Below are 54,208 nucleotides of genomic sequence, written 5' to 3'. Positions count from 1 at the left end.
GTTGAAGAGCCCCGCCATTCGTCCTCCTTGACGCTCAGAGCTCAAGATGTGGACGGATTGTAGGGAGCGGAACCTGATCAAAACAGGGCGCGACAAATGGAATTGACCTTCGGCTGCTCCTCAGCAAAAGATCGCGTTCCAGGATTGCCACCGAAAGCGGTAACGGGGCAAAAGCATTGACGCCCTAACCATGATCCGTGGAAATGAAAAAGGCCCTGCTCAGCAGGGCCCCTCGGAGAGGCGGACGAGCGCCGCCACCTCGGTGTCGCACAGCCGTCCGGTCAAACGGTCGACGGCCCGGCGTCAACCGGTCATTCCACGACCGTGGCCGGATTGGTGGGCCAACTCATCCGGATGACGCCACCACCGTCGCCTGACGTCACCTCGACATCGTCGACGAGGCCACTGATCACAGCGAGCCCCATCTGGTCCTCACCGTCGCCGTCCGTGTCGTCGGGCCCCTCCGCGGAACCGGAACCTGCAGCGCCACCGGAGGCATTCGCGCCCGCTCCGACACCGGGAACCTCATCGACGACCTCGATCGAGAAGCTCTTCTCCTCCTCGATCAGGACCACCCGTACGGGGTCGGTGATGCCATAGCTGCGGTGCAGACCGACCGCGCGGCTGCAGGCCTCGCCCACGGCGAGCCTGACCTCGTCCAGCACGGCCTCGTCGACCCCGGCCCGGCGCGCCACGGCAGCAGCCACGAGACGGGCCGTCCTGACGTGTTCGGGCTGGGCACTGAAGCGCAGTTCAACGGTGGCCATGCGGTCCCCCTCGGACGTACGAGCGTGCGAGTGTGCATCTCAAGGGCCCGGGCTTGCGCCCGGGAACCCTGACCTTCCTCCGGCGCTCTCCGGTCTTCCCGGCGCACCCCGGAAGCTCCGGACCTCTACCGAACGGTCCGGAGCCCACCAGCGGACTCAGTCGGTCGCCGCGACGGCCTCCTCGACCGTGGTGTGGATGGGGAACACCTTGGTCAGACCAGTGATCCGGAAGATCTTGAGAATTCGCTCCTGGTTGCAGACCAGGCGCAACGAGCCTTCGTGCGCACGCACACGCTTGAGACCGCCCACCAGCACGCCGAGGCCGGTCGAGTCGAGGAAGTCCACACCCTCCATGTCGACAACCAGGTGGTAGCTGCCGTCGTTCACCAACTCGACCAACTGCTCGCGCAGCTTGGGCGCGGTATACACATCAATCTCGCCACCGACCTCGACGACCGTACGGTCGCCACCAGGGCCGGACACATTGCGAGTCGACAGGGACAGGTCCACGGATCCTCCAGCACCTTGCTATCGAGCGGTCGCCCCTCGGGTCTCCCCGACGGAGCCAGGGGGCGCATCGCCAGCCGCGATGGCATTCAATCACTTACCAGCAGCCATGCACGACGCCTTGGGACCATTGTCCGTCACGCCGGTGACACACTCGGTGCCGATGGCCAAGAATCACCGTTCCAGACGACCCCCGGAGAACGGGGAAACCCGCCCCTCCCCCGGTACGGTCCTCGACCGGCTCACCGCGGGGGCGGGCCGGGCTGCGCGCATCACTCATACGGAGCACTTGCCCCCCAGGCCGGGTCGCCATGCAGTCTGGCCCCATCGCATCCGAGCGGAAGTGATCGACGCCGTCCAGCAGGCGGGCATCGAGCACCCCTGGGCCCACCAGGCAGCGGCCGCCGAGCACGCGCTGGACGGCGAGTCGGTCGTCATTGCCACCGGCACCGCCTCAGGCAAGTCCCTGGCCTATCTGGCGCCGGTGCTCAGCACACTGCTCGACGGCGCCGAGGCGGCCGGGGGACGGGGCACCACGGCCCTCTATCTCGCCCCCACCAAGGCCCTCGCCGCCGACCAGCGGCGCGCCGTGAAGGAACTCGCCGCCCCACTCGGAAACCGTGTGCGTCCGGCCGTGTACGACGGGGACACGCCCGTCGAGGAGCGCGAATGGGTCCGCCAGTACGCGAACTACGTGCTCACCAACCCCGACATGCTCCATCGCGGAATACTCCCTTCGCACCCCCGCTGGTCCTCCTTCCTGCGCTCCCTGCGCTATGTCGTCATCGACGAGTGCCACACCTACCGGGGTGTCTTCGGCTCCCATGTCGCCCAGGTCCTGCGCCGGCTGCGCCGTGTATGCGCCCGCTACGGCGCCGACCCCGTCTTCCTCCTCGCCTCCGCCACCGCCGCGGAGCCGGCCCATGCGGCCCGCCGCCTCACCGGTCTGCCCGTCACGGAGGTCTCCGACGACGCCTCACCCCGTGGCGAACTCGTCTTCGCCCTCTGGGAGCCCCCGCTCACCGAGCTGCACGGCGAGAAGGGCGCCCCGGTGCGCAGGACCGCCACCGCCGAGACCGCCGACCTCCTGACCGATCTGACCGTCCAGGGCGTCCGCACGGTCGCGTTCGTACGCTCCCGGCGCGGCGCGGAGCTGATCTCCGTCATCGCCCAGGAACGCCTCGCCGAGGTCGACCGCTCCCTCGCCCGCAGGGTCGCCGCCTACCGGGGCGGCTATCTGCCCGAGGAGCGCCGTGCGCTGGAGCGTGCCCTGCACTCCGGTGAGCTGCTCGGGCTTGCCGCCACGACCGCCCTGGAGCTCGGGGTGGACGTGTCCGGACTGGACGCGGTCGTCATCGCGGGCTACCCGGGCACCCGCGCCTCGCTCTGGCAGCAGGCGGGGCGGGCCGGACGCTCGGGACAGGGCGCCCTGGCCGTCCTGGTCGCCCGCGACGACCCGCTGGACACTTTTCTCGTCCACCACCCCGAGGCGCTCTTCCAGCAGCCTGTCGAGTCCACCGTCCTCGATCCGGACAACCCCTATGTGCTCGCCCCGCACCTCTGCGCAGCCGCCGCCGAGCTGCCGCTCACGGAGGACGACCTGGCCCTCTTCGGGCCCGCCGTGCCCGAGCTGCTGCCACAGCTGGAGAGCGCAGGGCTGCTGCGCAGGCGCGCCGCCGGCTGGTACTGGACCCGTCGTGAGCGGGCCGCCGATCTGACCGACATCCGGGGCGAGGGGGGACGCCCGGTACAGATCGTCGAGGCAGCGACCGGCCGTCTGCTCGGGACGGTCGACGAGCCCGCTTCGCACGCCGCCGTCCACGACGGGGCCATCCATCTCCACCAGGGCCGTACGTACCTGGTGAAAAAGCTGGACCTGGAGGATTCGGTCGCCCTCGTCGAGGAGGCCAACCCGTCGTATTCCACCACCGCCCGCGACACCACCTCCATCTCCGTCCTGGACACGGACACCGAGATCCCCTGGGGCGCCGGTCGCCTCTGCTACGGCTCCGTCGAGGTCACCAACCAGGTCGTCTCCTTCCTCCGCCGCAGATTGATCACCGGCGAGGTGCTCGGCGAGACCAGGCTCGACCTGCCGCCGCGCACCCTGCGCACCAGGGCCGTCTGGTGGACGGTCACCGAGGACCAGCTGGAGGCCGCACGGGTGAACCCGGAGCAGCTGGGCGGTGCCCTGCACGCGGCCGAGCACGCATCCATCGGGATGCTCCCGCTCTTCGCCACCTGCGACCGCTGGGACATCGGCGGGGTCTCCGTCCCACTGCATCCGGACACCCTGCTGCCGACCGTCTTCGTCTACGACGGTCACCCGGGCGGTGCGGGCTTCGCCGAGCGGGCCTTCCACACCGCACGTGAGTGGCTGACCGCGACCCGTGAAGCCATCGCCTCGTGCGAGTGCGAGGCGGGCTGCCCGTCGTGCATCCAGTCACCCAAGTGCGGCAACGGCAATGAACCACTGCACAAGCGCGCCGCCGTCCGCCTGCTGACGGTGCTCCTCAGGGAGGCCCCGGTCCCGGAGGACCCGGACGAGGTCCCCCAGGGGCCGGAACCGGCCGCATCGGATCCAGCCGTGCCCGAGTCCCCCATCAGACGCACCGGGCCCGGCGCCGAACGAGGCGCCTGAGGCCCGGGGAATCGGCCGGCGAATTCAGTTGCCGGCCACTGGGCCGTCCGGGGGACTCGTACGGGCATCCGGGGGCCCGGCACGGGATCTGACTTCCGGTGCATACGGTCCGAATGCCGCGCCGGCCGTCACATCGGCGACTTCGCCATCCACCGCGCATCCGACCATCAGCGCCCCCTGGGCGCGGGCGACCCTGGCTGCCGCGTCGCAGGCGGGCCCCGCCCCCTCCAGCGCACGGTCCGCCGCGGCAAGCGCCGCCAGATCGGCCGCGGCACCGGCGCGGTGGCGGGCGACAACCGCCTGCCCCAGGGCCAGGACCACCGCGAAGACCACGCATATCGCGCACGTCGCCATGGCCACCCAAACGGTCGCCGATCCCCGGTCGCGCCCCGACCTCACGGCGTGTCTCTCCCCACGGTGTCCTCCGCGAGCGCGGCGGCCTCCGCGGTCAGGGTCAGTGCCAGCGCCCCCGGTCCCGGTGCGGGTGCCTCCACCCGTACCCGCCAGAGGTCGCCGTCCCGCCCGAGCGAGACACGGGCATCGCGCGGGGCAGCCGACCGGGCTGCGGCAAGCGCGGCCGGTTCCGGCTCCGACCTTGCGGCCGCCCGCGCCCCGGCCCTGGCGGCGTCCACACACTGAATCTGCATGGACGCCGCCATCAGTGCCCAGACCAGCGCCATGGTGAACACCACCAGTGCCGGAACGGCCACCGCCGCCTCCGCCGTCACGGAGCCCCGGTCGTTCGGCGGCGCCGGCCCGCCCACAGGATCAACCACAGGGCCGAAACGGTGCGTCGGCTCAACCGCGGGGTCAGAACTGCGCATCGAGAGCCCTGCCGATCACCGACTCGAGCGCCTTCGAGACCGTCCCGCTGGTCACCACCTTGTAGAGCACCGCGGCGAAGGCACACGCCGCGATCGTTCCCATCGCATACTCCGACGTGGTCATCCCCGCATCGGTACGCATCCGCACCCGAGCCGGCCATGGCCGAGCCAGCCGCACCCGAGCCGCCCACTCCGCCATACGCGCCATGAACCTCATGCCAACTCCCTCGATTTTCGCTGCAGTTGCCGCTTCGGTCGTCATCCCGGCTGCCCGCCCAGCAGTCCGCTCGCGAGGCCGACCACCACCGGGGCCACCCCGATGGCGAGGAACGCAGGCAGAAAACAGAGCCCCACCGGAGCCGTGATCAGCACCTGGGCGCGCTGGGCCCGTGCCGCGGCACCCCTGGCCCGCTCTGCCCTCAGCCCCGCGGCCAGCCGCGCAACCGGCTCCGCCGCCGGCGCACCCGATGAACCGGCCCGCTCCAGACAGCGGGCCAGCGCTGCCGCCCCCGGTATCTCCCCGAACCTCCCCCAAGCCAGGGCGGGTTCGCTGCCGAGCCGCAGTTCCGCAGCCGTTCGCGCGAGACGGTCACCGACCGGGCCTCCCAACGACTCGCCCACGGCTTCGGCGGCCTCGCGCGGCCCGGCGCCGGCAGAGGCACAGGCCGCCAGCAGGTCGGCCGCCAGTGGCAGTTGCGCCGAGGACGAGTCCTCGCCCTCCGCCGCGTCACGCATCCGTCCCCGCTGCCACCGCCAGAGGCCGTACGCCCCGGCGGTACCGAGCAGACATCCCGTCACGCCGCCCACCAGGACCAAGCCGACGAGCAGCACACCCGCCGGGGGCGCCCATTGCCGGCCCCACGCCCCGTACGGGTACGCCCGCCTGGGCCGTCTCCGGTACTCCACCGCCAGTAGAGCCGTGATCCGTCTGCGCACCTGCCGCGCGCGCCGCCACTCCGTCGTCACATAGACGAGCCAGGCCATTGCGGCCGCCACGAGGACCGCCCCGGGGAGCCGGCTGAACTCACCGATCACGGCCGCTCCCCCGCTCGCACGATCCGCGCCGCCCAGCACACCCCGGCGGCCTCGAGCAGCCCACCCGTCAACAGGCAACCGACCCCTACAGGGGTGTGCAGCAGCACCCGCAGCGGATCGGCTCCCAGCGCCCAGCCGAGGGCCAGTCCCACCACCGGCAGCAGCGCCAGCACCAGGACCGTCGACCAGGCCCCGGCCAATTGAGCTCGCAGACCTTCCCTTTGATCGCGCTCGGCGCGAAGTGCGGCCTCCAGACGGTCGAGACCGGACGCCAGCCCCGCCCCTCCGTCCACGGACACCAGCCAGCAGGCGGCGAGTCCGGCCAGTCCGGCAGCACCGGGATCACGGGCGGCTCGTCGCAACTCCGCGGGCACATCGCCGCCGAACCGCGCGGCCGCAAGCACCGCGGCTTCGGCCGCGCCCAGCGCCCCTGTGGCCCGTGCGACGCTCAACAGCGCCTGCCCGGGCTGACGCCCGGCCCGCAACTCGCCCGCGACGCCGACGCAGAGCGCGATCACCGCATCCGCCTTGCCCTCCGTCGCCCGCTTCCGTTCCACGGCCCGCAGCCGTCGGCCCAGCAGCGGCACCGCGACAGCGCCCAGGACCAGCGGAAGCACGGACCGGCCGAGCACCGCGAGCAGCAGACCCACGGGAAGACACAGCCATTCCCGACGAATCCGCCGCACCGCACGTCGCGCCCGCTCCCGGTCCCACCCGGCCACGGACTCCGCCCCGCCGCCGTGCGCAAGCACCAGCCCGGCCCGGCGCTCGCCCCGCTCCCCGCCCCCCGACATCCATGCCGCGACTCCCGCGCAGACCGCGGCGCACAGGGCCACCCCGGTCACCACGCGCCCCCGATCAGCCGGCGCAGCCGCTCCCAGCCCTGCTCCCGCGCAAAGCCCGCGGCGTCCCACCGCAACGCGGGAACGGTCACCACCAGCCCCGCCGCATCCCGCTCGAGCACCTGGACCTCGGCAATCCGGCGACGACCGTCCCGGCCCCGCACAAGATGAACCACCACCGACAATGCGGCGGCCAACTGGCTGTGCAGCGCGGCCCGGTCGAGACCGGCGGCCGTGCCCAGGGCCTCCAGCCGTGCAGGCACATCGCCGGCCGTATTGGCATGCACGGTGCCGCAGCCGCCCTCGTGCCCGGTGTTCAACGCGGCCAGCAGATCGGTGACTTCGGCACCCCGCACCTCGCCCACCACCAGCCGGTCCGGGCGCATGCGCAGCGCCTGGCGCACCAGGTCCCGGAGGGTGACCCGGCCCACACCTTCCTGATTGGCCGGGCGGGACTCCAGCCGCACCACGTGCGGGTGGTCGGGCCGCAGCTCTGCCGAGTCCTCGGCGAGGACGATCCGTTCGCCCTCACCGACCAGACCCAGCAAGGTCGACAGAAGGGTCGTCTTCCCGAACCTGTGGATAAGACACCGCTATTGCGGCACACTCAGACCATGAAGACGGTCAACACGCCTGCCGGTCAGCGCACACGGGCAGTCATCTACGTCCGTATCAGTCAGGACCGGACCGGCGCTCACCTCGGCGTCGACCGGCAGCGCGAGGACTGCGAGGCCCTCGCCGAACGCAACGGCTGGGATGTCGTCGAGGTGTACGTCGACAACGATCTGTCCGCGTACAGCGGCAAGCCGAGACCCGGCTACCGCCGGATGCTCCAAGACCTCGACCAGGGGCAGGCCACGGTCGTCATTGCCTGGCACACCGACCGGCTCCACCGCTCTCCCACCGAGCTCGAGGAGTACATCGATCTCTCTGAGCGGCGGGGCATCAACACCCACACCTGCCAGGCCGGGCCGATCGATCTGTCGACACCGTCCGGCAGGATGACCGCGCGCATCCTCGGCGCCGTCGCCCGGCATGAATCCGAGCACAAAGCCGAGCGTGTCGCCCGGGCCCGGCAGCAGAAGGCGAAGGCCGGCGCCTGGGGCGGCGGGATCCGCCCGTTCGGCTGGGGCGTGCCGACTGGCGAGACGGAGAAGAAGCTCGACAAGGACGGCAACGAGACTGAGGTGCCCGTCCTCGACATGGCCAGGCTCGTTCCAGAGGAGGCCGCAGCGATCGAGCATGGCACGGACCTGATCCTGTCCGGCGGATCGATCCGTGCCTTCACGAAGTGGCTCACTGACAAGGGCTTCAAGTCCACGCGCGGCAATCCGATCCCCGAGAGCCAGGCCCGCGACCTGCTGGCGCGCCCGAGGAACGCCGGAATCGCCGTGTACAGGGGCGAGGAGATCGGCCGTGGCGCCTGGGAGTCGATCGTCGACGAGGCGCGCTTCCGCGGCGTCGTGGCGATCCTGGATGACCCCAACCGGCGCACCACCCCAGGGCCCACCCCGAAATGGTTCGGCTCGATGATCTACCGGTGCGGCGTCGACGGGTGCACGAGAACACTGAAGTGCACGAAGGCGGGCGGGGCGAACCGGCCCAGCTACCGGTGCCCGACCCAGCACGGCGGCGGCCGCAGGGCGGACAAGCTCGACGAGTACATCGAGGACCTCATCGTCGAACGCCTGTCACGCGACGACGCGCACGAGCTCTTGCTGCCCGGGCCGAACGACGTGGACGCCGCGCGGCTGCAGGTGGAGAGCGAGCAGATCCGGCGCCGGCTCACCGACCTGGCCGCGCTGTTCGGCGCGGGGCAGATCGATATCGCCCAGTTCACCGAAGGCAGCGACACTGCCCGGGCCCAACTTGACGGGGTCACCCAGCAGCTGGCGCGGGCCGCACAGGTGGACCCGCTCGTCGGCCTGGTCGGCGCACCCGACGTGGGCAAGGCATGGAAGGCACTGGAGCTCGAGCGCCGCAGGTCGGTACTGCGCGCGCTGCTGTCGGTCACCGTGCGGCCGGCCCGGCCGGGCCGAATGCCCGACGGCGGCTACTTCGACTACGAGACCATCGAGACTGAGTGGAAACGGAAGGCTTGCCACTAACCATTTTGAGCCTGCACGCTTACCCGCATGATCTCCTCGTCACCTCGTGCGGCGCGGAGTGCATCGATACGTCCGAGCAGGTAGTGGTACTGCCTCTCAAGTTCCATTTGCATCGCCCTGGATTGACGGAGGCGCATTTCGGCAAAGTCTAGCCTCTCGCGCGCTGCATGAACATCGCGAACAGCTGCATTCACCTCCGCGCCAGCTGCCGAAATGCGCCGCTCGATAGCCTTTGCCTCGACGGCGAGCTCGTCTTCTGCGGGAACTACTTTCATCCGCTCGTCCGTGCCCGAGAAGGCGGACCCCACAAGGTCCAGAACCGTGGTTCCTAGCGCCTCGGCCAGCAACTCCGCCTCTGCCGGCCTAACCGCGCGCACACCTCCTTCGATCTGAGCGAGGACTTGCTGCTGAAGGTTCCCGCCGAGCTCCCTAACTCGCTGCGCAAGATCTTCCTGAGACAGCGAAAGAGCTTTCCTCTTGCGTTTCATTTGGCGGACGAAACTGTCCTCGGCCATGTAGCCGGATAGAACGAGTTCCTCATCCACGTTGTGGAGCCGTGGGTCGCTCAGGGTTGCCGCACCCGGCTCCGAGAAAAGGGCCTCTTGGCTCATCGCAATCCTCGGCTCGCCGCCCTCGAGGATCTGCTCCATGCTGCCCCGCGCCCACCCGATCGCTTCCTCAATCAAGGTAAGCGATTGCGGCCACCTAGCCCGGGGCGTTCTGCCCTCCTCGGCAATCTGAATGCTCTTCTCAGAGACTCCAGCAATCTCGCTGAGCCTCTTGCGGCTGTAGCCGAGCGACTCCCTCGCCTCGCGGATCTTGAAACCTAGCCGGCTCCAAGCGTTGGGATCCCGCGTCAGGGACATCACGCGCTCCTGTCATTGATTGGCAACGCTCACAGCCTACGACTTTGGCATCGACACCGGCTCGTGTCCACCACTCTGGCTACGTCACCGTGCACTTTGGCTACAACTTGCCTACGTTTCCAAAGATTCTGGCGTCAACACTTGGCATCGAGCCCAGATGGCGGGTACCGTTCCGGACCATGAAGACGAACGGACTTCTGATCCGTCGACGCCGGATCGCGCTCGGGCATGGCATGAACCGCTTCGCGGCCATCGCCGGAATCAGCGGGCCCGCGCTCAGCCGCATTGAGAACGGGCAGCGTCAACCCCGCCCCGAAACCCTGAAGAAGATCACCGACGCGCTCGGCTGTCAGATCGCCGACGTCGCGCCTGATGAGGCGGCATGACCGCCCGTGCGGCTACCGCCGCAAACGACGACAGCGCCGGGTACCAGCCGGCGCCGCCTGTCGAGCAACTCAACAGATCTCAGCAGATCGAAGGAACGCTCATGTCCAACGTTACGGCAACGACGCCGGCGACCACCAGCGGCCAGCCCGCTATCACCATCGACGCCATCTTCGACACCCCGGTCGAGACGCTGCTCTCCCGGTACGACGTGGCCCTATACGAGTCGGAGATCACCGACCGGGAGTTCTACGGCGCCGTCGTGGTGCGCGGCGGGCGGATCTCGCTGCTGCTGTCGCCGGACCGCACCGAGTTCGAGCGGGATTTCTTCACCCGCTACCTGATCTGCCGGGCACTGGGTGTCGACATGACGCCGCTGCCCGAGCCCTTCGAAGTCCTGCAGGAGGCGCAGGCATGAGCGCGCTCGCCAACGCCTCCTATGACGCGATCCTCGACTCCGACACCCTCACCGGGGAGCAGCTCATGCAGCTGATCAACCGAGGGGGACGCGATAGCGGCCCGTGGCTGCTGGCCACCGCGTACACCGAGAAGAAGATCAGCGACCTGACTCTTGCCGGACTCATCGGCAGCGTCTGGTCCATGGCCGACCGGCCGGACCAGGAACTCAGCCACGACGAGTGGCGCTGGCTCTTCGACGTGGCCGGGTTCACCGCCGACGAACGTAAGGCCCGCCCGTCGGAACCGATGCGCCTGTACCGCGGCTCTGTACCCGAGCGGCGCACCGACTGGTCCTGGACCTACAGCATCTCCGTCGCCGCCAAGTACGCGGGCGGCAAGGTCACCGGCCGGACCCTCGGAGGCCTCTGGGTCTGCGAGGTACCGCCCGCGCACATGCTCGCGATCAACACCCAGCGCGACGAGGACGAGATCGTCGTCGACACCCGCGGGCTCAACATCCGCGAGGCGCTGCGGTGACCGCCACAACGAACGCCGCGGCGGCCGGGGGCATCGAGTCCCCCGGCCGCCCGGCCTGGCGCGAATGCCGCCAATGGGACGGCATGCAGGGCCAGCACTGCAAGCAGGTCGACGGCGTCCGCCTGTACGTCCCGGGCTACCGCTGTCCGGCCCACACTCCGAACGCCCTGCAGGGCAAGCCCGAGACCCCGCCCGGACCGGGCTGGCCCATCTACTGGGAGGCGAAGTGAGCGAGCACGAGAAGGCCTCCCGCCCCGCCCGCCCGCCGGGCTACTGGGAGCGGATCGACCGCCTTGTGTCCGAGGCGCCGCCCCTGACCGACGAGCAGCGTGTCATCATCCGCGCCGCATTCACCCAGCCCGCCGAGAACCGGGAGGCAGCGTGACCACGGAACAGAACCACGAGCCCGGTCGCTGGCCCGTCGACGAGCCGATCGACCTCGAGCAGGTCGACGACCAGGCTGAGCAGGCCCGCTTTCACGTGACGCTCGGCGCGGTCCGTGCGGACCTCGACGACCAGGCCGAGCAGCACCTCCGGCTCGCTGCCGAGCAGGCCCGGTTCCACGTCACCCTCGGCGCGGTCCGCGCCGATCTGGAGGCGCAACCGTCCGCCAAGTGCGTGCGCGCCGCGGCACGCCGCTGGTGCAACGCCATCGCCGCGATGGCCGACGAGATCGCCGCATGACCGTCGGGTGGGCGCACTGGGGGTGCGCCCACCGACCACGAACTTCCATGCCCCAGCTCGCAGAAGAGAGCCCCCGTTCGTGAACGACAGCATCGCCTTCAACCGGCTCGCGGATCTGCTCCGTGACATGGGCGCGCCCACTCGTTACCAGGGTGGCGCGCTGCGCACCGTCGGACTCTGTCACGGCGGTGACTCTCCCAGCACCGTGGCGATCCGCCACGGCAGCGGCTGTGCCGTCGTGTACTGCCACAAGTGCCAGGGCAACGCTGACTTCCTCGCCGCGATCGGCTGGACGGAAGCCGACCTGTTCGACGAGCCGCTGCTCGAACGGGCACGCGCTCGACCCGCTGACGACACGTGGATCCCGTGCGGAGAGCGCGGCCACAAGCGTGTCGCCCAATACGTCTACCGCGACGAGAACGGCACCACGGTCCACGGCGTAACCCGGTGCGACCACAAGTGCTTTGCCCAGTGGCGACCCGACACCGGCGCCAAGTCGGGGCGCCGCTGGTCCCTCAACGACAAGCACGGCAACCGGCTCGTCCGTACCGTCCCGTACCGGCTGCCCGAGATCCTCACCGCGAAGGTCGCCGACCGGGTCATCTGGATCGCCGAAGGCGAAAAGGACGTCCACGCCCTCGTCGACCACGGCCTGGTCGCCACCTGCAACGCCGCCGGGGCCGGCCGCTGGACCGCAGAGCACGCCCAGTTCCTCGAAGGCGCCGACGTGACCATCGTCGCCGACCGCGACGAGCCCGGGCAGAAGCACGCGATCCAGGTCGTCGACACCCTCCGCGAAGTGGCTCGCTCCGTGTACGTCGTCCAGGCCCGCACGGGGAAGGACGCCGCCGACCACTTCGCTGCGGGACACGGCGACGCCGAATTCGACCAGGTGTGGGCGCCCGTCCCTCACCCCGACGACCCGGCGGTGACGCAGTGACAACCGCCCCCCAGTGGAAACCGAACATCGAAGCGCCCTCATGGGACACCGGCATACACCCCGAGGACGCCAAAGGCTGGGACGAGCCCATGCCTTTGGACCCTCCGCCCGCGCCACCGCTGGACGCCGCCAAACTGCGCGGCATCGGACGCATGGCCCAGGCCGTCTCCGACAGCCTGCAGGTGCCCGTCGACCTCCCGGCCTGGCTCGGTATGGCCGTCGCCTCGACCGCGATCGGTGGGCGCCGCACGGTCAGCCCCAAGCCCGATTGGGTCGAGCCCGTCACCCTCTACACGATGCCCGTCGCGGCGCCCGGCGAAATGAAGTCGCCGGCCCTGTCCCTCATGGCCAAGCCGATCTTCGAGGAGCAGAAGCGGCGGCGCGAGGAAGACAAGACTGCTGTCGCCCGCGACCAGCAGGACCGGCGCATCGCCGAGGCCTGCGTGTCCGACGCCGAGTCGAAGGTCATCAAGGCCAGCGACCCGGACAAGCGGAAGTCGATGCGCGCGCTCCTCGACGCCGCGCGAGACGACCTCGAACTCCTCGGTGAGCCGAAGGTGTTCACGCAGCTCATCGCCGACGACACCACGCCCGAAGCGGCGACTGACGTGATCGCCGAGCAGGGCGAGCGCCTGGCAGTGCTCTCCACCGAGAGCTCGTTCCTCGGCAACGTCGGCGGTCGGTACAGCAAGAACGCCAACCCGGAGATCGTGCTAAAGGCATGGAGCCACGAGCCGCACGCCGTCAACCGCAAGAGCGGCCGGCCTCTACTCCTCGAACGGCCGAACCTGTCCCTCGGCCTGGCCGTACAGCCCGGCTTCCTGACGGGCATGGGCGAGACCGGCGACGTGTTCGAGGCCCGTGGCCTCATGGCCCGGTTCGTGTTCTCGATGCCTGCCAGCCGGGTCGGGGAACGCGTGTACGACACGGACCCGATTCCGCCCAGCACGAGCCATGAGTGGGGCGCTCGGATCAAGGCGATGATGGCTGCGATCTGGGACGACGAGGAATGCCGGGAGATGCAGCTCGACCGGGCGGCGAAGGCGTCGTTCCGCTCGTTCTGGGAGGCACTCGAGCCGCGCCACAAGGCGCATGGCGACCTGGCAGCCATCGAGGGCTGGGCGAAGAAGTTGCCCGGCCAGGTCCTGCGGATCGCTGCGGTCCTGACCCTGTTCGAGAACCCGGCTGCCGAGATCGTGCCCGGTGACGTGATGGATGACGCTGTCTCGCTCGTCCCGTACCTGATCGCGCACGCGCGCCTGGTGTCCGACCTGATGTCGTCCGAGCGGCAGTCGAAGCTCGGGCCCGCCCGCGCCGTCCTGGACTGGCTGCGGCGCAAGGGAGTTGAAGGCCGGTTCTCCGCCGGGGACGTCGAGAAGGGCGTTCGGGGTCAGGCCTGGTGCACGGAGATGGCCGATGTGGACGACGCGATCAACGTGCTCATGGAGGTGGGGTGGCTGCGGCAGATCGACCCGCCGGAACGGAAGGAGGGGCAGAAGGGGCGGCCGCAGAAGCCTCGGTTCGTGGCACATCCGGACGTTCAGGGCGTGGAGAGCCGGGTTATCTCCATTAATTCCATGCCTCGGGGTGCCGCGTGATGAGGCCAGGGATTACTTCCAGGTTCCCCCGTAAGCCCATTTTCAACTAACTCTAACTCTCTGTAATCACATCAGTACCCAGGGGTGGCCACCTGCTCCCCACTCCCCACCCTGTACGTCCCCATCGCATGGAATTAATGGAGGAAAGGCATGCAGTTGTCAGCCGGAAGCGTCGTCACCCTCACCCCGGCCGAGCCCGGATGGGCCGTCACCCTCGACTGGACCGGCGAGCAGCAGGATCTCGAGCGCTGCCCGATCGTCGCCTGGGCCGTGGTCGTCACCAACAAGGAGCGTCGCGACGGTCTGCCCTACACCTGGCCCGAGCCGACCTTCGTCTACGACGGATCGGTCTACACCGAATCCGAGTTCCGCGAGCTCCACGACCACAACGTGGTCCTTGAGATCTCCCCGCCTGCCGTCAGCTGGGGGTCGCCGTGAACGTCGACGACCTCGTGGCCGAGAAGATCGCCGCCGCCCGGGCCCGGGTCGAACGCGAGAAGCGCCGGCGCGCAGCCCTCGCAGCCGCCCGTAAACGCGGCCTCGCCATCCGCCACGCAGCCAAGCTCCGCCAGCTCAACTACCGCCGCGCCTACCCCGAGAAGGAGACACCGTGACCACGACCACCATCGCTCTGGGCGACGACCGCGACACCAGGTTCATCGTGCAGACCATCGAGGTCAGCACCGGCACATGCAGCCATGGCCACAACAGTTGCGGCCAGCCTGGCGTCATCGCGGTCCGGAACACCATCGACCAGCAGCGTCCCACCGAAGTCAGCACCCTTCGGATCACGCTGTGCGCCGACCACCAGGACCACGCCGCCCGGATGCATGCCCTGTGGGTGGCTGACGCACGCGAAATGCAGGACCCCGTCAAGCGCGCCGAGTACCTCGCCAGCGTCGGCGTCACCGACTGACATGGCCGGGCCCGCGGATATCGGGCCCGGCCACCCGCCCAGCGTCCCACCACCACCAAGGAGAACGGAACATGGATCTTCAGTCCCTCGCGGCGGACCTGATCGGCCGCACCCACACCGCAGTCGAGCAGGTCGCCGGTCTCGCGGCGCACAGCGGGATCACCTTCACGGTCACCGACGTCGTCGACGCCGTCGAACGCGGGCTCCCCGCCGACTACCCCGCCCCCACCGCCGAAGGGGCCCTCACACGCCGGGACGTCATCAAGTCCATGGCGGAGGACATCCTCAGCGGCGCGATGTACGAGGACCACGCCTGACCCGCACGCGAACGGCCGGCCCGAGGGAACCGGGCCAGCCTCCAGATCAGCACACCACACAGGAGGGCCCCATGGCTGGAGAGACCACCATCACGATCGTCGGCAACCTCGTCGACGACCCCGAACTCCGCTTCACCCCGAACGGGGTGGCGGTCGCCAAGTTCCGCATCGCCTCGACCCCGCGGAACTTCAACAAGACCACCAACCAGTGGGAGGACGGCGAGCCGCTGTTCCTCACCTGCTCCGTGTGGCGGCAGGCCGCGGAGAACGTCGCCGAGACCCTCGGGCGCGGCGTGCGTGTCATCGTCCAGGGCCGGCTGAAGCAGCGGTCCTATGAGGACCGCGAGCAGGTGAAGCGGACCGTCTTCGAGATCGACGCCGACGAGGTCGGCCCGTCCCTCACCTACGCCTCCGCCGTCGTCACCAAGAAGACCAGCGGCGGGCAGCAGGCCAGCGGCCAGGCGTCGAGCGATGGATGGGGTGGCGCCCGGCCTGCGCAAAACGGCCAGCCCGCACAGCCCGCCGCCGGCCAGCCCGAGCCCCCGTTCTAGATCAGGAGGACACCGACATGTCCGACCACGACATCCAACTGCTCGGCCTCGGCTTCTCCATCGGCTGCTACGTCATGCTTCTCGTCCAGATCGCCGGGCAGCACGCCGACGACCGGCGCGACCGACAGGCCATTGACCACCAGATCCAGGCCGCGGCGAAACGCAGCGCAACCCGCGATTGGCGCGACGCCCTCGCCGCCCCGGAGCGGATGTGAACGACTGCGGCCTGTGCGAGCGGAATGAGACCGACGGGTACCTGTGCCCCGGCTGCACCCTGGCCACGGCTCGGCGCCTCGACCGCATGCCGAAGCTGTACGCCGGACTGGAGGCCTTCCTTCAGCCCGGCGGGCAGCGGGACGGCGGAGGCCGTACACAGGCTGTGGACGCACCACTCCCCTGCTCTGAGCCGGTGTTCAGCCTCCGTGGCCCCGGCGGGATCGTCGGCATCTTGGAGGACTGGCGCAGCGCCATGCAGGCAGACCGCGGATGGAGCGAACCCGCCGTCGCCGGAAACATCGAACGACGCGTCTTCACCGCCGCCCGGGCGCTGTCCATCAACCTCGAATGGATCGCTGCCAGCTGGCCGTTGGCCGGAGCGTTCGCCGAGGAGATCCGCGACCTCGAACGCGACGTCGCCTCGATCGTCAACCCGTCCGAGCCAGGCGAGCGGGGCACTCGCCTCGGTACCTGCCCGGCCGTCGACGTGAGCGGCAACCTCTGCGGCGCGATCCTCCGCCGCTACCCCGGTGAGCCAGCCGTGTCCTGCCGCTGGTGCGGCTGCTCGTTCCCGCCGGCCACCTGGGCCGCGCTGAAGGAACTCATCGACCAGGACGAGCGATGCGAAATACGTGACGCCAAGGAGGAGTCATGCCCGAGCGAATCGTCACCTGCCGCATGACGAACCGGTACGGCAACCGCTGCACCGGCGAGGCGATCGACCCGAACGGCGAGGCGGTCATCTGTGCCCGGCATGCCGCCGAGGTCATGCGCACCGTCAACACGACGCAGGCCAACCTGCCACGCAGCAAGTCGAGTTGAGCGCGATCCTCTTGCGATCTAACCCTGGGTTGGATAGCGTGTGGGAGATGGACGCGAAACCCTGGCGCGAGCGGGTACGAGCCGAGGACGAGCTGCTGGAACAGCTCCGACGGCAGGTCTCCCAATCCGCCAAGCGCCGCGCCGAGGCCCTCCTCGAGGGCGTGGCCGAACTCGGCTCCGTGGCTGACGTAGCCCGAGAGATCGGCAAGAGCTGGAACGCCGTCGACAAGGCGATCAAGAAGAACGGGCCTGCTGAATCCGGCCCCACCACAACCCCATAACGCAGAGCGGGAGCCGGACGGCAGCTCTCCCGGGTGCTGGAACACCCGAGAGGCGCGCGCGCCGCCCGACTCCCTGACCCAGTACTTCCTGACACAACCAGGAGGACTCGGCTATGCCGAATCTTATGTCGGCCGACGCTCGTCGGTCTGGGCACCCTGTCGCGCCCACCATCTCCCCGCTCCTCGCCGTCGCGGTCCGCCGCGCGCTCGCGCACACCGACCGGGACGCTGTCCGCTTCTACGCCGAGCACTACCTCCAGCACATCTCGCGCCCGACCGGCCTGCTCCGCCCCGAGGACATCGGCAGCCGGGAGCATCGCCTCGACGGCTGGCACATGTACGGCCACGACCTCGCCCAGCTCCTCGGCCTCGGGGTCCGTCCGGGCGGCCACGACATCGGCGCCGTCGCCCGCACGATCCTCCGCGCATACGACGCGCGCATCATCCAGCTCGAGCAGGCCGCGGCCGCGACTGGCAACCCTCTCGCCGTCGCGGTCGCCTACTGTGTCGGCGCCGTCGCCGCAGACTCCGACATGGACGAGGCTCTGCGCCGGGTCCGAGCCGGCGGTGCACGGTGAACAAGACTCATCCCGTCCTCAGCGACGACACCCGCCTGCTCCTCGACCAGCTGGCCGACAAGCTCTCCGGATACCGGCCCGACGCCGTGATGCTTGAGGCCACCCGCCTCGCCCAGGCCCTCGTCTTCGCCGAGCGCCTCCACGGCCCCACCGAGGCCGCGTTCGCCGCCGAACAGCATCTCCTCGCCGCCGCGCCACCTGTCCGTGACGGCCAGACCCGCGGCGAATACGCGGCACTGCTGCGCCTGATCGCCGAGGGGGTCACGCCATGAAGACCCCCCGCACCGTCACGGTGCCCACCATCAACCACGGCGAGGTGACCGCATCCGAACCGTCCTGGTGCGTCGGCGAGCACGCCAGCGGATCTTTCCGCGAGGACATCGAGCACAAGGGTGCGGACATTCCGCTCATGGCCCCGACCCCCTGTCACGGACCCGTGCCAGTACTGACGGCCGCGATCGTGCAGCGCCCCTTCAGCACGACCGACACCCGCACCCTCGTCTCGATCGAGCTGGACCAGTGGCACGCGTTCGACTCGGCCGGCCTGGACGCGGTCGCCGCCGCCCTCGTTGAGCACGCCGCGGTACTTCGGCACCTGGCGCGCGAACTTGCGCACCTGCAGGGAGGCGACCGGTGACTGGCGCATCCGCAGTGGCGCAGCGGCGCGCCACGGTGCGCCGCCTGGCGCAAGGTGGCGCATCGAACCGGGCGATCGCGGCGCAGCTGGACATCTCGAAGGACACCGTGCGCCGTGACCTCGACGCCACCGATGCGCCACCCGCGACACCCCGCGAACGGATGGCGCAGCGCGCGGCGCAGACCGAAAGCGCCATGCGCCAACTCTGCGCCGCAGCTCAAGCCCTGGATGGCGCACAGCCGGCATACACCGTGACCGACCCTGCGACAGCGGCGCACTGGTGCGCAGAGCTCCGAGCCACCGCGGCGCGGCTCATGGCGCACGCCGACGCATTCGCCGACTACTACCCGAGCGCCACTGGCGCACCCACCGAGCCGACCGGTGCGCCATGACGCTCACCTACCACGCGCTCGGCTACTACGCCCTGCCCGCGATCCTCGCCGCCGCGCTGCTCCTGCAGGCCCTGCCGCGCGACTCCCGCGCCCACCAACTGGTTCGCCGCGCCGCCCTGATCGCGCTCATCCTCATCGCCGCCATCGTCGGCCTCTCGTACTGAAGGACACCCTCGTGAAGACCAGCCTGCTCGCCGCCATCGACACCGCCAGCGCCCACACCATGGCCGCACCCAACGCCCCAGTCGGACAAAGCGGATCCGTCCCCATCAGCGTCCTTCTGATCATCGTCCTCGGAATCTGGGCATGGCAGATGCACAAGCACGGCAAAGACACCAAGAAACTGCACCTGCTCCCCGGCTTCGTCTGCCTCGGCCTCGGCCTGTCCCTGTCCGGCACCCAGCTCGGCACGATGATCGGCCAGCTCTTCGGCAGCGTCGGCCAGATGCTCGCCACCTTCGTCGGCAACGCCTGACAACCGTGGCCACCGACCCCGAGGCCGACACCCTCGAACTGCCTCCCGTCCCGAACTTCGGGAGCGGGAGGCCCCGGTGGGCCGCCCAGCGCATCCACCCCCGCCGCATCACCGTCGGCCACCTCAAGCTCTACGGCCGGCTCCACGGCTGGGTCCTCGCCGAAGACCAGGCCTCCCGCGGCAAAGCCATCACCGCCCGCGCCACCGGCCTCGCCTTCGGCGCGCTCATGCTCTGGCGCACCGCGCACGAGCAACCCCGTCTCCTTGCCGCGGCAGCTGGCGCCTACGGCATCGCCTCATGGCGCGCCGGACGCCCCGTCCCCCCGACCGAGGAAGAGCTCAAGCGCCGCGTCATCGAAGGCGTCGCCCACCTCATCGGCGACCAGCCCGCCGTGTTCCTCCGCGACGTGTACGACTCGTTCCAGGCCCGGCCCGCCGCCCAGCACCTCGACGACGCCCGGCTCCGCGCCGTCCTCGTCCACTGCGGCATCACCATCCACAAGCAGGTCCGCATCGGCGAGAAAGCCGGCCGCAGCGGCATCAAGGCCGCCGACATCCAAGCCCTCCTCTCCCCCGCCCCCGTAGACACCCCTTCCGACGGTGTAGACGCAGATCAGGGCGCCGGAGAAGGGGCCGTAGACCAGCCGTAGACCCGGCTGTAGACCACCCGGAGACCCCAATGCGACACCACATCCATGCCCTCATCCGCGCCGCCCTGCGATACAACCAGCAGCCGCTCTACTACTGCGCCAGCTGCGGCGGCCACTACCCCATCGGCCACTTCTGCCAATAGGGCTGCCGGAGACCCAAGACAGCGGGAGCATGAAGCATGTCCACACCGATCCGCCTCGCCAGCGCCATCACCGCAGCTCTGCTCTTGAGTGGTGGCGCGTTCTTCGTAGGCCGCGTCACCGCTCCCGCGGGGGACGCCGCCAACGCATGCGGAGAGGCAAGCGAAGTCCTCCAACAGGCCAGCGACGACGCCTTGGCCGCCGAGGGCGACGCCCGCGTCAGCCACGCCCGAGTCGCGGCCAACGCCATCCTGCAGAACCCGGAATGCTTCAGCGTCGAAACTCGCGCCACTGCCCAATCTGCCCTCGACGCCATCAACGCACCTTCAGAGGACGGGTCGGACCCCATCAGCACCTTCCTCCTCAAGGACTGAATCGCCGAGCCTGAGCCACACTGGAGCCATGAACGAGCCGCTCCTCGTCGACGCCTACGCCGCGTCCGCCGCCACCGGCATCAAGCCCGGCACCATCCGCGTCTGGCTCCACCGCGGCAAGCTCACCCACCACGGCCACGACCGCGTCGGCCGCGCTCTCATCGACCTAAGGGAGCTCGAGGCCCGGACCCTTGACAACGCTGCTTGACCAGCGATCTCACGGGGTGTAACACTCGAACCACGTCCGGCGTGCCCGGACACACCAGACACATGAAGGCCCCGACCACCCCTCCGGTCGGGGCCTTCGCCGTACCCGCCCGTAGGCGGCCCGACATCCGCCATGCTGTCCCCTCTCGTCACACAACGTCCTGGGGGGACCATGCGCACCCGCACCGCCGCCGTAGCCACGGCACTGCTCCTCGCACCGCTCACCGCGTGCGGAGGAAGCAACGACAACGACGCGGCGCCGGAGGCCAAGCCCGCGCCGCCGAAGTCTGAGGCGACCACCACGTCAGCATCACCAACAGCATCCGGCCGACTGGCCGTAGGCCAAGCATTCAACTGGAACGGCAAGTCGCTCGACGAGAAGTCCCAGGCGAACGGCACAACCACCGTTCTCGGATACGAGCAGCCCGTCACCGTAGAGCACTTCCCGACCGACGGCATGGGGATCACGGACCCGGTCTGGGTCGCCGTCGAGGTCAAGGTCTGCAACCTCAAGGGCGGACTGATCTCCGTCTCTCAGGCCCCGTGGTCGCTCGGATTCCCCGACGACACGCGGGTGGAGTCGCCCTTCGTCAGTGGCTCCGGCCTGCCGAAGCCGGAGTACCCCACCGAGGACACCAAGTTGAGGGCAGGCGAGTGCCTTCGCGGGAAGATCCCCTATGTGATCGAGAAGAACCAGCGTCCCGACCGCATCATCTACCAGCGTAGCGAGGGCGACCCCGTTGAGTGGGCGGCCCCCAAGGCTTAGCGGGAGGTGGCGCCCCGTGCCCGGCAACCCCCGCAACGGGCGTCCCTACCGCCGCCTCGTCGCCGCGTTGAAAGCCCTGGGCATGCCATGCGCACGGTGCGGCCACAACATCGATCCCAACCTCGACGCACGGCACCCGCTCAGCTTCACGCTCGACCACATCGTGCCGCTGTCCAGAGGCGGCAGCCTGCTCGACCCGGGCAACGCCCGCGCCATGCACCGGCGCTGCAACAGCGCCCGCGGTAACCGCACCGGCCCTCAGCCCCTCAAGACCTCACGGGAGTGGTGACGCATGCTGTACGTCGTCACCGGCCCGCCCGGAGCAGGCAAGAGCAGCTGGATCCAGGCCAACGCCAAGCCCCAAGACATCGTGATCGACCTCGACCTCATGGCCCTAGCCATGGCCGGCCCAGGTGCAGACCACCATGACCACAGCGACGTACTCATGCGCGTCGTACACCGCGCCCGCTTCGCCGCCCTCAACGAGGCATACCAGCACCTCGACACCACCGACGTCTACCTGATCCACACCCAGCCCGGCGCCAAGGCCATGGCGAAATACCGCAGACTCAACGCGAGGATCGTGACCGTCGACCCCGGGCGGGACATCGTCATGCAACGGATCAACGACATGAGGCAGCCCGGCATGGTCGCGGTCGCCACCCGCTGGTACAACGCCCGCACCAAGTCGTCACCCAGCGCGATGCCCCAAGCTTCCCGGGACTGGTGGTGAGCTGACCCGGGCGCCGATAGCGGGGCGTAACGCCCGGTAGCCGAGGCACCCGGCCCCGGGGTGATCGAGGGCTGCGAGCCAGATCAGCGCTGGGGGTCAGCCCATTCTTTAGGCAGGGGACCGGGCGACCCAAACGCCCTTGTCGCCCAGTTTTTTGCGCGGCCATTTTCAAATGGCGATCTTGACCCGAAATCCCAAATCGATGAAAGTTCGCCGCTACTCAGCGTGACACTACGCAGGGTGACCGGGGGGTGGATGGTGATCGTCGACGAGATCCGAACCGAACTCGATCAACTGGGAGTTGTCAAGGTCAGCCCGGGATTGGCCGCCGTTGCGATCTCACTCGCCGAGGCCCTCGACCAGATTCCGGCCGGTGACGCTCCGACATCGAAAGCGGTCGTGGCCGACAAGCTCACCGCGCTCATGGTCAAGCTCCGTGCCCTGGCGCCGGTTCAGGAGGAGGGGGACGCGGTCGATGACATCAGCCGTCAGCGAGAGAAGCGCCGCGCAGACGCCGCCCGGACCGCCGCAGGCTCCGGCTGACGGGCCGGTCTACGGCAGCCAGAGGCCTCGGGTCCTTGTCACTCCGCCGACCGGGCTGTCCAGCGCCGGGCAGGAGGCCGTCGATCTGGCGGCCCGGGCCGGGCTGCACCTCGATCCGTGGCAGCGGCTCGTCCTAGACCTAGGCATGACGGAGAACGCCGAGGGCAAGTGGTCGGCCGAAGAGGTCGCCGTGAACCTGCCTCGGCAGAACGGCAAGGGTGCGGTGATCGAAGCCCGCGTCCTGTGGGGCCTGTTCATCGGCGGAGAGAAGCAGATCCTGCTGTCCGCGCACGAGTTCAAGACGACGATGAACGCGATGAAGCGTATCGAGCGCCTCATCCGGGGATGCCCTGACCTGCACAAACGCGTGAAGGCGTACCACAAGACGGTCGGGCGTGAGGGGATCGAGCTGCACGACGGCCGCGAGCTGCGGTACATCGCCCGTTCCTCCGGCTCCGGCCGCGGCTTCACCGCCGACTGCGTGATCCTCGACGAGTGCATGGTCCTCGGAGACGACGCCATGGCCGCCCTCGCGCCCACCTCGGACGCCGTGGACAACAGCCAGATCTGGTACCTGGGAAGCGCCGGTGTCGGCCGCCCCTCGGTACAGCTGGCACGGCTGAGGCGGCGCGCTCTGACGTCGCTGGAGAGCGGCGTGCCCGACCCGGCGCTGACGTACCTAGAGTGGTCGATCGACCCACACGCGGACGAGTGCCAGCCAGGGTGTACCGAGCACGACGACATCGACACGCTCGAGTCCCTGCTCAAGGCCAACCCAGCCGTCGGATACCGGCTGCAGGTGGAGAAGTCCCTGACCCGGCGGCTGACCCTGGGTGACCACCTGTACGCCCGTGAACGGCTCGGTGTGGGTGAGTACCCGAGCGACGTGGCGGACACCTGGCAGGTCATCGGAGAGGACGCCTGGCGGGCCCTGGCGACCGCTGAGACACAGGCCGAGGGCGAGCTGGCGTTCGCCATCGACATGACCCCAGAGCGGTCGCACGCGGCTATCGCCGTGGCGGGCACGTGGCGCGGCGGCACGCACATCGAACTGCTCGCCCACCAGCCCGGCACCAGCTGGATCCTGGACAAGGCCGAGGCGCTGCACAAGAAGCACAAGCCGCGGGCCTGGGTCGTCGACGGCGCCGGGCCGGCGGGGTCCATCATCGAGGACCTGGAGGAACGGCTCGGCGTGAAGGTCGTCCAGCCCAAAGCCCGGCAGACGGCCGCAGCGTGCGGCCAGTTCTACGACGCTGTGGCATCCCAGTCCATCTCTCACATCGACCAGGCACCCCTGGCAACAGCTCTGGCGGGCGCGCAGAAGCGGCCGCTGGGTGACGCCTGGGCGTGGCAGAGGCGGAACGTCGGTGTCGACATCAGCCCGCTGGTGGCCGTGACGCTGGCCAAGTGGGGACTCGGTGCCGAGGTCGAAGAGTCCGGCGACATCCTCAACAGCGTGTGGTGAGAAGGGTGAAGACATGAGCTGGTGGTGGCCCTTCCGCCGCAAGCAAGAGCAGCGCGCGATCTCGTTCCAGGACGTATGGGGCGCGGGCGCGGACCCGACCGTCCTGCGAGGCAGCGGCCAGGAGAGGGCGCTGCGGCTGGCCCCGGTGTACGCCGCTACGCGGCTGCTGGCGGACTCGGTGGCGTCCCTGCCGATGAAGTCCTACCAGATGCTCGGGGACGAGCGCAGGCCCGCTCTCCTGCCCGGCCTGTTCCGCCAGCCGGCCGCGACGGGCACCCGCTACGACTGGCTGCACCGGTGCGTCACGTCGCTGGCGCTGCGCGGCAACGCCTACGGCCTGGTCGTCGCCACGGACAACACCGGCTGGCCCTCACAGATTGAGTGGCTGCACCCGGACGACGTGAGCATCGAGGACAACTTCGCCGCCGTCCCGGTCTGGTTCTACAAGGGCCGGCGCCTGGACGAGGGGCAGATGTTCCACATCCCCGCCTACACACTGCCCGGACAGATCCTGGGCCTGTCGCCGATCGGCTACTTCGCGGCCACCACAGACACGGGCCTGCTGGCCCAGCAGTTCGGCCGGGACTGGTTCGCCAACGGATCGACCCCCGCCGCGGTCCTGGAGTCCGACAAGGAGATCGGGCGAGAGCAAGCCGTGATCCTGAAGGCCCGGTTCAAGGAGGCCGCCGACGGGCGCGACGTCGCCGTGCTGGGGCTCGGAACGAAGTACCGGCCCATCTCCGTGCCGGCCGAGGAGTCGCAGTTCCTGGAGACCATCAAGGCCACCGCCAACCAGATCGCCGCGATCTACGGCGTGCCACCGGAGAAGGTCGGAGGCGAGACCGGCGGTTCACTGACCTACAACACCGTCGAGCAGAACAGCATCGACCTGCTGACGTGGACGCTCCGGCCCTGGCTGGCCCGCTTGGAGATGGCTTTCTCCCTGCTGCGGCCCCCCATCGAGGAGGTCCGGTTCAACGCCGACGCGATGATCCGCACGGATCTCAAGACCCGGTACGAGGCGCACGGCATGGCGCTGGACCAGGGCTGGCGCAACCGCGACGAGGTCCGCGCGATCGAGGACCTGGCGCCCCTGCCGAACGGCCTGGGCCAGACCTACCTGCCTCTGTCGTCTGCCATGTCGGTCAGCCTCGACCCGGACCAGGCGAACGCCCGCAACATCGTCGAGATGATCCAGAAAGTCGGAACGGGTGTGGGCGTCATGCTCACCGCCGACGAGGCGCGGGACATTCTCAACCAGGCCGGTGCACGGCTCACCGGCCACTACACGCCACCCCCGGAACCGGAGGACTCATGACCGAGCAAGAGCGTCGGTTCACGCGCGGCCTCGTCGAGGTCCGGGCGGCCGGCGACACCAGGACCATCGGCGGCTATGCCGCGAAGTTCAACGCCCTCAGCCGGAACCTGGGCGGCTTCGTGGAGCGGATCGACCCCGGCTTCTTCGCTAAGTCCGAGGGCGACGGCTGGCCCGAGGCGATGGCCCGCTACAACCACGACGACAACATGCTGCTGGGCACCACGGCCGGCGGCACGCTGCGGCTGGCGACGGACGGCACCGGCCTGGACTACAGCGTCGACGTGCCCGTGGCCCGGGCCGATGTGTACGAGCTGGTGCAGCGCGGTGACGTGCAGCGCTCCAGCTTCGCGTTCATCACCTTCGAAGACGACTGGGGCATGACCGAGCAGGGATTCCCTGTGCGGACCCTGCTGGCCGGGCAACTGGTCGACGTGGCCCCGGTGAACACCCCGGCCTATCTGGACACCTCCACCGGCCTGCGGTCCCTCGCCGAGAAGGCGGGCGCCGAGCTGGAGGAGATTCGGGCCGCAGCGGACGGAGAGAACGGCCTGAGCCGATTCCTCCAAGAGCCTCGGCGGACCGTCATCGACTTGGCGCCGATGGGCGGGCAGGGCGACACCCACCCGCTGATGGCGCTGCGGCAGCGGCGCGCCGAGCTCATGAAGCGCCGCACCCTCTGAGGCAGGGCGACACCCACCTCTACACCCACCCATCAGGCACCCCGGCCACCGGCCGACGGGTGTCGTCGTCATGCCCAGGAGGGCACCGTGAGCGACTTCATCAAGCGGCTGCAGGAACGCCGCGCAAACGCGTGGGAGCAGGCCAAGGCCCTGCTCGACGCCGCCGAGGCCGAGGGCCGCAACCTGTCGGCCGAGGAAGAGGCGACCTACACGCGCCTCAATGCCGACATCGACCAGATCGACGCCCGGGCCAAGGACATGGCCGACGCCGAGCAGCGCGCCAAGGACGCCGAGGCGGCGTTCGCCGGCCTGCTCGCCAAGCCCACGACCGCCCCCGCCGGCGACAACAAGGACAGCGAGCTGCGGCGCTGGGCACGTGGCGAGCAGCGCAGCATCGACATCGCCACGCCCAGCGGCGTCAGCTTCCGTGACCTGACCAAGGGAACGGCAACCGCGGGCGGCAACACCGTGCCAACCACGTTCTACGGCCAGCTCGTCACCCACCTCATCGAGGTGTCCGGCGTGATGATGGCCGGTCCGACCGTGCTGAACACCGCAGCGGGCGAGACGATCGAGGTGCCCGTCACCACGGCGCACTCCTCCGCGGCGCTCACAGCCGAGGCGGCGGCTCTGACCGAGTCCGACCCGGCGTTCGCCAAGCGGACCCTGGGCGCCTACAAGTACGGCGTGCTGCTGCAGGCGTCCAGCGAGCTGCTCTCCGACACGGGCGTGGACCTCGAGGGCTACCTGTCCATGCAGGCCGGCCGTGCCCTGGGCAACGCGCTGGGCGCGCACCTGGTGACCGGCGACGGATCGTCGAAGCCAACCGGCATCGTCCAGACTGCGTCGACCGGCAAGACCGGCGGCACCGGTGTCGCGGGCGCATTCACGGCGGACGACCTGATCGACCTGTTCTACAGCGTGATCGGCCCGTACCGGAACAGCCCGTCCTGCGGCTGGCTGATGCGGGACGCCACGATGGGCGCCGCGCGGAAGCTGAAGGACTCCCAGGGCCAGTACCTGTGGCAGCCCTCGATTCAGGTCGGCGTCCCGGACACCCTGCTGGGCAAGCCGGTGTACACCGACCCGAACGTCGCCGCGGTCGCCACCTCCGCCAAGTCGGTCGTGTTCGGCGACTTCTCCGCGTACTTCGTTCGCATGGCGGGCGGTGTCCGCTTCGAGCGCTCGGACGACTACGCGTTCAACACGGACCTGGTGACCTACCGCGCGATCATCCGCGCGGACGGTCTGACCATCGACCAGACCGGCGCGCTGAAGGTGTTCGCCGGCGCCGCCACCTGACCGAACCCCCGGTGGCCGGGCCTGCTGCGGTGGGCCCGGCCCTGGGCAAGGAGGAGATTTCCCATGCGGATTCGCATGAAGGCTGCCCTGTCCGGCACCCGCGACGGCGTCGACTGGCCCCCGGCCGGCGGCGAGGTCGATCTGCCGAAGGACGAGGCCGAGCACCTGGTGGCCGCGGGCCTGGCCGAGCAGGCGAGCGGCGTGCCCGACCCGGTCGAGGAGAACGCCGCGGTGCAGGACGACGGCGTAGAGAAGGCCGTCCCGGCTCGCAAGCAGGCGCCGAAGCGCCGCACCTCGGGCTGACATCCATGCCCGGCTTCGGCGTGCTGCAGGACTCGTTCGACGACGGTGTGGTCGATCCGGTGCGGTGGTCGCAGTCATACGGCGACCCTGTGGAGGCCGGGGGCCGGGCCCGGATTCCATGTACCACCGGCTATGCCGCCTACCGGTCGGCGTCGGCGTACACCCTGTCCTGGTCGCAGATCCAGCTTCGGGCCTTCCCGCCCGCGGCGGGCGGCGCCATCACGGCAGGGTTCTCCATCCTGGTCCTGTCCGATGTGGGCGGCCAGGACGCCGGGTTCTTCGTCGACCGGGCGCAGAACGCGATGGGCCTGTACCTGCGGCAGGGCTACGCCGACGGCGGCGCCCTGTTCCCGTCGTATGACCCGGTGGCGCACGCGTGGCTCAGGCTCCGCGAGGACGCCGGGACCCTGCACTGGGAGACATCCCCGGACGGGGCCACGTGGACGGTTCGGCGTACCGCGGCGTCCCCGGCCTGGGTGGCGCAGTCGAACCTGTCGCTGCTCCTCGAGGCGCATCGCGACAGCGGCCCGTCCGACTACGCCGAGGCCGACCACCTCAACATCACCCGCCCCGGGGCGCTGTCCGCCGCCGCGCGGACAGCGTCCGGGCCGGGACCCTACGCCCGCACGGGCTCCACCTTGAGCGGAGGCTGACATGCCGTTCGATCTGGCTGACGTGGTGCCGCTCGGCGCCACGGTCCGCGACTCGTCCGGGGCGCTGGCCAACGCGGGCGCCATGGCGCTGACCATCACTCTGCCGGACGGGACGAGCAGCACGATTACGCCGGTCGTCCCGGCATCGACCGGGTTGTACGCCTACGACTATTCGACGGTGCAGGCCGGGCGGCACACCGTGCGTTGGGTGGCGACCGGCATCAACGCCGGCGCCCACACCGACCAGTTCGACGTCCGCGAGGCGGCACCGCCGGGGATCCTGTCCCTGGCCGACGCCAAACAGCACCTGAACATCACCAGCAGCACCCAGGACGACGAGATCCGCGGCTGGGTCGAGTCCATCACCGCCGGGATCGAGGGGCTGTGCGGGCCGGTCACTGTCCGCACCGTGGTCGAGCGGCACTCCGTGCGGCGGGCATCAAGGCTCTGCCTGACCAGCATCCCGGTCCTGGCGCTGGTGTCCATCGAACCGATCCTTACGTCGGGCACCAGTTACAGCGTCGCGGACTTCGACGTGGACCCCGGGACGGGAATCGTGCAGCGCCTCGACGACGGCCCCGTGTGCGGGCCGCTGCGGGTCACGTACACAGCAGGGCGACGCATCGTCCCAGCCGCGATCTCCTCAGCCGCGAGGATCGTCCTGCAGCATCTGTGGCGCACCCAGCAGGGCCCGGGCCGCCCACAACTCGGCACCGGGGACTTCGACGTAAGCGAGCAGGTCCCCGGCTTCGGGTACGCCATCCCGAACCGAGCGCTGCAGCTGCTGGAGCCGTACCGCCTGCCGCCGGGGGTGGCGTAGATGGCGACCTCCGCTGTACCCGCCGCTATCGACGCGCTGCTCACGATCCTCCGCGCAGCCCCCGGCCTGGCCGGGGTGCAGGTCCTGGACGGCCCGCCCGTCGGCGACCAGTCCGAGCAGGACTATGTGGCGGTCGGCTACCAGGAAGGCACCGAGGAGTCGGTCCAGTTCACCCAGGACTTCGCCTACGCCGGGGCCCGCAGCCGGGACGAGGAGTTCGCCATCCTGTGCTGGGTCGACACCTGGACCGGCGACAGCGAAGTGCGACCACGGCGGCTGCGCGCGTTCGAGCTGCTTGGCGTCGTCGAGGAGGCGATCCGCGCCAGCGACACCAGCCCCGCGGCGCCCACCTTGAACCAGACCGTGCTGTGGTCCGGCATCGCGACCGGCGCGCTGAAGCAGGCCAACACCGCCCAAGGCGCACGGGCCGGTCTGGCGTTCTCCGTCGCCTGCCGCTCCCGCATCTGATCACCCCCCTTCACAAGGAGTACTGCCATGGCGCGTGTGCGCTTCATCGGCCCGGAGCCGGTCACCGTGCCGGAGCTCGGGGGCCGCACTGTCCAGCCCGACGAGCTGGTCGAGGTCCCCGACGAGCGGTTCGACGGCTACGTCTGCCAGCCGCAGACGTGGGAGTCGGTCGAGGAACCCAAGGCCGCGCCCGCGGCGAAGAAGACCGCGGCCAAGCCGCAGCAGAAGGAGGGCTGATCGATGGCGATCGGATCCGGTCTCGGCGCGCAGCTCGGCATCGCCGTCGAGTCGACCTACGGCACGTTCGTCGCGCCGACCAAGTTCGTCGAGTTCACGAAGGAAAGTCTCCAGCTGAAGAAAACCACGGCGCAGTCGAGCGGCATCGCGGCCGGTCGGCTGATGGCGCTGTCGTCGCGCCGGGTGGTGACACAGACGGAGGGCGCCGGCTCGGTGGAGATGGAGGTCACCAACAAGGGTATGGGGCCCATCCTCCAGACCCTGATGGGCACGTCGGTGACCCCGGTGCAGCAGGCCGCGACCACGGCGTACCTGCAGACGCACACCCTGGCGGATGTGGCGGGCAAGAGCCTGACGATCCAGAAGGGCGTGCCGTTGACGACGGGCACGGTCACGGACAAGACGTTCGTTGGCTGCAAGATCACGTCGGCCGAGTTCTCCTGCTCGGTCGGGGAAATGCTCACCGCCAGCTTCGAGGTCGACTCCAAGGCCTGCGACGAGAGCCAGACGCTGGCGGCCGCGTCGTACTCGAACATGGCCCCGTTCCACTTCGCCCAGCTGGCGGTGAAGACCGGCAGCTTCGGCACGGAGACGGCGCTGGACGGCGTCCGGAAAGTCTCGGTGAAGATCGAGCGGGGCATGGCCGTGGACCGCTTCTACGCCGGGCAGTCCGGCACGAAGAAGGAACCGATCTCCAACGACCTGGTGAAGATCACCGGTTCGCTGGAGATGGACTACGTGGCGACGACCGTCGACGACCTGCACACCAGTGACGGCGCGACGTCGTGCGTCGTCGAGTGGGTCGGCCCGCTGATCGCGTCGACGTACTTCGAGACGTTCCGGATCAAGCTTCCGGCGATCCGGTTCGACGACGCACCGCCGACCGTCGAGGGCTACGAGGTCGTCAAGCCGACGTTCAACTTCACCGCCTTGTTCGACGGAACGAACGCCGTGGCCATCGAGTACATGAGCACCGACGTCACGCTCTGACCTGGAGGATCCCGACATGGCTGGTGACATCCGCATGCTGGGCACCGGCCAGCTGCTTGAGCTGCGGCGCCGCCTGCACGCTGCGGGCGGGCCGCGGCTCCAGCAGAACTTCGCCCGCCGGATCCGCCGCGCGGCCGAACCGTTGAAGGACGACCTGCAATCCACCATGCGCGGCCTGGGTTTCCGTAGCCAGGGCCGACGGGCCGGGTCGCGTGGCGGGCCGTCGCCGACCACCCGCCCGCTGCGGGCCACGATCGCCGACGCCGTCCGCATCTCCGTCCGGGGTGGAGCCAACCCCGGGGCCCGGGTGTGGGTCGACAAAGGCGCGCTGCCGGCTGATCTGCGCGGCATGCCCAAGGCGATGAACGACCCAAGCAAGCGGGTCCGCCACCCGGTGTTCGGCAACAAGCGCCGCTGGGTGAACCAGTACCCCGCCGTCCTGTGGTGGACCGACACCGTCCGCCGCCACCAACCACGCATGCGCGCCGAGGTCGAGCGCGTCGTCGACGACGTCCGCCGCTCGCTCGGCGGCTGAAAGCGAGAACCCGTGATCATCATCTACCGGCCCGAGGACGGGGCCGAAGAGCGGTACGACGTGCGCAAGGTGAAGACGTCCGAGGCGTCGATCATCGCCCGCACCATCGACATGCGCTGGCCGCAGATCAAGCAGGCGCTGCTGAACGACGACCCCGACGCGATGCGTGGCGTGGTGTGGACGCTGAAGAAGCGAGCCACCCCCAGCCTGCGGTTCAGCGAGTTCGACCCCGGCGTGGACGAGCTCACCTGCCGCTTCGACGAGCGGGAAGTCGCCGACTACGCCACCCAGATCATGGACGCGTCCGAGCACACCGACGAGTCACGCGAGCTGGCGTTCGCCGAGCTCGAGCAGTACGCCGCCGACCAGCCGGCCGCGGCCAAGGTCATCGCCGACATCCGGAACGGCGACCCAAAAGACGAGCTGAGCCTGACCTCGATGAGCGACGCGTCCAGTACCTCGGCCTCTTCGCCCACCTCCTCCACCTCGGACCGCGCGACGTCGACGAGCTGACCGTCGACGAGTTCGACACCCTCACCGCCTGGATCGACGCGCATCAGGCCCAGCAGCGGAAGGCGGTGAGCGGTGGCTGACAGCCGTATGCGGTTCGTCCTCGACGGCCGCGACAACCTGACCCGCGTCCTCAATAGCGCCGGCGACAGCGCCCGGCGACTTCACCGCCGTATCGACTCGGCGATGACGAACAGCGGCGCGGCCATGCGGCGTCTGGCGACCAGCGCCGGGCTCATGGGCCGGGACGTCACCAACGCTGCCACCAGCAGCAACAACGCTGTGCGGCGCTTCACGACCGACTCCAACGGCCGGCTGCGGGACTTGCGCGGCCGGTACCTGTCCGCGGCACAGGCGGCGCGTGCCCTGGCAGGGGACACCCGCGGTCTGCCCGACGCGCTCAACCGGGTCTCCGACTCGGCCTCCGGCGCGGCCGCGAGCCTCGGCAGCAGTGGCGGCGGGGGCGGCCTGGGCGGCGCCATGATGGGCGTCGCCGCGATCGCGGGCCTGTCGTTTCTGCCGGCCCTCGGCGCGATCGTCCCCATGGCGGCCGGAGCCGGTCTCGCTCTCGGCACCCTGAAGCTCGGTTTCAAGGGTGTTGGTGAGGCTGCGGCCCTGGCCAGCGAGGACAAGGAAGAGTACGAGAAGGCGCTTCGGAAGCTGTCGCCCGAGGCACGGTCGTTCACGAAGAACCTGGTCGGCCTGAAGCAGCAGTTCGGCGGTATCGGCCGCGAGATCCAGAAAGCCATGCTGCCCGGGTTCACCTACGCCCTGAAGCAGAGCGGCCCCCTGGTCAAGATCCTCGGCCGGGGCATGACCGAGATGGGCCGCGGGTTCGGCCAGTCCGCGGTGGGGCTCGGCCGGCTGATGAAGGACGCCGGGTTCCAGTCCGAGTTCTCCACCGTCCTCAAGCTCGGCGGCGTGTTCGTCAAGGACTTGACGTCCGGTATCGGCGGGCTGGCCCGCGGATTCCTGCGGTTCGGGGCAGCCAGCGAGCCGACGCTGCGGGCTCTGTCGGGCGGCATCCGGGACATGCTCGGTAAGGGCCTGACTGGCATGTTCCAGGGCCTGGAGCGCGGGATCGGCGGCAGCGCCGCGTTCCTCACCGGCTTCTTCGACATGATCAACCGCATCCTTCCGGCGCTCGGCCGGTTCGCGGGCGAGGTCGCCCGCACCTTCGGCCCGCTCCTCGGTGAGCTGGCGACGTCCGCAGGTCAGCGCCTCTCCGCTGTGCTGGACACGGTGGGTGCCGGAGTGCGCGGGCTGATGCCCGTCTTCCGGGACCTCGGCTACGGGGTGCAGGCCACGACGCGCCTGTTCTCCATCATCGGTCCGACGATGAAGGAGACCGCGGGCGCGATCATCGGCGCGCTGCTGCCAGCGGGGTCCGAGATCGACAAGATGAAGGGCCCGCTCCAGCGGCTGTCGGAGTCCATCCAGCGAAACAAGGGGGCCATCCAGGAGGGGGCCCGGATCCTCGCCAATTCGATCATCGACATGGCAGCGTCGGTGATCACACATCTGCCCTCAGTGGTCAGAGTGTTCAACTTCCTCTCGTCGAGCATCCTCACCGCGTTCGGCGGGATCCTGCACGGCGCGGCCACGGCGTTCGGCTGGATCCCCGGCATCGGCGACAAGCTGAAGACCGCGGACGCCGCGTTCGGCCGGTTCAAGGACTCCTGGATCCGTGGCCTGGTCGTGGCCGAGACGGAGACGGCGAGGTTCGCGCAGTCGGTGCTGCCGAAGCTTGAGCGCAATCGGCTCAAGATGAACATCTCCAACTGGGAAAGCCAGATCGCGACGGCCAAGAGCCAGTTGTCCGACAAGAACCTGCCGCCGGAGAAGCGGGCCCGGCTGCTGGCGACTATCGCCGACCTCAAGGCGAAGGTCGCACAGGCCAAGCGCGAGCTGGCCACCGTGCACGACAAGACCGTCACGATTCACACCCGGCACATCAGCACCTATACCGGTGAGTCGACGCGGCGGGACTTTAAGCCCGGCCACTATGCGGCGGGCGGCCGGCCAACGGCTGGTGAGGTCGCGTGGGTCGGCGAGAACGGCCCGGAGCTGGTGCAGTTCAACGGTGGTGAGCGGGTCTGGAACAACCGCGACTCGATGGCGCTGGCCGCGACGGCGAGCGGTCTGGCCCGCGGCATGTCCGGGGCGGGTGACGCCGCCGGGCAGGGCCTAGCCGTGGGCATGGGTGCCACCCTGTCTCTGGTCCACACGGCTGCCCGCCGGATGGCGATGGCGGTGTCCGCCGGTGTGCGGGCCGAGCTGGAGATCGCGTCTCCGTCGAAGAAGATGCAGGCGATCGCGAAGGACATCGGCGCGGGTTTGATCAAGGGCCTGACCGGGTCCCGGGCTCAGATCTCCGCGACGGCGAAGGACCTGGCGCGGGATATCGCGGCCGCGTTCAAGGGGACGCGGGCAACGGTCGATGACCGGCTGATCGCCATGGTCACTCGCAACAACAGTCGGCTGCAGGGCTTGGCAGCGAAGCGCGACAAGATCACAGCCACGCTCCGGCAGGCGGGCGAGTTCGCGACCGGGATCATCACCTCCGCCCGGGAGACCGCGACGCTGGGCAATCTCGGCATGGGCGAGGGGGAGGTGAGCGCCGGAGGGATCCGTGAGGGCCTCGGGCAGAAGCTGGCCCGGATCCAGCAGTTCACCTCCTACATCCGGATCCTGGCCCAGCGGGGCCTGAACAAGGGGCTGTTGCGGCAGATCCTGAGCATGGGCCCGGAGCAGGGCTACGAGTACGCCTCGACCCTGGTCGGCACGGGTACGTCCGCGCTGCGGCAGATCAACAGCGTTCAGGCGCAGCTCGACAAGGCGACGACGAATCTGGGCCGGGCCGGGGCCGACTCGTTGTTCGACGCGGGCAAGCAGGCCGGCAAGGGGTTCCTCGACGGTCTGGTTGAGCAGCGTGCGGCGATCGAGCGGCTCATGCTCGACATCGCCAAGTCCATGCAGAGGTCCATCAAGAAGGCGCTTGGGATCAGGAGTCCGAGCACCGTCATGGCCGAGATCGGTCGGCACACCACCAGGGGCCTGGCTGTCGGCCTGGTCCAGCAGCTGCCCGACGTGGACTCGGCACTCGGTCTGATCTCGGACCGGGTGGCGGGGACGCGGCCGACAGCCGGGCGACCGGCCGTTGCGGGCGGGGCCCGGGGCGGGATCACCGCCACGTTCCACGTGACGGCCCTGGATCCCACCGCCGCCGCGCGGGAGATCCAGCGCATGCTGCTCAAGCTCGGCCGGGACCAGGGGCTCACCATCAACGTGACAGGGGGACCGGCGGTATGACACGGGTGGTCGTCGAGGCAGGGTTCGGGTCCACGGTGTTCACGTCCCCCGCCTCGATCACGTGGACCGAAATCACGCAGTACGTCGACGTGGCCGAGTCGGGGGTGAACATCACCCGCGGAGCATCCGATGAGCGCTCCGACATCCAGCCGGGCATGTGCTCGCTGGTCCTCGACAACAGTGACGGCCGGTTTTCGCCGGGCCTGGCGTCGTCGCCGTACTACCCGAACGTCCGGAAGAACACCCCGATCCGGATCAGGGTCATCACCACCGCGAAGAACCTGATGACCAACCCGGGGTTCGAGTCGGGGGTGTCGGACTGGGTCAGCTCCGGCACCCCGACCCGGGTGGTATCCGGCACGCATGTCCAGGACGGCACTCAGGCGATGCTCATCACCTGGGGCGCCGTCCCCTCCCAGACCGTCACCTCCCCCACCATCAGCGGCCTGCAGATCGGGCAGCGCTACACCTACTCGACCTACGTGTGGGTGCCGACCGGGGACGCGACCGTGCAGCTGTCGGTGGCCGGCGGAAGCATCGGCAGCGCAAACACCACGTTCGACGCGTTCCAGCGGATCAGCGTCTCGTGGACGGCGACCGACACCAGCCACCAGGTCCGGGTCCGCGCGGTCGGCACCCCGACCGCCGGGGACCAGGTGTGGGTGGACGCAGGGCAGATCGAGGAAGCCGCCGCGCCCACGACCTACGACGGCACCGCGCCGAAGGACCATCACCGGTTCTGGGGGTCGGTCAACGACTGGCCGACCAAATGGAAAGGCCTGTACTCACAGGCGTTCGTCACCTGCACCGACCTGTTCAAGCAGCTCCACCGCCTACCCACCCTGCGGTCCTGCCTCACTCACGAGATCCTGCTCGATGCGCCGGTGGCGTACTACCCGCTCACCGAACCGTCCGACTCGACCTCGGCCGGGGACCTGTCCGGCATCACCGCCGGCCCCCTCGGCATCACCCAGGTCGTGAGCGGCGGGACGATCGAGTTCTCCTCCGCCGACGGCCCCGCCTCGACCGACGACCAGATCCCCACCTTCACCCCGGTGGGGGCGTCGCAGGGCAAATACCTGGTCGCCGATCTGGGAGACACCCTGGAGGACCGCTCATCCACCCAGCGGCACACCTTCGAGGTCTGGTTCCGCACGAGCACCGTCAGCCGCGTCATCTTCGCCCTGAACTCCACGGACGACGACTTTCAACTGATCTTCAGCCTCGACGGCTCCGGGGTCGTGCAGCTGGAATGCACCCAGATCGGCAACCCCGTCACCATCGTCGGTACCACCAGCGGCAACGTCGCCGACGGAAACCTGCACCACCTGGTGTACGACGAGTTCGCCCAGGACGTATGGCTCGACGGCGCCCTCATCGCGGTAGGCGCCGTCGACTACATGTTCCGGCTCCGGCACCTGTCGGTCGGCGGCTACAAGAACGGCCGTCTGTGGAACGGCAGCATCGGCCACCTCGCCATCTACACCACCGCGGGGATCGGAGTCGGCACAGCGGCGGCCGAGCACTACACCGCCGGGACCGCGGCGTTCTCCGGTGAGGACGCCGACGACCGGGTCACCCGGCTCGCCTCGTATGCGGGGGTCAACTCGGTGACCGTCACCGGTCTCGCGCACGACCCGGTCACCGGCCAAGGCCCCGGTGGCACGGGCGCTATGGCTCGCATCAAGGAGGTCGAGCAGACCGAGAGCTCGAAGCTCTTCGCGGAGCGGGACTGGTTCGGGCTGGCGTACCAAGGGCGGGACTTGCGCTACAACCCGGACCCTCTGTCGGAGACGTTCACGATCGCCTACGCCGACCTCGAGACGGACGACGTCGAGATCAAGGACGACGACCAGAAGTTGGTCAACACCATCTACGCCTCACGCCCGGGCGGTGCGACGCAGCGTGTCGTCAACGCGGCGAGCGTCGCCCTGCACGGCGAGTACCAGCCGGGCGGCGGGGTGTTCACCGTGCTGAAGACCACCGACAACAGCGTGCTGGACGCGGCGAACTGGATCATCTCCCGGTACGCCAACCCCGAGCCCGAACTGCGCGAGGTCCCGGTGGAAGCGTTCAGCCTGGCGAACTACTCGGACATCCTCGACGCCGACATCAGCTCGTACTTCAGCGTCACCAGCCTGCCGGCCCAGGCGCCCGCATCCACGCTGACCGTCACTGTCGAGGGCTACACCGAGACGATCAAGAACCGGTCGCACCGCATTCAGTTCCACACCTCACGCTCGACGACCGACACGGTGTGGGTCCTCGACGACCCCACCTACTCGGTCCTCGACTCCACCACCCGACTCGCCTACTAGGGGGATCCCATGCCCATCGCCGTCGTCCGCGCCGAGACGTTCTACCTGCCGCCGCCGCGCGAGCCCCGCAACCTGTGGGATGACGTCCCCGGCGCCGAGCGTGTGTTCAAGTGGATCGAGTACCGGATGGGCCGCCGCGTCGTGCTGCCCGAAGAGACGGTCGAGCAGACCTACTACGCACGGATCAACCAGAACCGATGGCTGGTCGACTGCATCTGCGGCTCCGCGCAGGTGTCCTCGCCCATCGACCAGCGGGCGGGCTGCACCGAGTGCGGCTGGGGCTGGTGCACGGTCATCTACCCCGACGACGTGGCCGCGGTCGAGGCCTCGCTCATGGGGCTGCCGCCGTACCTGCGGAACTGGTGGCATGCGGACGACCCGACGAACCCGGCCGCATCCATCGTGGGGATGCAGTGACGTTCACCCCGCGGACGTGGGCGGTGGGCGAGACCGTCACGGCCGCGATCATGAACCAGGAGATTCGCGACCAGTTCAACTCGATGTTCGCGGCCTGGACGTCGTACACCCCCAGCTGGACCGCATCGACCACGAACCCGACGCTGGGCAACGGCACCTTGACGGGCAGGCACATGAAGATCGGCCGCACCTGCCACGTGCAGATCGACCTCGTCACCGGCTCGACCACCACCTACGGATCCGGCGGCTACTCCTTCTCGCTGCCGTTCACCGCAGCATCGGTCGGCACTCGCACCGGCATCGCCCACGTCTTCCTGTCACAGCGATACCTCGGCCAGTTCCACGTCGCCGCCTCAGGCACCACCGGCACGCTGTTCTTCCCCGCCTCCGGCTCCGTCTCCAACCTGTCGCAGGCCGCGAACAACGTCCCCGTCACCTGGGCGAACGGCCTCCAGCTGCGCATCACCTTGGTCTACGAGACCACCTGACCTCCCCCGACCTCCAAGCCCCGAGCCGCCGGCCGGGGCTTTTTCTATGCCCCCGAAGGGGGAGCCCATGGCCAAGACCGGCCCACAGAAGTACCCGGGCGCCTCAACCACGTACTGGTACGGCGACCGGTACGAGGGCGCCGCGATGGAGGTGAACGTCGCCGTCTGGCACACCACCGAAGGCACCACCGTGCCCACCTACGGCGGCGGCGCGTCCGCGCCCACCATCACTGCGCTGCCCGACATCCCCAACAAGCGGCTCCGCTGGTATCAGCACTTCGACATCGACCAGTCCGCCCGCGCCCTCGTCGACCGGGCCGGCGGCATCACCACCAACCGCAACAACGCCGTCCAGATCGAGCTCGTCGGCACCTGCGACCCGGCACGCCGGGCCAGCTGGGGCACCAGGGTCGAAGGCCGGGACTACCTGTTCTGGCCGGAGGCCCCGGACTGGGCACTCGCCGAGGTCGCCAAGTTCGTGCGATGGCTGCACGACCAGCACGACGTGCCGCTCCGCGCAACCGTGACGTGGCGCGCCTACCCGGGCAGCTACGGCGTCAACGCGCCGCAGCGCCTGTCCAGCGCAGAGTTCGACGCCTACCGCGGGCACCTCGGTCACCAGCACGTCCCCGAGGGCAACGATCACGGCGACCCGGGCGACCTGAATTTCGCCCGCATCCTCGCCCACGCAACCGGCATCACCCCGGAGGAAGCCATGACCCCCGAGCAGGACGCCCGCCTCAAGGCCATCGAGACCAAGCTGAAGACGGTCGCCGAGCAGGTGCTCGTGCTCAACCGCGAACGGAAGCTCGCGCCTTGGGCGTACAAGAACGAGGCCCTCGACCCCCGCGACATGCGGCAGATCGTCGCCGACATCGACAAGAACCTGAAGGCCGTCGGCACAGCCGGCCTGACCGACGCCCAGCTGACCGCCCTTGCCGACAAGGTCGCGGACGCACTCGCCGCCCGCCTCGCGGACTAAGGAAGGACACCCGTCATGACTGCACCCATAGAGAGCAAGGTGACCGTCGCGAGCGTCGCGGCGTACCTCGGCAGCACCGGCCTGCTGGCCGTGCTCACCGCCATCCAGGACAACGCCGGCCTCGTCGCCGGACTGCCCGACGGCATCGAGCCGTTCGTGCTCGCGCTCATCCCCGCCGCCCTCACGTTCGTCGGCGGCTGGGCCGCCAAGCACACCCCGCGCATCTGATCGGAGTAGCCCGTGTCAGATGAGCTGACCCTCGGAGAGCTCGCCCGCCGCTTCGAGGACCGGCTCGGCGACGTCCGCGAGGACATCCAACAGCTCGGCGTCCGCCTCGACGGCCGCGTCTCGCTCGAGCGCTACCAGCTCGAGCGAGAGGCCCGCGACAAAGAAGTCGCCGCGATCAGCGAGCGAGTCAAAGGACTCGAGGACGCGGCGAAGGAGAAAGAGAAGCAGCGGCAGAACGACCGGCGCCTGATCTTCTTCAGCCTCGTCGTGCCCGTGCTGCTTCTCGCCATCCAGCTGTACAACGCCAACAAGGGGGCGGCGTGAGGTGAGTTCACACAAGCTGCAGCGGCGCGACCCGGTCGCCCTGCTGCTGGGTATCTTCCTCGCCCTCCTGGTGGTGTTCATCTGGTGGCAGAGCAGCCAACTCACCCAGGACATCCGAACCCTCAACAGCAACCTGCGCACCTCGAACCAGGCCCGGGATGCCCTGGCCGCCCAGGTGCAGCGGCTCGGCGGCAAGCCGATCGCCGGGCCACCCGGCAGCCGGGGCGAACCCGGCGAGGGCATCATCGGGCCGCAGGGACCACAGGGCGACCCGGGCCCGATCGGACCATCCGGGCCTGTGGGCCCGACCGGCCAGCCCGGCGACGACGGCACGGCCGGCATCGCGCAGACCGGCGCCCCAGGAAGCAATGGATCCGACGGCGCCGATGGTGCCGCTGGCCCGGCTGGTCCCCCCGGACCGCAGGGTGAACCCGGACCCGTGGGGCCCCAAGGCGAGCGGGGCGAGCAGGGGCCGGCCGGGGAGGACGGCCGGGACGGGCAAAGCTGTCCGTCCGGCTACAGCTGGCAGCCCACCAAGGACGACCCCGACGCGCTCGTCTGCAGGAAGGACGGTGCACCCGAACCCTCCAGCCCCGGGCTCATCACCCTCGGCCTCGACCCGCAACGCCGCCAGTACCCATGACACGACGCGCCCCCTCTCACCGTCGGGTGGGAGGGGGCGCATTCGTGCGCTCTGGCTCAGTCCTCGACGGGCTCGGCTCCATGCGCGGCCGCGATCTGATCGATACGCGAGGCGAGATCGAAGTCAGCGGCAGTCAACTTGTGTCCGGCATCGTGCGTGGTGATGCCGAAGCGCAGCCGCCCCCACCGCAAATCGATATCCGCGTGGTGGCTGATGAGCCGCTCAACGTCAGCGACATGCACGATCATCGCCACACCGCCGTGATACCGGATACCGAACGACCGCGTGATCTCGTTGCCCTCGCGTCGCCAGCCTGGCGCGTCCGCCAAGGCGGCCGCGATCTCGTCCTCGGTCAGTGGCACCGGTGCTTCCGCCACGGTCAGCTCCCCTCCGTTACAGGCGCCAGCACCTCGGCGAGGTCCCGGCCGACCGGAGCATCCTGCCACGGCCGCATAGCCCGCTCCAGCGTGTCCAACTCCCTGCGCATCCGGGCGGATCGCGTCTCAACCGCGATCGTCGCCGCAGTTCGGGCGATCTCCAACGCATGGTCCGGCTCCCGCGCTGCAGCTGCCGCCGTGGCGTGCCGGGCCAGGTACACGCCCCGGTCCCGTCGGGCAGTCTCCGGAACGATGGCAAGCACCTGTGACCACAGCGACACCGCCTCGGAACCGAGCCCGAGACGGCCGTAACAGGTGGCCCGCTGCACCTCCAGGTACCCAGGCGTGCGCCGACACGCGTTACCCCACGGCAGGTCGTCGTCAACGCGACCGAGAAGACCGCCCGCCCGGTCGAGCAGCTGGTCGACGGAACTGCGGTCACCGGTGAGGCTCGCCCCGTGGGCCTGCTGCTGCATCGCCATAATGCGCACCTTCGGCACGAGACGGCTGCCCTCATCGAGCGCGGCCTCACACAGGTCGATGACCGCTGGCCCATCGCCCAGGTCGGTGCGGACCTGCGCCTGGTTGACGAGGCTGTAGCCGATGAGATGCGGGTCGCGGGAGCGCATCGCTATCTCCTGCGTCACCCCGCGCCAGAACGCGGCACCGTCCATGTCGCCAGCGTCCTGGTACAACCAGCCGACAAGGGCGGCGTAGGCGGCGCCGACACGGAGCAGGCCGCGGCGGGTCTCGCCCTTCGCCGACCGGATCAGCTTGTCGATCAGCTGGTACTGCGCAGACACGGTGCCGATCAGGTCGTGCGGACCGAGGAACATGTCCGCTCGGTAGTGCCCCTCGAGCTGCTGCTGGAAGTAGTCGATCAGGGCAGGGTCAACATGCTGCGGCGCCGCGGGTCCGGGGACGAGGGCGGCAGCAGTGACTGATACGAATGCGCGGCGCTTCACGTCGTCCTCGCGGTGGTGCTCTGGCCGGATCCATCCCGGCGGGGTAGTGAACCCCAGGTCCTCGGGCCAGCGTCCCAGCACATCGTGCAGCACGATCGCGGTCTCTTCGGCTGGCCAGCCGGGGCGGTCGCTCTCCCACCTGCGCCATGTCCGGGCGGACACGGTGAACTGACGATCGTCGAGGAGCTGCTGCCCGTGCTGCTGCAGGCCTGCGGCAGCGGCCTCGACAGTTCGCCAGCCTTTGCGTAAGCGGGCTGCTCTCAGCGCATCGTTGCGGCCCATCCGCCCAGTGTGAGGTGTCATCGATCGCGCCTTCGGCCGTGGCCGCAACATGGCCGCACGTGGCCATCCCGCGGCCTATTTCCGTCTCGACGTGCAGAGCCATCATCCACCTGTGACTACCGGACGTACACAGAACGCCACAGGCCGCGCGCTCCCGCCGGTCGGCAGACTGTCGCAGCGGCAGCAGCGCGGCATGGACTGCGTCCACTGCGGCATCGTCCTCACCCCGCAGACTGCGGTCGACGTTGAGGGCGAGCACTACTTCCGCCGCGGCGGTACGCGCACCCGCTGGTACCCCCGCGCCTGCCGCACCTGCCCGAAGGGCGGCCGGTCGTGATCTGCGCAAAGTGCCATGAAGGCATCCGCCGCGACCAGCAGTACGAGCGGCGAGACATCCACTCCGCCTCAGGCCCTGGCTGCGTCGTGTACTTCCACCTCGTGTGCCCGCCACAGCCGCGCCACTGAGACTCCCCGCCCGCTGTCAATGCGGCGACTTGTGGCAGCGGGCGGGGCCACAAGCCCCCGCCTCGGTCGCTTCTCCCTGGCAGGACCGCGACCGAGACGGGCGGGCCCAACCCCATGGGCGGGCCCATCGCAAGTGCACGACGACGAGGAGAGGGACTCCTCGTTGACAGCACACCGGAGGTCACCATGCGGTATCGCCTGGATGTGGTCAAGAACGGCGGCGGCGAGGACGACGGCAAGGGCGGCAACCCGCCCACCGGCGACTCCGACGACGGCCGCCAGTACAACCGCTGACGCCCACCGTGTGACGCACCACCGGCCCGGCACTCCTGGGGGTGCCGGGCCACCTACCGAACGAGGGGACGAGGAACGTGGCAAGAACCGTGACGGGCGCAGGCAGGGTGACCGTACTGCCCCTGCTCCACATGTGGCCCGACCAGTACTGCGTGCTCGCGTACACGGCGGCTGGCGAGCTCGGCGACACTGCGGTCGTCGGCTACGTGCCCGTTCCAGGCGTCCCGGACGTGTCCCTGATGGACGTCGCCGCGCGGCACGAGCCGCAGCGACTGTACGGATCGTCGAACGGCTCCGGCTTCGCCGACGCCTGCTGGCTGATCTGCACCGGCTGGTCCGGCCGCGGCATGCCCAAGCCGGGCACGCGCGAGCTGAAGGCCGCCGTGTGGACGCTGCAGACCGATAGGACCGTGGAGCTGGGGAAGACGATGTACGGATACGACCGGCTGCACGTCGGCAGGCTCACTCTCGACGACGCCGAGCTGATGCGCCAGGCGCAGAGTGTGATCGCTGCCGGCGTCTGCGTGTAGCTGACCTCAGACCGACCCGGCCCGCCGTCCCCCCGGCTGGCCGGGGCTCCTGTGTGTGTCGACGCGAAGTCCTTTCAGCGGTTCCCTTCATCCTCGATAGAGATCATGGCGCCGCGAGGGTAGGTGCGCTCCATTGGCGGGATACCGAGCTCTTCGGTGTCGACGAACCGGGTGACCAAGCGGTAGGTGTCGCTACCAGTTGGCTCGACATCGGTCACTACCTGCGTCAGACCGATGCGCATGCCGGGCGCCACCCTTTCGATCGGAATCTGCACCATCGATCTCACCTCCTGGTCTCGCGTCAGATAGGCCCCTCTTCCACCCTGCACCGCCCACTGCGCCAGCACACCTCGATGGGTGTCGCACGCACCTTGGAATCCAAGGCACGTGACGCGGGGCGGGCGGCACCCTCGAAGCAGGGGGAAAACGTGCAGGCCAGAGAGGCGCGACATCGCACTACGGACGGCTGCAAAGTGATCACTCAGTAGAGGTGCCCTAATCCATCCTTGGGGTTGCCCGAGCCGGTGCCACCGCTGATCAGATAGGAGACCCTCGCCTCGATCAGCTCCCTCAGCAGCCGATCGCCGCCCGGCGGTACCGTCCCCGCCGCGACGAGCTCGCTCAGCGAGAAGGCCCTGGGACGCACCACCCGCAGCGAGAGACATGTCGAGCCGACCGCCACCGGTGGCAGCACCGCATGCATCCGGGTGCCGTCCGGGAGTCTGGCGTCCACCCAGGGCCTGGCATCGTCCAGCCGCCGCCCCGCCACCGCCGCGAGCCGCTGCGCCAGCCTGCGCACGGCCGCCGCGTCGGAGAATGTGATGTCGGTGAGCTGGAGCCCGCCGCCACGGTCCACCCACACCCGGTCCGGCGCGGAAACCAGCACGTCCGTGACGTCAGGGTCGGCGAGCAGCGGCTCCAACGGCCCTGTTCCCACCAGCTCGCAGCGCAGCTCCTCCGCGGCGCCGAGCACCTCCGCGTCCCCGAGAAGCCGCCCCTGTGCCCGAAGTGCGGCCGCGACCCTGGCCGGTGTCGGCTCCGCGCCGCTCTCGGCGAGCCGCTGCCTCACCGCTTCGAGCAGCATCGCGGTCATGAGGTGCCACCGCCGGCGAGTACCTGCTCCCAGAAAGCCGAGCAGAACCGGGCCAGTGGCCCGCGTGCGACGGCACCGGGCGGGATGCCGCCCTCCAGGTCGGCGAACAGTCCTGCATCCACAGGCAGTTCGCCCGCCAGTGGCAGTCCGAGTGCATCGGCCACCCACTGCTCGTCCAGTCCCGACGCATACGGCCCACGCACCACGACCCGTAGATCGCCGAGCACCATGCCCACGGTCGACGCGACACGCCTCGCCGCGGCCACGGCACGGAGTTCGCCCGGCACGACCAGCAGCCCGAGATCCAGCTGAGCCAGCGCCTCGGCGACACCTTCGTCGACCCGGCGGGGCAGATCCACGATCACCGCTCCGCCGCGTCTGCGCGCCGCCGCCAGCACCGAGCTCACGGCCTCCGGAGGCACCAGCACCGAATCGCCTCTGTCCCAGCTGAGCACCCGCAGCCCATGCACCGAAGGCAGCGACTCCTCGAGGGCGCCGCCCGCCACCCTGCCCTTGGACGCCGCGAAATCTGGCCAGCGCCTGCCCTGGACCTGCTCCCCGCCCAGGAGGACGTCGAGACCGCCGCCGAGCGGATCACCGTCGACGAGCATCGTGCGCCGCCCTTCGCGGGCGGCCGTCACGGCGAGCGCGGCGGCCAGTGTGGACGCTCCCGCTCCGCCCCGGCCGCCGATCACGCCGACCGTGAGGGCAGGGCGTCCGACGCCTTCGGCCACATCGGCGATCCTGTCCACGAGCCAGCCCTCGGCCTCGGGCAGCCTCACCACACACTCCGCGCCGAGCTCCACGGCCCGTCGCCACACCTGTGGATCGTCCTGGTCCCGGCCGACCAGCAGGACACCGCGCCTGCGCGAGGCTCCTGCGCAGCGGGCCGCCGCATCGTCCCCGACCAGCACGAGTGGCGCGCTCTCCCAACTCCGCCTTCCCTCGGGCACCGCATGGTGCACCTGCGGCTCGGCGCCCGCCGCCGCGCACAGCCGCAGGAGATCGTCGAGCAGCTCCAGGTCCTCCGTGACGATCAGAGGACCCTCGCGGCGTTCATCGCTGAACTGCCGCTCGGCAGGAGCATCCGGGGTGCTGGACACCGAGGACGTCCCGCCCTCCACCCTGGCCACCGACGACGCACCGGACACACCGGGCCCATCGAGCGCGTCCGTTGCCCCGGGCGGGCCGGGGGGTGGGCCGGATGCACCGAATGTTCGATACCGGCCGAACATATTGGAAGCACCGGATGTGCCGGTCGTATCGGATGTGATGGAACCCGCCACGATTTCTCCCCCTCTCACCACGCCCACGCGGTGGATGTCACGGGCCGGCGCACCCGGCCCGGATCTGCGATTCCTTCGGTCCGTGAACTTCACGGACGGAATCACCGTGGACTGCGCAGGAAAATCGCGTGGATCTTGCTCCAAAACTGTGGACAACTCACCGCATGTGAATATCCCGGTAGCCCATACCGGTGACTTCCGGTATGACTTCCACAGCGCAGCAAAGCGACTACACAGCGTGACGGACTGGAGGTGTCGGAGGGCGGTGCCCATCAAGCGACACAAGCCGGTCAAAGCGCCGAGACGGTCGGCCAGGAGCGGAGAAAACGGGTCCGGACATGCGACGACCCCCGCCGGGGGGGAGAGCGGGGGTCGTCCCCACGGCCGACTCGGGGGGGGAGGAGCCGGACCGGGTTAGCACGGTCGCGAACGATCCGTGACTTCCATGGTGTACCCGAGAGCCTTCTCAGGCAAACCCACACGCCGCAGCTTACGCCGAATGGTGGGCGCCTATGCTCAACGTCGTGGAAAACCACTCCTTGCCGCGCACAGCAGCCTTCTTCGACCTGGACAAGACGGTCATTGCGAAGTCATCGACGCTGACCTTCAGCAAGTCCTTCTACCAAGGAGGACTGATCAACCGGCGTGCCGTACTGCGGACCGCCTACTCCCAGTTCATCTTCCTCGCAGGCGGCGCGGACCACGACCAGATGGAGCGGATGCGCCAGTATCTCTCCGCGCTCTGCAAAGGCTGGAACGTTCGTCTGGTCAAGGAGATCGTGGCCGAGACCCTCCACGGTCTGATCGACCCGATCATCTACGACGAGGCGGCATCTCTCATCGAGGAGCACCACGCCGCCGGCCGCGACGTGGTCATCGTCTCCACCTCCGGCTCGGAGGTCGTCGAACCGATCGGCGAGCTGCTCGGGGCCGACCGTGTCGTCGCGACCCGGATGGTCGTCGGCGACGACGGCTGCTACACCGGTGAGATCGAGTACTACGCGTACGGGCCGACCAAGGCCGAGGCGGTCAGGGAACTTGCCGCGTCCGAGGGGTACGACCTGTCGCGCTGTTACGCCTACAGCGACTCCATCACCGATGTCCCCATGCTGCAGTCAGTCGGTCACCCGTACGCGGTCAACCCGGACCGGGCATTGCGTCGGGAGGCCACGTCCCGCGGGTGGCCGGTTCTCGTTTTCAACCGACCGGTACGACTGAAACAACGAATCCCCGCACTCACGTTGCCGCCGCGTCCCGCATTGGTCGCGGCGGCTGCGATCGGTGCGGCAGCGGCCACCGCCGGACTCGTCTGGTACGCGAGCCGGCGTCGCAATGGCTCCATTACCCGTATTTGAACCTAAAAGTAAAGAAGTGCAGCCAGGGGTTCCGCTTGACGTGCCGCTGGAGTACAAAGGACTCAACGGCCCGCGAGACCTGGGACATCCGAGAGGATCACCTTCTACGCAACAAAGGCCCCACGGACCGAAGCATGGACGCCTAGCACCCACGCGACGTCGACCCGTCGATTACGGGCCAGCCGCACCAGGTGACGGACAAAGTTTCCGACCTGATGGGCAACATATCGAGGACGCTTGGTAACTGGGTGGTCATGCCAGCGGCGGTACCAATTCCGGTACCGCCGCAACCCTTTGTGCGGTCCGCTCCCGCAGGCACCGCCCGGGAGCCGCGTGGCCGGCAGCCGCAACCGCGGTCAGGCCGCACCCCTCTGCAGGGCCTCACAGACCGCGGTCGACTCCCGCACACCCAGCTCCACCGCTCGGCCGCAGTGCGCGATCCAGGCGCCCATCCCCTCCGGCGTTCCCGACAGATAGCCGTCGAAGGCGGCGATGTACGCCGCGCGGCCGAGTTCCGCATGGCCCACCTCGGCGGGGCAGATCGACTTGGGGTCGAGTCCGCTTCCCACCAGGACGATGCGCTCGGCGGCCCGGGCGACCAGCCCGTTGGACGAGGAGAACGGGCGCAGCGCGAGCAGTTCGCCGTGGACGACCGAGGCCATCACCAGCGCCGGGGCCGAACTGCCCGCAATGATCAGCCCGGAGAGCCCGTCGAGCCGCCCGGCCACCTCGTCCGCGTCCGGGAGCGGTGCAGCGATGAGCGGCTCGTCGACCGTCTCACCCGCGAGCCGCGGCCGGCCCACCCTCTCGTCCGGCGCCGCGCCGCCCGCTGCCACCAGATGCAGCCGCGCCAGCACCCGCAGCGGAGACTGCCGCCAGATCGACAGCAACTGACCGGACTCGGCGGTCAGCCTCAGCGCGGCTCCGACGGTACGCGCCTCGTCCTCGGCGCCGAAATCGCTGCGCCGTCGCACCTCCTCGAGTGCCCAGTCGGCACCCGAGAGCGCGGCTGAGGCGCGCGCCCCCCGGAGCGCCGCCTCCGAAGCGACCTCATTGCTGCGGCGGCGCATGACCCGGTGCCCGTAGACCCGGTCGACCGCCTTGCGCACGGAATCCACGGCTTCCACGACCCCGGGCAGCGCGCCCAGTGCGGCCAAGGGGTCGGAGGGGTTCGTACTCATAAGTAGGGAGGCTACGCGCCTCGGGCCCGCGCCCCACGTTGGAGTGGTCTTCTTCACGCCCCGCAACCACTCCCGGCAACCGAACGGCTACCGTTGGTGAACATGAAGATCGCTTTCGTAGGGAAGGGCGGCAGCGGCAAGACCACGCTGTCCTCACTTTTCATCCGCCACCTCGCGGCACAGCGGGCCCCTGTCGTCGCGGTGGACGCCGACATCAACCAGCACCTGGGACCGGCCCTGGGCCTCGACGAGGACGAGGCCCGGTCGCTGCCCGCGATGGGCGCACACCTCACGCTCATCAAGGACTACTTGCGCGGGACGAATCCACGGATCTCCTCGGCCACGACGATGATCAAGACGACGCCTCCCGGCGAGGGGTCACGGCTGCTGCGCGTCCGCGAGAACAACCCGGTCTACGCGGCGTGCGCCAGGTCCGTCCGGCTGGACGGCGGCGAGATCCGGCTGATGGTGACGGGGCCGTTCACCGAATCCGATCTCGGGGTGGCCTGCTACCACTCGAAGGTCGGAGCGGTGGAGCTGTGCCTCAACCATCTGGTCGACGGCCCGGACGAGTACGTCGTGGTCGACATGACGGCCGGTTCCGATTCCTTCGCCTCCGGGATGTTCACCCGCTTCGACATGACGTTTCTCGTCGCTGAGCCGACGCGCAAGGGCGTCTCCGTGTACCGGCAGTACAAGGAGTACGCGAGGGACTTCGGTGTCTCGCTCAAGGTCGTCGGCAACAAGGTGCAGGGTCCGGACGATCTGGAGTTCCTTCACGAGCAGGTGGGTGACGACCTGCTGGTCGCCGTCGGCCACTCGGACTGGGTGCGGGCGATGGAGAAGGGCCGCGCGCCCCGCTTCGACCGGCTGGAGGAGCACAACCGCGCCGCGCTGAACACACTGCGGAGCGCGGCCGACGAGTCGTACGGACGCCGCGACTGGGAGCGCTACACGCAACAGATGGTGCACTTCCATCTGAAGAACGCGGAGAGCTGGGGCAACGCGAAGACCGGGGCGGACCTGGCCGCGCAGGTCGACCCCGCCTTCGTGCTCGGGGAGCGCGCCTCGCGGACCGGCGCCCCCCAGCCCGCCTGACCCGGGCAGAACCGGGTCGGGCGGGCGACGCCGAATCAGCACCGGTCCGGCGGAGCACCCGGGTCCGGGGGCGCACTCGCGCCCCCGGACCGTGGCGCATCGCGGTCGAGCGCCTAGGCGGAACCCGGCGACGCGGCCCCGTCGGACCGGGGGGTCATCAAGGCTTCCCAGCCCTCCCTCGGCGCCTCACCCACTCCGAGCGTCCGCAGCCTCGCCAGGACCTCCGGGTCCTGTGCGTCGAGCCAGTCCACGAGTTGCCGGAACGACACGCACTTCACGTCCCGCTTGCCGCACACCGCCGCGATGGTCTCCTCGACGGCGCGCATGTACGTGCCGCCGTTCCAGGACTCGAAGTGGTTGCCGATGACCAGCGGGGCCCGGTTTCCCTCGTACGCGCGGTCGAACGCCCGGATCAGGCCGTCGCGCATCTGGTCGCCCCAGTACTGGTACATGTTGGGGTCGCCCTGCGTGACCTCGGACTGGTTGACCATGAAGTTGTAGTCCATGGACAGGGTCTCGAAGGCGCGGCCCGGGACCGGGACCATCTGCAGCGGGAGGTCCCAGAGACCCAGTTCCTTGTCCGGCCAGACCTGCTCGCCGCCGCCGCTGGCGTCGTAGCGGAAGCCCAGCTCGCTCGCGGCCAGCATGAAGTTCTTGCGGCCCTCGAGGCAGGGCGTGCGTGCGCCGATGAGCTCGTTCTCGTAGTCGAAGGGCAGCGGCGGCTCGGAGGCGAGGTCGGCGTTGGTCTTCCAGTTCTTCACAAAGGACTTGGCCTGGCCGATCTCGTTCTCCCACTCCTCGACCGACCAGGTGCCGACGCCGCCGTCGGGGCCGCAGAAGTGGCCGTTGAAGTGGGTGCCGATCTCGTTGCCCTCGAGCCAGGCACCGCGCAGTTCGCGCACGGTGTCCCTGATCCCCTGGATGTCGTTGAAGCCGATGTCGGAGCGGCCGGGTGAGTGCTGGGGCGGGTCGTACAACGTCGCCCTCTCCTCCGGCAGCAGATACACGCCGCTCAGGAAGTAGGTCATGGTCGCGTCGTACTTCCGGCCCACCTCGCGGAAGTGGGAGAAGAGTTGCTGGGTGTCCTCGCCGGCTCCGTCCCACGAGAACACCACGAACTGCGGTGGCTGCTGACCCGGCTTCAGGCGCTTGGGTCTGGGCAGTCCCGGCTGGGCTCCGGTGTACGCGGTGGAGCCGTCGCCGATGAGGCGGGCCGGACTGTTGGGCGCGGCGGCACCCTGCTTCGCACCCGGTGGACCCTGGAGCGGACCGGACCCGGAACGGGCGTCGGAACCGGTACCGCCGGCGCCGGAACATCCGGCGAGTCCGACGGCGAGCGCCGTGACGGCAGCGCCGAATGCGAACTTCCTCGTGGCGGCCGGCATCCATCCACCTCTTCCCTCATTTGCAGTGATTTGATGCTTATCAGCTGATATTTCTGCCCATGCCGAGAAGCTCGCATCAGGGGGGCGAGGGGGGAGCGCGACAAGCCGAGCCAGGATGACTAATCACTGGATCGGGTGAACCAATGCCCTATTTGCCCCGAAAATCATGCCGCAGTCTTTACTCAGCATTACGATCCATTTACCGAGAGTTGAGACTCAGTCCGATCGCCGCATGGGCTGTCGGGCGAGTCGAGGCTCGGCCCGACCATCCCGCCACTGCACGCCGTGACCCACGGCCGCGACCCCCACAATCCGCGACCGCGCAGCCCCGGAGGAGACGGGAAAACATGTCTGCTTGCTTCCCCCCGCGCACCAACCGTCCGGACCGTGAGCCCGACGATCAGGGCACCGGCTCCACACGGGCCGAGCACACCGCTACCGACACCACCCGCTACCAGCGCCCGCACAGCCCGCCGGCACAGGCATCTGCATCCGCACCCGTGCCTCACCGGCGTCCCGGTGGTGGCCACGGCCCCGGCGCCCGCTTCCGGATTGCGGGCGCCGATCTGTCCGCCTCGATCAGCGTCTTTCTGATCGCACTGCCTCTCTCCCTCGGCATCGCCCTGGCCACCGGAGCGCCCCTGCAGGCAGGACTCGTCGCCGCCGCAGTGGGCGGTGTCCTGGTCGGCCTTCTCGGCGGAGCCCCGCTCCAGGTCAGCGGCCCGGCGGCCGGGCTCACCGTGGTCACGGCCGATCTGATCCAGCGCTACGGCTGGCGCACGACCTGCGCCATCACCGTGCTCGCCGGCCTCACCCAACTCGCCCTGTCCGCCCTACGAGTGGCCCGGACTGCTCTCGCCGTCAGTCCTGCGATCGTCCACGGCATGCTGGCCGGCATCGGTGTCACGATCGCCCTGGCCCAGCTGCACATCGTTCTCGGCGGGAGCCCGCAGAGCTCCGCGCTCGACAACGTCATCGGCCTGCCGGACCAGCTGGCGGATCTCCACATCGCCGCGCTGTCGGTCAGCATCCTGACCATCGCCGTGCTGCTCGCCTGGCCACGCATCCCGGGACGCACCGGCCGCGTGGTGCGGAAGATCCCCGCCGCTCTCGCCTCGGTCGTAGCAGCCACCGCACTGGCCACATTCGCCGGGCTCAGTCTGCCCCGCGTCGACCTGCCGTCCTGGCGCAGTCATGCCCTGCCCGAGCTCCCCGAGGGGCCGGTGCTCGGACTTCTCGCCGCCGTTCTGACCATCACTCTGGTCGGCAGCGTCGAGTCGCTGCTCTCCGCGGTCGCCGTCGACAAGCTGATCGCGGCTCGCAAGGAGCCCGACGTCCACATCCCCCGTGCCCACCTCGACCACGAGCTCAGGGGGCAGGGTGCGGCGAACGTCGTGTCCGGCGCGCTCGGCGGACTTCCGGTCACCGGCGTTGCCGTGCGCAGCACGGCCAATGTGTCGGCCGGCGCCGTCAGCCGTCACTCGACCATGCTCCACGGCCTGTGGATCGCCGTGGCCGCCCTGCTGCTGGTGCCCCTCCTGGACCTGATCCCCCTGGCCGCGCTCGCCGCGTTGGTCATGGCTGTCGGTATCCAGATGGTCAACATCACCCATATGCGCACCGTGCAGCGGAACCGGGAAATGCCGGTCTACGTGGCCACGACGGCCGCCGTCGTGCTCACCGGCGTACTGGAGGGTGTCGCCATCGGCATCGCGGTGGCCGTCGCGGTCGCGCTGCACCGGCTGACCAGGACGCGGATCACCATGGAGGAGTGCGAAGGGATCCACCGGGTGCGGGTGCAGGGACAGTTGACGTTCCTGGCCGTGCCCCGGCTGAGCCGGATCCTCGGACAGGTACCGCCCGACGCGGACACCGTTGTGGAGCTCGACGGGTCGTTCATGGACCATGCGGCCTACGAGGCGCTACACGACTGGCAGGCTGCCCATGAAACACACGGCGGAAAGGTCGAGTTCACGGGCCGCTCCGGCGGCCGGATCGCCGACCCCGCCCCCGAGTCGCACGCGTGCTGCAGGCCATGGACGCCCTGGCGGAACCACCACTGCGGGGAGCACCCCGCGGCAGCCCCCGAGCAGCAGCCGACGGACTCCAAGCAGCAACTGGCCAGCGGGCTCAGCTCCTTCCAGCGCAATACGGCACCCCTGGTGCGTGACGAGCTGGCCCGGCTCGCCCGAGAAGGGCAGCGGCCCTCCCAGCTCTTTCTGACCTGCGCCGACTCCCGGCTCGTCACGAGCATGATCACCGCCAGCGGCCCCGGCGATCTGTTCACCGTGCGGAACGTGGGCAATCTCGTGCCCAGACCCGGCGAGGAGAGCGGCGACGACTCGGTCGCGGCCGCGATCGAGTACGCGGTGGACGTGCTGCAGGTGGAATCGATCACCGTCTGCGGCCACTCCGGCTGCGGGGCGATGCAGGCCCTGCTGAACAGTCCGGAGGGCGGCGGAGGCTCCGGGACTCCGCTGCAGCGCTGGCTGCGGCACGGGCAGCCCAGTCTTGAGCGGATGAAGTCCCGGCAGCACTCCTGGGCCAGGATCGCCGGAAGGCTGCCGGCCGATGCGGTGGAGCAACTGTGCCTGACCAATGTGGTCCAGCAGCTGGAGCACCTGCGGGCGCACGAGGCGGTGGCGCGCGGGCTCAGAACGGGCACGCTTCAGCTGCACGGGATGTACTTCCACGTCGGTGAGGCGCAGGCCTATCTGCTCGCCGGCGACGAAGCGCCCGGCTGTGCCGAAGAGGTCTTCGACCGGGTGGCTCCCGGGCCGCAGGCCCTCGAGCACACACCCGCTTGACCGCCTGCGACCCATCGGGCGCGCCCTGAACCAACCCGGCGCGGCAGCCGTGAGAACGTGTGACCCCTCCTTCCCACCGCCCGGGGAGGAGGGGCCGCTGTCCCGTCCGGAAGCCCACGGCTCGGCTCTTCGTCGACCCACGACTCGAACCTCGACAGGTCTAAACCATTCCCCGGAGACCTCTTGTCACCCGGGCATCTGGCTGATGAGCTATGGCCTGGGACACATAGGCACATAGAGCGCCCTGGGAAAGGGAGAAGTCGTGAGCAACGAGAGCCTGGCCAATTTGCTCAAGGAGGAGCGGCGGTTTGCGCCGCCTGCCGAGGTGGCTGCGGATGCGAATGTGACGGCTGCGGCGTATGAGCG

General features: G+C 69.4%; 72 protein-coding genes and 3 pseudogenes (1 of these 75 cut by a window edge). 58 read left to right on the top strand and 17 right to left on the bottom strand.

Features of this window, described 5'->3' with window-relative positions:
* From AC068D_RS32510 to bldG, 3 genes are all read right to left on the bottom strand, one after another.
* Nucleotides 1-18 carry the beginning of a sodium-translocating pyrophosphatase gene (locus tag AC068D_RS32510; protein ID WP_478826724.1) on the bottom strand. It extends 2,379 nt beyond the left edge of the window, so the window shows 18 of its 2,397 coding nt (coding positions 1-18); its start codon is at nt 16-18; its stop codon lies off the left edge, out of view.
* A 293-nt stretch (nt 19-311) separates the two neighbouring features.
* Nucleotides 312-767, bottom strand: coding sequence for an ATP-binding protein (locus AC068D_RS32505; RefSeq protein ID WP_478826723.1), 456 nt, complete (start codon nt 765-767; stop codon nt 312-314).
* Between the two features lie 156 nt (nt 768-923).
* Nucleotides 924-1,277 (bottom strand): anti-sigma factor antagonist BldG, encoded by a 354-nt coding sequence (gene bldG, locus AC068D_RS32500; RefSeq protein WP_078075833.1) that lies wholly within the window; start codon nt 1,275-1,277, stop codon nt 924-926.
* Between the two features lie 79 nt (nt 1,278-1,356).
* Between bldG and AC068D_RS32495 the strand changes: the two genes are divergently transcribed.
* Complete coding sequence (locus tag AC068D_RS32495; RefSeq protein ID WP_478826722.1) at nt 1,357-3,915, top strand: DEAD/DEAH box helicase; 2,559 nt, start codon at nt 1,357-1,359, stop codon at nt 3,913-3,915.
* Nucleotides 3,916-3,939: 24 nt separating this feature from the next.
* Here the strand turns inward: AC068D_RS32495 and AC068D_RS32490 are convergent, their stop codons facing one another.
* The 6 genes and pseudogenes from AC068D_RS32490 to AC068D_RS32465 form a co-directional block, all read right to left on the bottom strand.
* Complete coding sequence (locus AC068D_RS32490; protein ID WP_478826721.1) at nt 3,940-4,269, bottom strand: Rv3654c family TadE-like protein; 330 nt, start codon at nt 4,267-4,269, stop codon at nt 3,940-3,942.
* Between the two features lie 41 nt (nt 4,270-4,310).
* Nucleotides 4,311-4,643, bottom strand: a complete 333-nt coding sequence (locus AC068D_RS32485) for a TadE family type IV pilus minor pilin (RefSeq protein ID WP_478826824.1) — start codon at nt 4,641-4,643, stop codon at nt 4,311-4,313.
* Between the two features lie 82 nt (nt 4,644-4,725).
* Complete coding sequence (locus tag AC068D_RS32480) at nt 4,726-4,938, bottom strand: DUF4244 domain-containing protein (protein ID WP_478826823.1); 213 nt, start codon at nt 4,936-4,938, stop codon at nt 4,726-4,728.
* Nucleotides 4,939-4,997: 59 nt separating this feature from the next.
* Nucleotides 4,998-5,774: a type II secretion system F family protein gene (locus AC068D_RS32475; RefSeq protein ID WP_478826720.1), complete on the bottom strand. Its 777-nt coding sequence runs from the start codon at nt 5,772-5,774 to the stop codon at nt 4,998-5,000.
* Nucleotides 5,771-6,568, bottom strand: a complete 798-nt coding sequence (locus AC068D_RS32470; protein WP_478826822.1) for a type II secretion system F family protein — start codon at nt 6,566-6,568, stop codon at nt 5,771-5,773. The genes AC068D_RS32475 and AC068D_RS32470 overlap by 4 nt, the downstream gene beginning before the upstream one ends.
* 47 nt (nt 6,569-6,615) lie before the next feature.
* Nucleotides 6,616-7,188 (bottom strand): annotated as a pseudogene (locus tag AC068D_RS32465) (ATPase, T2SS/T4P/T4SS family); the annotation flags it as partial.
* A 42-nt stretch (nt 7,189-7,230) separates the two neighbouring features.
* Between AC068D_RS32465 and AC068D_RS32460 the strand changes: the two are divergent.
* Entirely contained in the window at nt 7,231-8,724 is a 1,494-nt protein-coding gene (locus AC068D_RS32460) for a recombinase family protein (protein ID WP_478826719.1), read from the top strand.
* On the opposite strand, the gene AC068D_RS32455 is transcribed toward AC068D_RS32460, so the two are convergent.
* Entirely contained in the window at nt 8,721-9,590 is an 870-nt protein-coding gene (locus tag AC068D_RS32455) for a helix-turn-helix domain-containing protein (protein ID WP_478826718.1), read from the bottom strand. The two genes, AC068D_RS32460 and AC068D_RS32455, sit on opposite strands and share 4 nt — an antisense overlap.
* A 179-nt stretch (nt 9,591-9,769) precedes the next feature.
* Here AC068D_RS32455 and AC068D_RS32450 point away from each other — a divergent pair, with 179 nt between their 5' ends.
* From AC068D_RS32450 to AC068D_RS32205, 50 genes are all read left to right on the top strand, one after another.
* A complete protein-coding gene (locus AC068D_RS32450) occupies nt 9,770-9,976 on the top strand; it encodes a helix-turn-helix domain-containing protein (RefSeq protein ID WP_384851579.1) in 207 nt (68 codons plus the stop codon).
* A 101-nt stretch (nt 9,977-10,077) separates the two neighbouring features.
* Nucleotides 10,078-10,392, top strand: a complete 315-nt coding sequence (locus tag AC068D_RS32445; RefSeq protein WP_478826717.1) for a hypothetical protein — start codon at nt 10,078-10,080, stop codon at nt 10,390-10,392.
* Nucleotides 10,389-10,910 (top strand): hypothetical protein, encoded by a 522-nt coding sequence (locus AC068D_RS32440; RefSeq protein WP_478826716.1) that lies wholly within the window; start codon nt 10,389-10,391, stop codon nt 10,908-10,910. Before AC068D_RS32445 ends, AC068D_RS32440 begins: the two co-directional genes overlap by 4 nt.
* Nucleotides 10,907-11,140 (top strand): hypothetical protein, encoded by a 234-nt coding sequence (locus AC068D_RS32435; protein ID WP_478826715.1) that lies wholly within the window; start codon nt 10,907-10,909, stop codon nt 11,138-11,140. The genes AC068D_RS32440 and AC068D_RS32435 overlap by 4 nt, the downstream gene beginning before the upstream one ends.
* Entirely contained in the window at nt 11,137-11,295 is a 159-nt protein-coding gene (locus AC068D_RS32430) for a hypothetical protein (RefSeq protein ID WP_478826714.1), read from the top strand. The genes AC068D_RS32435 and AC068D_RS32430 overlap by 4 nt, the downstream gene beginning before the upstream one ends.
* A complete protein-coding gene (locus tag AC068D_RS32425) occupies nt 11,292-11,594 on the top strand; it encodes a hypothetical protein (protein WP_478826713.1) in 303 nt (100 codons plus the stop codon). Before AC068D_RS32430 ends, AC068D_RS32425 begins: the two co-directional genes overlap by 4 nt.
* A 79-nt stretch (nt 11,595-11,673) precedes the next feature.
* The gene (locus tag AC068D_RS32420) at nt 11,674-12,534 is read left to right on the top strand and encodes a toprim domain-containing protein (protein ID WP_478826712.1); all 861 of its coding nucleotides are present in this window, start codon (nt 11,674-11,676) and stop codon (nt 12,532-12,534) included.
* Nucleotides 12,531-14,132, top strand: coding sequence for a YfjI family protein (locus AC068D_RS32415; protein WP_478826711.1), 1,602 nt, complete (start codon nt 12,531-12,533; stop codon nt 14,130-14,132). The genes AC068D_RS32420 and AC068D_RS32415 overlap by 4 nt, the downstream gene beginning before the upstream one ends.
* Nucleotides 14,133-14,282: 150 nt before the next feature.
* Nucleotides 14,283-14,570, top strand: coding sequence for a hypothetical protein (locus AC068D_RS32410; RefSeq protein ID WP_478826710.1), 288 nt, complete (start codon nt 14,283-14,285; stop codon nt 14,568-14,570).
* Entirely contained in the window at nt 14,567-14,746 is a 180-nt protein-coding gene (locus tag AC068D_RS32405) for a hypothetical protein (RefSeq protein WP_478826709.1), read from the top strand. The genes AC068D_RS32410 and AC068D_RS32405 overlap by 4 nt, the downstream gene beginning before the upstream one ends.
* Nucleotides 14,743-15,048 (top strand): hypothetical protein, encoded by a 306-nt coding sequence (locus tag AC068D_RS32400; RefSeq protein ID WP_478826708.1) that lies wholly within the window; start codon nt 14,743-14,745, stop codon nt 15,046-15,048. The genes AC068D_RS32405 and AC068D_RS32400 overlap by 4 nt, the downstream gene beginning before the upstream one ends.
* 71 nt (nt 15,049-15,119) lie before the next feature.
* The gene (locus AC068D_RS32395; protein WP_478826707.1) at nt 15,120-15,365 is read left to right on the top strand and encodes a hypothetical protein; all 246 of its coding nucleotides are present in this window, start codon (nt 15,120-15,122) and stop codon (nt 15,363-15,365) included.
* Between the two features lie 71 nt (nt 15,366-15,436).
* Nucleotides 15,437-15,916, top strand: a complete 480-nt coding sequence (locus AC068D_RS32390) for a single-stranded DNA-binding protein (protein ID WP_478826706.1) — start codon at nt 15,437-15,439, stop codon at nt 15,914-15,916.
* Nucleotides 15,917-15,933: 17 nt separating this feature from the next.
* Nucleotides 15,934-16,131 carry a hypothetical protein gene (locus tag AC068D_RS32385; RefSeq protein ID WP_478826705.1) on the top strand — a complete coding sequence of 66 codons (198 nt, stop codon included), beginning with the start codon at nt 15,934-15,936 and terminating at the stop codon, nt 16,129-16,131.
* On the top strand, nt 16,128-16,814 hold the full coding sequence (locus AC068D_RS32380) for a hypothetical protein (RefSeq protein ID WP_478826704.1): 687 nt from the start codon (nt 16,128-16,130) through the stop codon (nt 16,812-16,814). The genes AC068D_RS32385 and AC068D_RS32380 overlap by 4 nt, the downstream gene beginning before the upstream one ends.
* On the top strand, nt 16,784-16,954 hold the full coding sequence (locus AC068D_RS32375; RefSeq protein ID WP_478826703.1) for a hypothetical protein: 171 nt from the start codon (nt 16,784-16,786) through the stop codon (nt 16,952-16,954). Before AC068D_RS32380 ends, AC068D_RS32375 begins: the two co-directional genes overlap by 31 nt.
* Nucleotides 16,955-17,001: 47 nt before the next feature.
* Nucleotides 17,002-17,235, top strand: coding sequence for a hypothetical protein (locus AC068D_RS32370; RefSeq protein WP_478826702.1), 234 nt, complete (start codon nt 17,002-17,004; stop codon nt 17,233-17,235).
* A gap of 113 nt (nt 17,236-17,348) precedes the next feature.
* Nucleotides 17,349-17,813 carry a hypothetical protein gene (locus tag AC068D_RS32365; protein WP_478826701.1) on the top strand — a complete coding sequence of 155 codons (465 nt, stop codon included), beginning with the start codon at nt 17,349-17,351 and terminating at the stop codon, nt 17,811-17,813.
* A complete protein-coding gene (locus tag AC068D_RS32360; RefSeq protein ID WP_478826700.1) occupies nt 17,810-18,085 on the top strand; it encodes a hypothetical protein in 276 nt (91 codons plus the stop codon). Before AC068D_RS32365 ends, AC068D_RS32360 begins: the two co-directional genes overlap by 4 nt.
* Nucleotides 18,082-18,450: a DUF6907 domain-containing protein gene (locus AC068D_RS32355; RefSeq protein ID WP_478826699.1), complete on the top strand. Its 369-nt coding sequence runs from the start codon at nt 18,082-18,084 to the stop codon at nt 18,448-18,450. The genes AC068D_RS32360 and AC068D_RS32355 overlap by 4 nt, the downstream gene beginning before the upstream one ends.
* Nucleotides 18,447-18,842 carry a helix-turn-helix domain-containing protein gene (locus AC068D_RS32350; protein WP_478826698.1) on the top strand — a complete coding sequence of 132 codons (396 nt, stop codon included), beginning with the start codon at nt 18,447-18,449 and terminating at the stop codon, nt 18,840-18,842. The genes AC068D_RS32355 and AC068D_RS32350 overlap by 4 nt, the downstream gene beginning before the upstream one ends.
* A complete protein-coding gene (locus AC068D_RS32345; RefSeq protein ID WP_478826697.1) occupies nt 18,839-19,006 on the top strand; it encodes a hypothetical protein in 168 nt (55 codons plus the stop codon). Before AC068D_RS32350 ends, AC068D_RS32345 begins: the two co-directional genes overlap by 4 nt.
* Before the next feature lie 11 nt (nt 19,007-19,017).
* Complete coding sequence (locus AC068D_RS32340; RefSeq protein ID WP_478826696.1) at nt 19,018-19,317, top strand: hypothetical protein; 300 nt, start codon at nt 19,018-19,020, stop codon at nt 19,315-19,317.
* A 5-nt stretch (nt 19,318-19,322) separates the two neighbouring features.
* Nucleotides 19,323-19,967 (top strand): hypothetical protein, encoded by a 645-nt coding sequence (locus tag AC068D_RS32335; protein WP_478826695.1) that lies wholly within the window; start codon nt 19,323-19,325, stop codon nt 19,965-19,967.
* A 179-nt stretch (nt 19,968-20,146) separates the two neighbouring features.
* Complete coding sequence (locus AC068D_RS32330) at nt 20,147-20,482, top strand: hypothetical protein (protein WP_478826694.1); 336 nt, start codon at nt 20,147-20,149, stop codon at nt 20,480-20,482.
* Between the two features lie 28 nt (nt 20,483-20,510).
* The gene (locus tag AC068D_RS32325) at nt 20,511-20,690 is read left to right on the top strand and encodes a hypothetical protein (RefSeq protein ID WP_478826693.1); all 180 of its coding nucleotides are present in this window, start codon (nt 20,511-20,513) and stop codon (nt 20,688-20,690) included.
* A 171-nt stretch (nt 20,691-20,861) separates the two neighbouring features.
* Nucleotides 20,862-21,455, top strand: a complete 594-nt coding sequence (locus AC068D_RS32320; RefSeq protein WP_478826692.1) for a hypothetical protein — start codon at nt 20,862-20,864, stop codon at nt 21,453-21,455.
* Nucleotides 21,456-21,471: 16 nt separating this feature from the next.
* Nucleotides 21,472-21,744 (top strand): HNH endonuclease, encoded by a 273-nt coding sequence (locus AC068D_RS32315; RefSeq protein WP_478826691.1) that lies wholly within the window; start codon nt 21,472-21,474, stop codon nt 21,742-21,744.
* A gap of 3 nt (nt 21,745-21,747) precedes the next feature.
* A complete protein-coding gene (locus AC068D_RS32310) occupies nt 21,748-22,188 on the top strand; it encodes a hypothetical protein (protein WP_478826690.1) in 441 nt (146 codons plus the stop codon).
* A gap of 240 nt (nt 22,189-22,428) precedes the next feature.
* Nucleotides 22,429-22,731: a hypothetical protein gene (locus AC068D_RS32305; protein WP_478826689.1), complete on the top strand. Its 303-nt coding sequence runs from the start codon at nt 22,429-22,431 to the stop codon at nt 22,729-22,731.
* A complete protein-coding gene (locus AC068D_RS32300) occupies nt 22,664-24,196 on the top strand; it encodes a terminase (protein WP_478826688.1) in 1,533 nt (510 codons plus the stop codon). The genes AC068D_RS32305 and AC068D_RS32300 overlap by 68 nt, the downstream gene beginning before the upstream one ends.
* A gap of 13 nt (nt 24,197-24,209) precedes the next feature.
* On the top strand, nt 24,210-25,514 hold the full coding sequence (locus AC068D_RS32295) for a phage portal protein (RefSeq protein WP_478826687.1): 1,305 nt from the start codon (nt 24,210-24,212) through the stop codon (nt 25,512-25,514).
* Entirely contained in the window at nt 25,511-26,194 is a 684-nt protein-coding gene (locus tag AC068D_RS32290; RefSeq protein ID WP_478826686.1) for an HK97 family phage prohead protease, read from the top strand. The genes AC068D_RS32295 and AC068D_RS32290 overlap by 4 nt, the downstream gene beginning before the upstream one ends.
* Before the next feature lie 87 nt (nt 26,195-26,281).
* Nucleotides 26,282-27,496, top strand: coding sequence for a phage major capsid protein (locus tag AC068D_RS32285; protein ID WP_478826685.1), 1,215 nt, complete (start codon nt 26,282-26,284; stop codon nt 27,494-27,496).
* A 63-nt stretch (nt 27,497-27,559) separates the two neighbouring features.
* A complete protein-coding gene (locus tag AC068D_RS32280) occupies nt 27,560-27,799 on the top strand; it encodes a hypothetical protein (RefSeq protein ID WP_478826684.1) in 240 nt (79 codons plus the stop codon).
* A 5-nt stretch (nt 27,800-27,804) separates the two neighbouring features.
* Nucleotides 27,805-28,452 carry a hypothetical protein gene (locus AC068D_RS32275; RefSeq protein ID WP_478826683.1) on the top strand — a complete coding sequence of 216 codons (648 nt, stop codon included), beginning with the start codon at nt 27,805-27,807 and terminating at the stop codon, nt 28,450-28,452.
* A 1-nt stretch (nt 28,453) separates the two neighbouring features.
* The gene (locus AC068D_RS32270; protein ID WP_478826682.1) at nt 28,454-29,272 is read left to right on the top strand and encodes a head-tail connector protein; all 819 of its coding nucleotides are present in this window, start codon (nt 28,454-28,456) and stop codon (nt 29,270-29,272) included.
* Entirely contained in the window at nt 29,273-29,740 is a 468-nt protein-coding gene (locus tag AC068D_RS32265; protein WP_478826681.1) for a hypothetical protein, read from the top strand.
* A gap of 27 nt (nt 29,741-29,767) precedes the next feature.
* Nucleotides 29,768-29,977 carry a hypothetical protein gene (locus AC068D_RS32260; RefSeq protein WP_478826680.1) on the top strand — a complete coding sequence of 70 codons (210 nt, stop codon included), beginning with the start codon at nt 29,768-29,770 and terminating at the stop codon, nt 29,975-29,977.
* Between the two features lie 3 nt (nt 29,978-29,980).
* Nucleotides 29,981-30,967 carry a phage tail tube protein gene (locus tag AC068D_RS32255; RefSeq protein ID WP_478826679.1) on the top strand — a complete coding sequence of 329 codons (987 nt, stop codon included), beginning with the start codon at nt 29,981-29,983 and terminating at the stop codon, nt 30,965-30,967.
* A gap of 16 nt (nt 30,968-30,983) precedes the next feature.
* Nucleotides 30,984-31,502, top strand: a complete 519-nt coding sequence (locus tag AC068D_RS32250) for a hypothetical protein (protein ID WP_478826678.1) — start codon at nt 30,984-30,986, stop codon at nt 31,500-31,502.
* A 12-nt stretch (nt 31,503-31,514) separates the two neighbouring features.
* Nucleotides 31,515-32,015: a hypothetical protein gene (locus tag AC068D_RS32245; RefSeq protein ID WP_478826677.1), complete on the top strand. Its 501-nt coding sequence runs from the start codon at nt 31,515-31,517 to the stop codon at nt 32,013-32,015.
* Nucleotides 32,016-32,087: 72 nt separating this feature from the next.
* Nucleotides 32,088-35,324 (top strand): hypothetical protein, encoded by a 3,237-nt coding sequence (locus AC068D_RS32240; protein WP_478826676.1) that lies wholly within the window; start codon nt 32,088-32,090, stop codon nt 35,322-35,324.
* A complete protein-coding gene (locus AC068D_RS32235) occupies nt 35,321-37,642 on the top strand; it encodes a carbohydrate binding domain-containing protein (RefSeq protein WP_478826675.1) in 2,322 nt (773 codons plus the stop codon). The genes AC068D_RS32240 and AC068D_RS32235 overlap by 4 nt, the downstream gene beginning before the upstream one ends.
* Nucleotides 37,643-37,651: 9 nt before the next feature.
* Nucleotides 37,652-38,059: a hypothetical protein gene (locus AC068D_RS32230; RefSeq protein WP_478826674.1), complete on the top strand. Its 408-nt coding sequence runs from the start codon at nt 37,652-37,654 to the stop codon at nt 38,057-38,059.
* Nucleotides 38,056-38,547, top strand: coding sequence for a hypothetical protein (locus tag AC068D_RS32225; protein ID WP_478826673.1), 492 nt, complete (start codon nt 38,056-38,058; stop codon nt 38,545-38,547). The genes AC068D_RS32230 and AC068D_RS32225 overlap by 4 nt, the downstream gene beginning before the upstream one ends.
* Before the next feature lie 67 nt (nt 38,548-38,614).
* The gene (locus tag AC068D_RS32220; RefSeq protein ID WP_478826672.1) at nt 38,615-39,529 is read left to right on the top strand and encodes a hypothetical protein; all 915 of its coding nucleotides are present in this window, start codon (nt 38,615-38,617) and stop codon (nt 39,527-39,529) included.
* Between the two features lie 15 nt (nt 39,530-39,544).
* Nucleotides 39,545-39,757, top strand: a complete 213-nt coding sequence (locus AC068D_RS32215; RefSeq protein ID WP_478826671.1) for a holin — start codon at nt 39,545-39,547, stop codon at nt 39,755-39,757.
* A 12-nt stretch (nt 39,758-39,769) separates the two neighbouring features.
* Nucleotides 39,770-40,081, top strand: a complete 312-nt coding sequence (locus AC068D_RS32210) for a hypothetical protein (RefSeq protein WP_478826670.1) — start codon at nt 39,770-39,772, stop codon at nt 40,079-40,081.
* Nucleotide 40,082: 1 nt separating this feature from the next.
* A complete protein-coding gene (locus AC068D_RS32205; protein WP_478826669.1) occupies nt 40,083-40,724 on the top strand; it encodes a collagen-like protein in 642 nt (213 codons plus the stop codon).
* A gap of 56 nt (nt 40,725-40,780) precedes the next feature.
* On the opposite strand, the gene AC068D_RS32200 is transcribed toward AC068D_RS32205, so the two are convergent.
* On the bottom strand, nt 40,781-41,101 hold the full coding sequence (locus AC068D_RS32200; RefSeq protein ID WP_478826668.1) for a 4a-hydroxytetrahydrobiopterin dehydratase: 321 nt from the start codon (nt 41,099-41,101) through the stop codon (nt 40,781-40,783).
* A 2-nt stretch (nt 41,102-41,103) separates the two neighbouring features.
* The gene (locus AC068D_RS32195) at nt 41,104-42,348 is read right to left on the bottom strand and encodes a Twin-arginine translocation pathway signal (protein WP_478826667.1); all 1,245 of its coding nucleotides are present in this window, start codon (nt 42,346-42,348) and stop codon (nt 41,104-41,106) included.
* Between the two features lie 112 nt (nt 42,349-42,460).
* Here AC068D_RS32195 and AC068D_RS32190 point away from each other — a divergent pair, with 112 nt between their 5' ends.
* Nucleotides 42,461-42,685: a hypothetical protein gene (locus AC068D_RS32190; protein ID WP_478826666.1), complete on the top strand. Its 225-nt coding sequence runs from the start codon at nt 42,461-42,463 to the stop codon at nt 42,683-42,685.
* 499 nt (nt 42,686-43,184) lie between these two features.
* Nucleotides 43,185-43,637 (top strand): hypothetical protein, encoded by a 453-nt coding sequence (locus AC068D_RS32185; protein WP_478826665.1) that lies wholly within the window; start codon nt 43,185-43,187, stop codon nt 43,635-43,637.
* Nucleotides 43,638-43,711: 74 nt separating this feature from the next.
* On the opposite strand, the gene AC068D_RS32180 is transcribed toward AC068D_RS32185, so the two are convergent.
* The 3 genes and pseudogenes from AC068D_RS32180 to ssd form a co-directional block, all read right to left on the bottom strand.
* Nucleotides 43,712-43,915 (bottom strand): hypothetical protein, encoded by a 204-nt coding sequence (locus AC068D_RS32180; protein ID WP_478826664.1) that lies wholly within the window; start codon nt 43,913-43,915, stop codon nt 43,712-43,714.
* A gap of 236 nt (nt 43,916-44,151) precedes the next feature.
* A pseudogene (locus AC068D_RS32175) lies at nt 44,152-44,730 on the bottom strand (ATPase, T2SS/T4P/T4SS family); the annotation flags it as partial.
* Complete coding sequence (gene ssd, locus AC068D_RS32170; RefSeq protein WP_478826663.1) at nt 44,727-45,833, bottom strand: septum site-determining protein Ssd; 1,107 nt, start codon at nt 45,831-45,833, stop codon at nt 44,727-44,729. The gene ssd and the pseudogene AC068D_RS32175, both read right to left, overlap by 4 nt.
* Nucleotides 45,834-46,528: 695 nt before the next feature.
* On the opposite strand from ssd, the gene AC068D_RS32165 reads away from it, so the two are divergent.
* Complete coding sequence (locus AC068D_RS32165) at nt 46,529-47,371, top strand: HAD family hydrolase (RefSeq protein WP_478826662.1); 843 nt, start codon at nt 46,529-46,531, stop codon at nt 47,369-47,371.
* Between the two features lie 356 nt (nt 47,372-47,727).
* Here AC068D_RS32165 and AC068D_RS32160 read toward each other — a convergent pair whose 3' ends face one another.
* Nucleotides 47,728-48,552: a Fic family protein gene (locus AC068D_RS32160; RefSeq protein ID WP_478826661.1), complete on the bottom strand. Its 825-nt coding sequence runs from the start codon at nt 48,550-48,552 to the stop codon at nt 47,728-47,730.
* Nucleotides 48,553-48,654: 102 nt separating this feature from the next.
* Here AC068D_RS32160 and AC068D_RS32155 point away from each other — a divergent pair, with 102 nt between their 5' ends.
* Nucleotides 48,655-49,650, top strand: a complete 996-nt coding sequence (locus tag AC068D_RS32155; protein ID WP_478826660.1) for an ATP-binding protein — start codon at nt 48,655-48,657, stop codon at nt 49,648-49,650.
* Nucleotides 49,651-49,763: 113 nt separating this feature from the next.
* Here AC068D_RS32155 and AC068D_RS32150 read toward each other — a convergent pair whose 3' ends face one another.
* The gene (locus AC068D_RS32150) at nt 49,764-51,035 is read right to left on the bottom strand and encodes a polysaccharide deacetylase family protein (RefSeq protein WP_478826659.1); all 1,272 of its coding nucleotides are present in this window, start codon (nt 51,033-51,035) and stop codon (nt 49,764-49,766) included.
* Nucleotides 51,036-51,382: 347 nt separating this feature from the next.
* On the opposite strand from AC068D_RS32150, the gene AC068D_RS32145 reads away from it, so the two are divergent.
* Nucleotides 51,383-53,842: a bifunctional SulP family inorganic anion transporter/carbonic anhydrase gene (locus AC068D_RS32145; protein WP_478826658.1), complete on the top strand. Its 2,460-nt coding sequence runs from the start codon at nt 51,383-51,385 to the stop codon at nt 53,840-53,842.
* A gap of 49 nt (nt 53,843-53,891) precedes the next feature.
* Nucleotides 53,892-54,208 (top strand): annotated as a pseudogene (locus AC068D_RS32140) (hypothetical protein); the annotation flags it as partial.

Source organism: Streptomyces sp. NPDC043861 (assembly GCF_056435905.1).
Note: the sequence above shows the minus strand (reverse complement) of the source record. Positions and strands in the feature narration are given on the sequence as shown.

Bases quoted from the DNA above. Each gene is read 5' to 3' on its own strand.
- AC068D_RS32505 (WP_478826723.1), bottom strand. From the start codon at position 767: ATGGCCACCGTTGAACTGCGCTTCAGTGCCCAGCCCGAACACGTCAGG.
- AC068D_RS32495 (WP_478826722.1), top strand. From the start codon at position 1,357: ATGGCATTCAATCACTTACCAGCAGCCATGCACGACGCCTTGGGACCA.
- AC068D_RS32490 (WP_478826721.1), bottom strand. From the start codon at position 4,269: ATGGCGACGTGCGCGATATGCGTGGTCTTCGCGGTGGTCCTGGCCCTG.
- AC068D_RS32480 (WP_478826823.1), bottom strand. From the start codon at position 4,938: ATGGCGGAGTGGGCGGCTCGGGTGCGGCTGGCTCGGCCATGGCCGGCT.
- AC068D_RS32470 (WP_478826822.1), bottom strand. From the start codon at position 6,568: ATGTCGGGGGGCGGGGAGCGGGGCGAGCGCCGGGCCGGGCTGGTGCTT.
- AC068D_RS32460 (WP_478826719.1), top strand. From the start codon at position 7,231: ATGAAGACGGTCAACACGCCTGCCGGTCAGCGCACACGGGCAGTCATC.
- AC068D_RS32455 (WP_478826718.1), bottom strand. From the start codon at position 9,590: ATGTCCCTGACGCGGGATCCCAACGCTTGGAGCCGGCTAGGTTTCAAG.
- AC068D_RS32450 (WP_384851579.1), top strand. From the start codon at position 9,770: ATGAAGACGAACGGACTTCTGATCCGTCGACGCCGGATCGCGCTCGGG.
- AC068D_RS32445 (WP_478826717.1), top strand. From the start codon at position 10,078: ATGTCCAACGTTACGGCAACGACGCCGGCGACCACCAGCGGCCAGCCC.
- AC068D_RS32440 (WP_478826716.1), top strand. From the start codon at position 10,389: ATGAGCGCGCTCGCCAACGCCTCCTATGACGCGATCCTCGACTCCGAC.
- AC068D_RS32410 (WP_478826710.1), top strand. From the start codon at position 14,283: ATGCAGTTGTCAGCCGGAAGCGTCGTCACCCTCACCCCGGCCGAGCCC.
- AC068D_RS32395 (WP_478826707.1), top strand. From the start codon at position 15,120: ATGGATCTTCAGTCCCTCGCGGCGGACCTGATCGGCCGCACCCACACC.
- AC068D_RS32390 (WP_478826706.1), top strand. From the start codon at position 15,437: ATGGCTGGAGAGACCACCATCACGATCGTCGGCAACCTCGTCGACGAC.
- AC068D_RS32385 (WP_478826705.1), top strand. From the start codon at position 15,934: ATGTCCGACCACGACATCCAACTGCTCGGCCTCGGCTTCTCCATCGGC.
- AC068D_RS32375 (WP_478826703.1), top strand. From the start codon at position 16,784: ATGCCCGAGCGAATCGTCACCTGCCGCATGACGAACCGGTACGGCAAC.
- AC068D_RS32370 (WP_478826702.1), top strand. From the start codon at position 17,002: ATGGACGCGAAACCCTGGCGCGAGCGGGTACGAGCCGAGGACGAGCTG.
- AC068D_RS32365 (WP_478826701.1), top strand. From the start codon at position 17,349: ATGCCGAATCTTATGTCGGCCGACGCTCGTCGGTCTGGGCACCCTGTC.
- AC068D_RS32355 (WP_478826699.1), top strand. From the start codon at position 18,082: ATGAAGACCCCCCGCACCGTCACGGTGCCCACCATCAACCACGGCGAG.
- AC068D_RS32345 (WP_478826697.1), top strand. From the start codon at position 18,839: ATGACGCTCACCTACCACGCGCTCGGCTACTACGCCCTGCCCGCGATC.
- AC068D_RS32330 (WP_478826694.1), top strand. From the start codon at position 20,147: ATGTCCACACCGATCCGCCTCGCCAGCGCCATCACCGCAGCTCTGCTC.
- AC068D_RS32325 (WP_478826693.1), top strand. From the start codon at position 20,511: ATGAACGAGCCGCTCCTCGTCGACGCCTACGCCGCGTCCGCCGCCACC.
- AC068D_RS32320 (WP_478826692.1), top strand. From the start codon at position 20,862: ATGCGCACCCGCACCGCCGCCGTAGCCACGGCACTGCTCCTCGCACCG.
- AC068D_RS32310 (WP_478826690.1), top strand. From the start codon at position 21,748: ATGCTGTACGTCGTCACCGGCCCGCCCGGAGCAGGCAAGAGCAGCTGG.
- AC068D_RS32300 (WP_478826688.1), top strand. From the start codon at position 22,664: ATGACATCAGCCGTCAGCGAGAGAAGCGCCGCGCAGACGCCGCCCGGA.
- AC068D_RS32295 (WP_478826687.1), top strand. From the start codon at position 24,210: ATGAGCTGGTGGTGGCCCTTCCGCCGCAAGCAAGAGCAGCGCGCGATC.
- AC068D_RS32290 (WP_478826686.1), top strand. From the start codon at position 25,511: ATGACCGAGCAAGAGCGTCGGTTCACGCGCGGCCTCGTCGAGGTCCGG.
- AC068D_RS32280 (WP_478826684.1), top strand. From the start codon at position 27,560: ATGCGGATTCGCATGAAGGCTGCCCTGTCCGGCACCCGCGACGGCGTC.
- AC068D_RS32275 (WP_478826683.1), top strand. From the start codon at position 27,805: ATGCCCGGCTTCGGCGTGCTGCAGGACTCGTTCGACGACGGTGTGGTC.
- AC068D_RS32270 (WP_478826682.1), top strand. From the start codon at position 28,454: ATGCCGTTCGATCTGGCTGACGTGGTGCCGCTCGGCGCCACGGTCCGC.
- AC068D_RS32265 (WP_478826681.1), top strand. From the start codon at position 29,273: ATGGCGACCTCCGCTGTACCCGCCGCTATCGACGCGCTGCTCACGATC.
- AC068D_RS32260 (WP_478826680.1), top strand. From the start codon at position 29,768: ATGGCGCGTGTGCGCTTCATCGGCCCGGAGCCGGTCACCGTGCCGGAG.
- AC068D_RS32255 (WP_478826679.1), top strand. From the start codon at position 29,981: ATGGCGATCGGATCCGGTCTCGGCGCGCAGCTCGGCATCGCCGTCGAG.
- AC068D_RS32250 (WP_478826678.1), top strand. From the start codon at position 30,984: ATGGCTGGTGACATCCGCATGCTGGGCACCGGCCAGCTGCTTGAGCTG.
- AC068D_RS32235 (WP_478826675.1), top strand. From the start codon at position 35,321: ATGACACGGGTGGTCGTCGAGGCAGGGTTCGGGTCCACGGTGTTCACG.
- AC068D_RS32230 (WP_478826674.1), top strand. From the start codon at position 37,652: ATGCCCATCGCCGTCGTCCGCGCCGAGACGTTCTACCTGCCGCCGCCG.
- AC068D_RS32220 (WP_478826672.1), top strand. From the start codon at position 38,615: ATGGCCAAGACCGGCCCACAGAAGTACCCGGGCGCCTCAACCACGTAC.
- AC068D_RS32215 (WP_478826671.1), top strand. From the start codon at position 39,545: ATGACTGCACCCATAGAGAGCAAGGTGACCGTCGCGAGCGTCGCGGCG.
- AC068D_RS32195 (WP_478826667.1), bottom strand. From the start codon at position 42,348: ATGGGCCGCAACGATGCGCTGAGAGCAGCCCGCTTACGCAAAGGCTGG.
- AC068D_RS32180 (WP_478826664.1), bottom strand. From the start codon at position 43,915: ATGGTGCAGATTCCGATCGAAAGGGTGGCGCCCGGCATGCGCATCGGT.
- AC068D_RS32165 (WP_478826662.1), top strand. From the start codon at position 46,529: ATGCTCAACGTCGTGGAAAACCACTCCTTGCCGCGCACAGCAGCCTTC.
- AC068D_RS32160 (WP_478826661.1), bottom strand. From the start codon at position 48,552: ATGAGTACGAACCCCTCCGACCCCTTGGCCGCACTGGGCGCGCTGCCC.
- AC068D_RS32155 (WP_478826660.1), top strand. From the start codon at position 48,655: ATGAAGATCGCTTTCGTAGGGAAGGGCGGCAGCGGCAAGACCACGCTG.
- AC068D_RS32150 (WP_478826659.1), bottom strand. From the start codon at position 51,035: ATGCCGGCCGCCACGAGGAAGTTCGCATTCGGCGCTGCCGTCACGGCG.
- AC068D_RS32145 (WP_478826658.1), top strand. From the start codon at position 51,383: ATGTCTGCTTGCTTCCCCCCGCGCACCAACCGTCCGGACCGTGAGCCC.